A 57,671-nucleotide genomic window follows, 5' to 3' on the forward strand; every position below is an offset into this window, starting at 1 on the left:
TGTCCGGCGCCCGCATCGCCCTGCACCTCGCCCTCGAACTGCAACGCCGCGGCGGCGGCATCGGCGCAGCCGCACTCTGCGGCGGCGGCGGACAAGGCGACGCACTCATCGTCCGCGTCCCCAAGGCCTGAGTGTCTAAATACACCTGAACGAGCGCTCTCGCTCTGCGACGCCCCGTGGTTTTCCTCACACAACTACGGGGCGTCGTAGTTGTTCGGGCACAATGGCCTCATGGCGAACATCTTTGACGTATCCACTCCCGCGAAACGCTTCCGTCTGGTGGCGTGGTGGGAAGCTGTGACCTGGGCGGCCTTGCTGGTTGCCATGTTCTTCAAGTGGGTCCTCGGACACGAAGAAGCGATTCGCATCCCCGGAATGGTCCACGGAACCGCCGGCTTCCTGGTGTTCATCGTTGTTGCACTCCTGACCGCGTGGTCGCTCAAGTGGGACGTCAAGACCACGATCCTTGCGCTGATCTCGAGCGTTCCGCCCTTCGGCACCGTCATCTTCGAACGCTGGGCAGTGCGAAACGGCAAGCTCGGTGAGCTGTCCACGGAGTTCGAGGCGTCCAAGGGCAACGCGGCGCTCGTCTGAGTGCTGCATCCCTCTACGTAGCTTCTCGCAACTCGTGACAAACTGGGAGCCGTGACTCGACCAGGTTCCAGGCCCCCCGCGCGTTCGTCCGCAGTTGCTGCCGCCATGAGCGGCGCAGTCGACTTGTCCGCCTTCAAAGAGCGGGCCACGGCCCCACCACCGCCGCGTGACACCAGCGGCGACGGGGCCGTTTCTGCTGTCTCCGGGGCAGTGATCGAGGTGACCGAGGAGAACTTCGAAAGCGAAGTCCTGCTGAAGTCGAGCCAGGTGCCGGTGATCGTCAACATCGGTGGCCGCGCATACGAGCCCTCGGTCGTATTCACCGAAGTTCTCGAATCATTTGCAGCGCGAGCCGGCGGCAAGTGGATTCTTGCCAACGTCGACGTCGACGTGAGCCCTCGTATCGCGCAGGCATTCGGTGTCCAGTCGGTTCCGACGGTTGTTGCTGTCGCGGCTGGTCAGCCGTTGGCCGATTTTCAGGGCGCTCAGCCAGAGGCGCAGCTCAGCCAGTGGTTCGACGCAGTCCTCCAAGCTGTCGAGGGCAAGTTGAGTGGGCCGGTCTCCGACGCGGACGAACCGGCGGAGGAGGTCGAGGATCCTCGCTTCGTGGCCGCTGAAACCGCGCTGGACGAGGGCGATCTCGACGCCGCCATCGCTGCGTACCAGGAAATTCTCGACGCCGAACCCAACAATGCGGAGGCCAAGAGCGCTGTCCGCCAGGTGAAGTTCATGGCTCGGGTTCAGGGTGTCGATCCCGAGTCGATTGCGGCCGCGGATGCTGATCCGTCCGATCTCGAACTGCAGTTCGCTGCGGCCGACCTGGAAATGTTCGCCCAGCAACCCGAGGCGTCGTTCGCCCGCTTGATCTCGGTGGTCTCGCGAACTGCCGGCGACGACAAGGCTGCCGCTCGGACGCGCTTGCTCGAACTGTTCGAACTGTTCGACCCGGCAGAACCGATCGTCATCGCGGCCCGTCGTAAGTTGGCTTCTGCTCTCTACTGACGTGTGGACCGGCAGTCGCTACTCCGTGTAGCGGCTGTCGCACACTTCCCGACCACCGAGAACGCCGGTCCGGAACGCGTCGACACGTGCGAACCCGCTCGGAACCGTCTCACCGTTGACGTCACTGGCAGCCAGGCCGTCGGTCAGCAGCCCCGATACGGCTTCGTCGAGGTCGCCGGGGGAGAGTGTGACCTGTGCTCCGGACGCCGCGGCGTTGGTGGGACTGAGTGCTGCGGTGATGACGCCGGACAAGCAGGCCGCGCGCAGGGCAGTCTGCGGAGTGTCGAGCGATTGGCCGTTCTCCTTCTGCATCGCGAGGGTGTACCTCGACGCGAGCAGGACATAGGCGTTGTAGTCACCGGTGATGTTGGTCTGGATCAACTCGCGTCGCCCGACGCGACCCGGCGTGCCGCGCTCGGCAAGGTCGTCGACGCTGATTCCGATGGTGTTCGTCGACGGGCAGTACGAGACGGGTTCGGTCGCAACGGCATCGCTGCACCCGGTGTCTGCGCCGGTGAACACGACCTTCGGCGGCTCGGGTAGATCGAAGATCGCTTGGAAGGTCTTCACGAACTCGTCGAGAGTTGCCTCGGTGACGGGCAGTTCTCCGGAATCGTTGCCTTCGGCGAACTGCTGCGGGAGGTCTGCACGTCGTGACTCGATTTCGTCGGCGTCCATCTTCGCGCACGCACCGGCGCCGTCGGTGAAGCCGATCTGAGTGGCGGTGACGCGCTCGAACGCCGAACCATGGTGGCTCTCAGGATCATTAGGGTCTTCGTCGCGGATGGCGACCGCCGACGCCAACACCTTGTTGAGTCCGTCGGAGGTGTTCATCGTGAAGTGCGCGGCCTTGTCCTCGGCGACGTGCCGCAAGAAGGCCCCACCGAAACAGTCGGCTTGCTGTTCGCGCACCAGGGCTGCGTCTCGTTTACCGCCGACGATCCCGGCCTTGCGTTGAACGGCATGGCCGTACTCGTGCGCAAAGATGAACGCGACGGCCACTTCACCGAACTTCTCCCGCACCTCGGGCAGCAGCAATTCACGATCCCAACCGATGGTGTGATCGATGCTGCAGTACCCGGCGTTGATGAGTTCTTCGGTGGTCTCCTCACAGAAGTCCGGGCCGTTCGATTCGGTGGGGTCCCACGAGATCAGCTCGTCGACCGGTTCGAAGGGCTTGTCGAACAGAGCCGGGTACTCGGCGGCCCAGTAGGTTTCGATGTCTGTGATGGCGTTGGCTGCCAGCGCGTCGATGTCCCCGCCGTCGGTGCCGGTGATTGCTCGGTCGGCGTTGGGGGCTCCCGGACGCAACCCACTTGGTCCTGCCGTTGCGTCGAGTCCGGCGACGCGGAAGGGATCGTGATAAATCGAGACGGCGTGGCCACTCGTTCCCTGGGCACAACCGGCGAGCAGTGCTGCCACTGCCAACAGTGACGACGTGACAATGACTACTCGCCGGCCGACCATCAACGCTCCAGACTTATCCAAATCGCTCCAGCAGCTGGCAGCGCCACCTGTGCGGAGGCTGGCCGACCGTGCCACGAATGCGACGTTGCTGTGACCGCTCCGAGGTTCCCGACTCCGGAGCCGCCGTACACCTCGGCATCGGTGTTGAGAATTTCCACCCATCGGCCGGGCTCTGGTAGCCCGACGCGGTAGCTCGAGTGCTCACTGCCCGAGAAGTTGAACAGGCAGGCGACAATCGAACCGTCAGTACCGTAACGCAGAAAACTGAGGACGTTGTTCTCGGTGTCGTTGGCGTCGATCCAGGAGTATCCACCGGGCGAGGTGTCGAGGGTCCACATGGCCGGATGACGTCGGTACGCGGAGTTGAGATCGCCGACCAGTCGCTGGACGCCGCGATGGAGAGTGCCGGTGTACTGATCGTCGAGCTGCCACCAGTCGAGGCCGCGTTCTTCCGACCATTCCGCACTCTGACCGAATTCCTGTCCCATGAACAGCAGTTGCTTGCCTGGATGCGCCCACATGTATGCAAGCAGTGAGCGCAGGCCGGACGCCTTGGCGAAGTCGTTCCCGGGCATCCGGGTCCACAGAGTTCCTTTGCCGTGCACCACTTCGTCATGGCTGATCGGTAGCAGGTAGTTCTCACTCCACGCGTACATCAGTGAGAACGTGATCTCGTGATGGTGGTAGGTCCGGTGTACCGGGTCGTGACCGAGGAACCCGAGGGTGTCGTGCATCCACCCCATGTTCCACTTCATGTTGAATCCGAGGCCGCCGACATTGGTCGCCCGAGTGACTCCGGGCCACGCCGTCGACTCCTCGGCGACGGTGACGACTCCTCGATGGTTCTTGTGGACGGTGGCGTTCATCTCCTGCAGGAACGCAACGGCTTCGAGATTCTCGCGGCCGCCGTGAATGTTGGGAGTCCATCCACCTTCCGGGCGTGAGTAATCCAGGTACAGCATCGATGCGACGGCGTCGACGCGCAGTCCGTCGATGTGGAACTCCTCGAGCCAGAAGAGCGCGTTGGCGACGAGGAAGTTTCGGACCTCGCGGCGACCGAAGTCGAATACGTATGTGCCCCAGTCCAACTGCTCGCCGCGACGCGGATCGGCGTGCTCGTACAGGGGAGTTCCGTCGAAACGAGCCAGGGCCCACTCGTCTTTGGGGAAGTGTGCAGGCACCCAGTCGACGATGACACCTATCCCTGCGGCGTGCAGGTGGTCGACGAACCAGCGGAAGTCGTCCGGGGTGCCGAAGCGGGAGGTCGGTGCGTAGTACGAGGTGACCTGGTATCCCCACGATCCACCGAACGGATGCTCGGAGACGGGCAGCAGTTCGACGTGGGTGAATCCGGTTTCGGTGACGTAGACGGCGAGTTGCTCGGCCATCTGCCGGTAGTCGAGCCCGGGACGCCACGATCCGAGGTGCACCTCGTACACGCTCATCGGGGACTGCGAAGGATCGACACCGGCGCGGGTTTCGAGCCAGGCCGCGTCGTTCCACTCATGCGAACTGGTGGTCACTCGCGATGCAGTCGCCGGCGGGACCTCGGTACCGAATGCCATGGGATCGGCCTTGTCGCGAACGGAGCCGTCGTGGCCGTGGACCCGGAACTTGTACAGCGAACCGACTGCGATGTCGGGCAGGAAGAGTTCCCAGACCCCAGTGGATCCGAGGACTCGCATGGGGGCGAATTGCCCACTCCACCCGTCGAAGTCGCCGACGACGGTCACGCCGCGGGCGGCCGGAGCCCAGACGGCGAACGAGGTGCCGTCGACGGGGCCGTCCGGTGTCTCGTAAGAACGCGGATGTGCACCGAGGATGTCCCACAGTCGTTCGTGCCGACCTTCGCCGAACAGGTGTAGGTCGAGTTCACCGAGAGTAGGCAGGAACCGGTAAGGGTCGGCTGCGAGAACCGTGTGTCCACCCGGGTACGTCACGGAATAGCGATAGTCGATCAGGTCGGGGTAGGGGACCAGAGCCGCGAAGATTCCGTTCGAAACATGTTCGAGAGGAAAGTTTTTGCCGCCGATGACGGCGCTGACGGACTCGGCGTTGGGACGCAACGCTCGCAGAACGGTGCCGTCGGCGTGGGGATGGGCGCCGAGGACACTGTGCGGATCGTGATGTTCACCGCGCGCCAACAGCTCCAGATCGTGATTGTCCGGTGCGATACCCGAAGGGAACTTCTCGGTTGACATCACTTGCCTCCACCTGCGCGGTGCGCATTGCGTGCTTGGTAGGCCAGAGAGATCCGGGCCGGATACGGAACGGGTGGGAGCGCGAGGATGTGCGCCACCGAACGCCAGGGCTCGAGGCGGACGAAATTGGCTTGGCCCCAATTGAACTGCTCACCGGTTACCTCGTCGAGCACGGTCATGTGGTCGTGCCATTCGCGTCCGAGCGCCGGCATGTCCAACCAGACGGTGCCCTCTTCTGCAGCGAACGGGTTGAGGTTGATCACCGTCAGGACGGCGTCACCGGTCGAGGCGTCGAACTTCGAGTAGGCGATCAACGCGTCGTTGTCGATGTGGTGAAAGTGCAGGTTCCGCAACTGTTGCAGGGCCGGATGTGCACGCCGGATGCGGTTGAGCGCGGTGATCCACGGCTCGAGAGACTCGCCTCGCGCTGCTGCTTCGGCGAAACGGCGCGGCCGAAGTTCGTATTTCTCGGAGTCGAGGTATTCCTCGCTGCCGGGGCGAACGGCTTGGTGTTCGTAGAGTTCGTAACCGGAGTAGACGCCCCACGTCGGCGCCAGGGTGGCGGCGAGAGCTGCTCGCAGTGCAAACATTCCGGGCCCACCGTGCTGGAGGGACTCGTGCAGGATGTCCGGCGTGTTCACGAAGAGGTTCGGTCGGGCTTCGTCGGCCTTCGCCGCCAGCTCGTTACCGAATTCGGTGAGCTCCCACTTCGCAACTCGCCAGGTGAAGTACGTGTACGACTGCGTGAACCCGCGCCGGGCAAGGCCGTACATGCGCGCCGGACGAGTGAAAGCCTCGGCGAGGAACAAGACGTCGGGGTCAGTTTTCTTGACCTCCGAGATGAGTGTCTCCCAGAAGTTCGGCGGCTTGGTGTGCGGGTTGTCTACCCGGAAGATCTTGACGCCGGCACTGATCCAGTGTCGGACGACTCGCAGGATTTCCTTGTCCAGACCGCGAGGATCGGTGTCGAAGTTGATCGGGTAGATGTCCTGATACTTCTTGGGCGGGTTCTCGGCGTAGGCGATGGTGCCGTCGGGAAGGACGTTGAACCACTCCGGATGCTTCTTGGCCCATGGATGATCCGGGGCGCACTGCAGCGCGAGATCCAGTGCCACTTCGAGATCGAGCTTGCGGGCCGCCGCGACGAACGCCTTGAAGTCCTTGAGCGTGCCGAGCTGCGGGTGAACAGCGTCGTGCCCGCCGTCGACCGAGCCGATGGCCCACGGCGAGCCGACGTCACCGGGTTCGGGAGTGAGAGTGTTGTTGCGTCCCTTGCGGTTGATCTCGCCGATGGGATGGATCGGCGGAAGGTAGACGACGTCGAAACCCATTGCGGCGATGCGGGGTAGGTCTTCGGCCGAGGTTCGGAAAGTACCGTGTTGCGGCACCCCGTTCTCGTCCCAACCGCCCGTCGAGCGGGGGAAGAACTCGTACCACGATCCGAACAGTGCACGGTTGCGATCGACGACGACGGGGTGGGACTCGCCCTTGGTGACCAGTTCACGGAGCGGAGTGGCGCGGAGCAGTTCGGCGACGTCGGAGGCGAAGGCCGGCGCGACGCGAGCAGTCAGCGCCTGATCGCTGCGCAGCGACGCCGTGACGGCCTCGAGCCTGGATCTGTTGCCCCGCGGTACCTCGTGCGCGGCCTGTTCGAACAGGCGCGCACCGATTTCCAGGTCGTTGGCCAACTCGGCCGCCCCTTGCCCGACGGCGAGCTTCGCTTCCACGGCGTGCTTCCAGGTGGCGATGGGATCGCTCCACGCCTCGATCCGGAACGACCACATACCTTCGGCGGACGGTGTGAACACCGCGTCGACGGTGTCCGGTTCGGTGCCGGGGTCCATCGGAATGCGCAGCGGCTTGGTACCGCGCGGACCACGCACGACCAAAGTGGCGGAAATGGCGTCGTGGCCTTCTCTCCACACGGTTGCGTGTACTGGGAAGACTTCACCGACCACGGCCTTTGCCGGATAGTTACCCGAGATCTCGGGTACCACGTCGTCGATACCGAGGCGTCCTGACACGGGAAGCTCCATTTCTGATGATGGATCGCGGTAAAACTTTCTTTCGCCGGGTTCAACCGTAGTGGGTGCGGCGCCGGAGTGCTGATAACGACGAATTCGGGTCTGTCGGTGGTCAGGTCGGCTCGGGCGTTCGGTTCTACCGGACAGAGTGCAAGGAACTCGACTAGGGTTCGCGGGGTGAAAGCCTTGCGTCGGTTCACTGTCCGAGCCCACCTTCCGGAGCGCCTCGCCGCGCTCGGCCCCCTGTCCACCAACCTTCGGTGGTCGTGGCATCCCGAGACACAGGATCTGTTCTCGCGACTCGACCCCGAACTCTGGCAAGCAGTCCAGTTCGATCCGGTCCGCATGCTCGGGGAAGTCAACCCCACCCGTCTCGACGAACTCAGCAGTGACGAGGCATTTCTCGGTGACCTCGACACTGCAGCAGCCGATCTCGATGCCTATCTGAGCACGCCGCGCTGGTATCAGTCCCAGCAGGCCAAGGGCACATCGCTGGCCGGCGGAATTGCGTACTTCTCCATGGAGTTCGGAGTCAGCGAAGTTCTGCCCAACTACTCCGGCGGATTGGGCATCCTCGCGGGCGATCACCTCAAGGCCGCGTCCGACCTCGGGCTGCCGCTCATCGGCGTCGGACTGCTCTACCGATCCGGCTACTTCCGCCAGTCACTGACTGCCGACGGTTGGCAGGCCGAGCACTACCCGCCGCACGACCCTCAAGGGTTGCCTCTTCGTTTGCTGACGGACGCAGGCCCGGCTTCCGAAGACGGATCGCCGGTCGTCATTCACGTCGCCATGCCCGGTGGCCGGGTGCTGCGTGCGCGAGTGTGGATCGCTCAGGTCGGACGAGTGCCGTTGCTGCTGCTCGATTCCGACATCGCCGAGAACGACGCGGATCTGCGCGGCGTCACGGACCGTCTCTACGGCGGGGACCAGGATCACCGCATCAAGCAGGAGATCCTCGCGGGTATCGGCGGCGTCCGCGCGGTGCGCGCCTACACCGCGGCGTACGGATTGCCCGATCCCGAGGTGTTCCACATGAACGAGGGGCATGCCGGATTCCTCGGCATCGAACGGATTCGGGAACTTGTCACCACCAGCGGTCTGGACTTCGATTCGGCTCTGGCCGCGGTCCGTGCCGGAACGGTCTTCACGACGCACACTCCGGTTCCCGCCGGAATCGACCGCTTCCCGGCGGATCTGGTCCGTCACTACTTCGGCGGAGCGAACGGCGAGAACGAATCGAGTTTGCTTCCCGGCCTGACTGTCGACCGCATCGTCGGGATGGGGCGTGAAGCCGATCCGTCGATCTTCAACATGGCGCACATGGGTCTTCGCCTGGGCCAGCGAGCCAACGGCGTCTCGAAGTTGCACGGCATCGTCAGCCGCGACATGTTCAACGGTCTCTGGCCGGGCTTCGACGCCGACGAGGTGCCGATCGGTTCGGTCACCAACGGTGTTCACGCGCCGACGTGGGCGGCGCCGGAGTGGATGGACGTGGCCAGGCGGATCGTCGGTCAGGAGCAACTCGAAGAAGCACGCGGGTGGGAGCGCCTGCACGAGTTGTCGGCAACCGAACTGTGGGAAACACGTAATGCGTTGCGCGGCAAGTTGGTCGACGAAGTCCGTCGTCGCGTCCGAGCGTCCTGGCTCGAACGCGGCGCGACCGAGGCCGAACTCGGCTGGACCACTGGAGTTTTCGATCCCAACGTCTTGACAGTCGGATTCGCGAGGCGCGTTCCGACGTACAAGCGGTTGACGCTGATGCTGCGTGATCCCGAGCGTCTGCGTGCGATGTTGCTCGACGAGAAACGTCCGGTGCAGTTGGTGGTGGCCGGCAAGTCGCACCCCGCCGACGACGGCGGTAAGGCACTCATCCAGCAGGTCGTGCGGTTCGCCGACGAAGCGGATGTGCGTCACCGCATCGTCTTCCTGCCTGATTACGACATGTCGATGGCCCGCTACTTGTACTGGGGCTGCGACGTGTGGCTCAACAACCCGCTTCGCCCCCTCGAGGCGTGCGGTACTTCCGGCATGAAATCCGCGCTCAACGGCGGCCTCAACCTCTCCATTCGCGACGGATGGTGGGACGAGATGTACGACGGCGAGAACGGGTGGGCCATTCCGACGGCCGACGGTGTTCTCGACGACGTGCGGCGTGACGATCTGGAAGCCAGCGCCCTCTACGAACTTCTCGAGCACGCGGTACTGCCGACGTTCTACGACCGTGATGCAGCCGATCTGCCGACGCGCTGGGTCGAGAGGGTTCGCCACACCCTCGAGAATCTGGGCCCGAAGGTGTTGGCATCACGCATGGTTCGTGACTACGCCGTCGACTACTACGCCCCTTCGGCGGAATCAGCTCGAGCGGTAGTGGCGGACGATTTTGCCGGCGCGCGTGAGGTGGCCGAGTTCCGTCGCCGTATCGAGTCGCAGTGGCCGTCGGTCGCCGTCGAGCAGGTTGACGGTTCCGGCCTGCCGGACACCCCGGAGATCGGTGCGACCATCTCTTTGAAAGCCAAGGTCCGCCTCGGCGGCTTGTCGGTCTCGGATGTGGAGGTTCAGGCAGTCCTGGGACGCGTCAGCCCAGGCGAGGAACTCACCGACGTGGTGACGTTCCCGATGACACATTTCGGAACCGAGGACGGAGCCGAGATCTTCGAAGCCGAGGTTGCGCTTCCGGTCTCCGGCTCCGTGGGTTACACCGTGCGGGTGTTGCCGCATCACCGGTTGTTGGTCGATGCGTCCGAACTCGGGTTGGTGACCACTCCGAGCGTCTGACGTATTGCATTCTGCCCCGGTCCGTTCGGTCGGCACCGGGGCAGAATTGTGCCCGCGTGAGAACTGGGTCAGGGACGTGAGTCGCGGATGCGGGTGAGCGCCTTGCGGACGACTTCGGGGTTGGTCGTCTCCCAGAACGGAGGCAGCGATGCGCGAAGGTAACCCGCGTATCTCGCTGTGGCCAGACGCGGATCGAGCACGGCCACCACGCCCTTGTCGTCGGTGCTACGAAGCAGACGGCCGACGCCCTGTGCCAGGAGCAGCGCCGCGTGATTGGCCGAGACGCTGAGAAAGCCGTTACCGCCATGGGATTCGATAGCCTGCTGGCGAGCCATCAACAGTGGGTCGTCCGGGCGCGGGAACGGAATCCGGTCCAAGATGACGAGGCTCAGTGACGGACCCGGAACATCGACGCCCTGCCACAGGGACAACGTGCCGAACAGTGACGTGGGTTCGTCCTTGGCGAAGGCCTTGACGAGGGTGCCGGTGGCGTCGTCGCCCTGGCACAGGATGGGGGTGTCGAGGCGTTCACGCATCGCCTCCGAGGCGGCTTTGGCGGCGCGCATCGAGGAGAACAAGCCGAGGGTGCGTCCGCCCGCAGCCTCGACGAGTTCGGCGATCTCGTCGAGATAGACCGGGGAGAGGCCGTCGCGGCCGGGCGTGGGCAGGTGGCGGGCAATGTAGATGATGCCGGCCTTGGCATGGTCGAAGGGCGACCCGACGTCGAGTGAGTTCCAGCGGAAAGCCGAAGCGTCAGAAGGTGCTTCGGTGCCGATGGCGGTACCCGAGTCGGGGCGCGCGGACGATTCCGCAGGAAGACCCCAGTTGACGGCGAGACCGTCGAACGATCCGCCGACGGTCAGTGTCGCGGAAGTGAGAACGACGGTGGATTCGGCGAACAGTCGCGAGCGCAGCAATCCGCCGACCGAGAGCGGAGCCATCCGGACGGAGCGCCGCACCGATCCGCGGAACTCGTCCGAGGACAGCCAGACGACGTCCTTGCGCTTGGCCGGGTCGGGTTCGTCGAAAGCGGTGAGAATACGCACGGCACTGTCGTGGACGTCGTCGACGGACGAGAGTGCGGCGTTGCGGGCCGCAGCGGCTTCGGGATCTGCAGCAGCCATACCCGGTTTGGCCGGACCGATAGCGGTGCGCAGCGACCAGGCCGCGTCGCGGATCGCAGCCAGTGCGGGTGCCGCCCCGTCCGGGAGGCCTTCCCAGCGACCTGGGCGCAATTCCTCGAGGAGTCCAGCCCACCCCTCGCCGGCAGCTTCGAGGCGATCGGCATCCTGCTCTTCGGCGATCTTGCCGCAACGCCGGGCCGCGGCACTGATCGAGGCGGCAGTGAGATCGGCCGTGGCGACGCCGGTGACGCGGTCGACCAACTCGTGGGCCTCGTCGATCACCACGACGTCGTGGTCAGGCAGGATCTGGATGCCGGTGATGGCGTCGATCGCGAGCAGTGCGTGGTTGGTGACCACTACGTCGGCCTTCGACGCCTCGACTCGGGCGCGCTCGGCGAAGCAGTCCTCACCGACCGGGCACTGGTTCTTACCGATGCATTCGCGGGAGGTGACACTGACCTGCCGCCACGCCTGATCGGATACGCCCGGCACCAATTCGTCCCGATCACCGGTTTCGGTGTCGGAGGACCATTCGGTGAGGCGGACGACCTCCCGGCCGAGACGCGAGACCGTGAACGGATCGAACAACTCGTCCTCGGGTGGCTGCTCGGACGCGCCGGTATGGATCTTGTTCATGCACAGGTAGTTGTTGCGGCCCTTGAGGATTGCGAACTCTGCGCGTCGGCCGAGTGGCTTCTTCAGGGCATCGGCGAGTCGAGGCAGATCTCGGTCGACGAGCTGACGCTGCAGCGCGATGGTGGCGGTGGACACGACCACGGTGCGTCCCGATTCGACCGCGTGGCGCAGGCTCGGAACGAGGTAGGCGAGCGACTTACCGGTACCGGTGCCGGCCTGGACGGCCAGATGCTCGCCGGTGTCGATCGAGTGCGCCACGGCGGACGCCATCGTCAGCTGACTGGTTCGTTCGGCACCGCCGAGCGACCGCACCGCTGTCTGGAGCAGTTCGGGAACGTTCGGGAGTTGATCGGCCACCCACGAAGGTTAATGGATCCCTACGTCAGAAACGTCCACGGATGATTCCCGGGGTAGTTCACCGGCATTCGAGTCTTCTTCCGGCGACGCCTCGTCTCGCCCGATCAGCTGCACTCCCGCCTCCCGCATCTGCACCAATGCCGACTCGATCGTGGCGGTCGACACACCAGCGGTGAAGGGGAGAAGGACAGTCGTGGCGAACCCCGCGCGCGCGGCATCGACGGCCGTGGCCTTGACACAGTGATCCGTGGCAATTCCGATCACGTCGACGTCGGTGATCTCGTGGGCGCGGAGCCAGTCCTCGAGCGTCGTTCCGTCCTCGGCTGCTCCTTCGAAACCGGAGTAGGCCGCGCTGTAGGCGCCCTTGGAGAAGATCGCCGACCCGGCGACGGAAGCGTCGAACGCCGGATGGAACTCGGCGCCGGCTGTCCCGACGACGCAGTGAACCGGCCAGCTGTCGATGAAGTCGGGATTCTCGGAGAAGTGCGCCCCAGGGTCGATGTGGAAATCGCGAGTCGCGACTACGGCGTCGTACTCGTGGGAGTTGACGAAATCGTTGACGGCTCCCGCAACCGCAGCACCGCCGTCGACTGCAAGAGCGCCACCTTCACAGAAATCGTTCTGAACGTCGACAATTATCAGTGCTTTTGCGCTCACTGGTGCTCACCTCCGGTGAATCGAACGGGCACAGCCGAGTCTCCGCGCGAGAGCTTGAGGCCTTCCCACGGCAGGCTCACGAGCCCTGCCTTCAGAACCGCTCTGCTCTCTTCGAGCGTCGGCGCGCTGTCGACGACCTTGCCTTCGCGAACCAGCGGGATCAGCAGTTCGGTCGCTCCGTCCGCCTCGGAGACAGGTGACGGTGATCCGGCGGGGTAGATGACTTCTTCGACGATCGTGCCGGTCGGACGCACTACGCGCAGTGCCTTCTTTGCGCCGCCGCGAGATGCCTTGTTGGTGCTTCTCTTCTCGACCGCGATTCCGTCGACCTCGACAAGTTTGTAGACCATGCCGGCGGTGGGGGCGCCTGATCCGGTGACCAGGGAAGTGCCGACGCCGTACGAGTCGACGGGTTCGGCGCGCAGAGCCGCGATCGCGTACTCGTCCAGGTCGCCTGAGACGACGATGCGTGTCTTGGTAGCACCGAGATCGTCGAGTTGTTGGCGTACCTGACGAGCAAGAACGCCGAGATCACCGGAGTCGATGCGAACTCCACCCAGTTCGGGACCGGCAACGGCGACAGCCGTTTTCACGCCCTCGGTGATGTCATAGGTGTCGACCAACAAGGTGGTGGATACGCCCAGAGCGGCGACCTGACCGCGGAATGCCGCTGCCTCGTCCGGACCGTCCTCGGTGGTGTGCAGGAGCGTGAAGGCGTGCGCGCTGGTACCTGCACTGGGTACGTCGTGACGCCGCGCGGCTTCGAGGTTGGAGGTGGCGTCGAAGCCGGCGAGATACGCGGCACGTGAAGCGGCGACGGCGGCCTGTTCGTGTGTACGACGCGAGCCCATCTCGATCATCCGTCGACCGCCCGCTGCGCTCACCATGCGGGCTGCGGCCGAAGCGATCGCGCTGTCGTGGTTGAGGATCGAGAGAATCAAGGTTTCGAGGATGACGCACTCGGCGAAAGTTCCGCGGACCGAAAGGATCGGTGATCCGGGGAAGTAGAAATCGCCCTCGCGGTAGCCGTCGATGTCACCGGAGAATCGATAGTTGCGCAGCCACTCGACGGTCGTGTCGTCGAGAAATTTTGCAACGATCGCCAGTTCCGGTTCACCGAACCGGAACTGCTCGAGTGCGTCGAGAAGGCGCTCGGTACCGGCGACGACGCCGTAGCGACGACCGTCTGGCAGCCGCCGTGCAAATACCTCGAAACTGCAGTTGCGGAAGGCAGATCCGTCGGCGAGAGCCGCCGAGAGCATGGTCAGTTCGTACTGATCGGTGAGCAGTGCGGTGCTGGCACCGGCGTCGCGGATGTCGGAAATTTGCGTAGGCACGCACACAACTCTATGCGCGAGACGACGTGGGTGGGTGTTGTCGCCTCTCGTCGCGCCGTACCCTGGATACATGGTTTTCGGCGGCGCGACCGTGTCCGGCACTTACTCGGCGAATGTAACGATGAGAGGCGCTACGGCTTCCTCTCCTCAAGCCACGCCCGAGCAGACGGAGGCTGTTTCGACCATCGAAGCCGCAGATCGGCCCTGGGTGACCATCGTCTGGGACGACCCGGTCAATCTCATGCATTACGTGACTTACGTGTTCCAGAAGTTGTTCGGCTACAGCAAAGCCAAGGCCACCGACCTGATGATGCAGGTCCATTCGGAGGGCAAGGCCGTGGTCTCGAGCGGTTCGCGCGACAAGATGGAGGCCGATGTTCGTCGCCTCCACGCTGCCGGTCTCTGGGCCACGATGCAACGCGACGACACCTGAGAAAAGCACTTTTTCGACCGATTTGTTCGCCTAACTCGTAGACGGGAGTCCGACGCGTGCGGACGTGGAGTAGGAAGAGTTCACTCGGCGGAGTGAAGTTCAAGTCCGAGATGGACGGCCACGAGGCGGCGGTTCTGCGCTCGCTCGTGGAGTCGGTGACCGGGCTTCTCGACGAGCGCGCGTCTTCGGCGCCGCAAGACGAGCTCGCCGCGCTGACGGGTCTTCGTACCGGAAATTCGGAGACGCCCGACAATCCGGTGTTGGCGCGATTGCTTCCCGACTTCCAGCGCACCGATCCGGACAAGGTCGCTCCGGACAGTGACGATCTCGACGACGCCGGCGCCAATGTCAACGGCGCGCTGCGCAGTTTGCACGAACCCGAGATCATCGACGCCAAGCGTGAGTCCGCTCGCATGTTGTTGGCTTCGCTTCCGGAGGCCGGCGGCAAGGTCGTTCTCACGCAGGAACAGGCCGACGCCTGGCTGTCCTCGCTCAACGACGTCCGTCTCGCGCTCGGAACCAATCTCGGCATCGACGCCGACACACCGGAAAGCCTCGAACCCGACGACCCGCGAGCCCCGCATCTCGACGTCTATCACTGGTTGACGTGGATGCAGGACTCCCTCGTCCAGGCGCTCATGCCATGACCACAACGCGGACCGGGCCCACTGATTCACTGACAGATGTCGCCGGCCTCGCCGTCGGTCATCACCACAAGCTCGACGAGGGAGCCACTCTCGGAAGCGGCGCAGCCACCGGCTGCACGGTCGTGCTCGCGTCGGCCGGTGTGGTCGCCGGAGTCGACGTCCGGGGCGGCGGTCCGGGTACCCGCGAGACCGATCTGCTCGACCCGAGCCATTCGGTCCAGCAGGTCAATGCCGTGCTGTTGACCGGCGGTAGTGCCTACGGACTTGCCGCGGCCGACGGAGTGATGCGCTGGCTCGAGGAACACGATCACGGGATCGCGATGGGCGCTCCCGGCCAGGTGGTACCGATCGTGCCCGGTGCCGTGATCTTCGATCTGCCGGTGGGGGACTGGACCGTTCGTCCGACCGGCGATTTCGGATTCCTCGCTGCCGACACTGCTTCGCGCGAATTCGCCACGGGCACGGTCGGCGCGGGGGTAGGTGCCAGAGCCGGAGCGCTCAAGGGTGGGGTGGGAACGGCCAGCGTCGTGATCGCCGACGGCCCCGCCGAGGGGACGACGGTCTCCGCCTTGATCGTGGCGAATCCGGTGGGTTCGGTCTTCGACCCCAGAACAGGCCTGCCGTGGGGCGTCGGCTCGGACGGCGCGGAGTCGTTCGGCCTCAGGCTCCCCGACGCGTCCGAACTCGCGTCGGCCAACGCCGTTGCAGCCAAGGGAACCGTCCTCAACACCACGATCGGTGTGGTCGCCACTGACGCCGCCTTGACGAAAGCCGGGTGCCGACGCGTCGCCGTCGCAGGTCATGACGGCCTGGCCCGAGCAATTCGGCCCGCACATTCGCCGCTCGACGGCGACACGATCTTTGCGCTCGCCACCGGTGATCACACTCCGAATTCGGAGATCACGGTTCCGGACGCTTTCCCGAACGATCTGCCGATACTCGACGCGGTGTGCGCGGCTTCGGCCCAGGTGGTCGAACGTGCGATCGTCACAGCGATTCTCGACGCCACGTCGGTAGCCGGAATCCCGAGTTACCGCGAACTCTTCCCGTCCGCATTTCTCTAGGCAGCACTCCTGGAATCGGCGGTAATCTCGAATTGAGCCTGGTCGCGAGTGACCGGATCAGAAAACCGGATCGACGGTGGAGGACGCACACGATGACGATGGATTTCAACAATCCGGACTTCGGCACCCGGACGCCGGCACCGAAATCCGGTCCGCCCTCGGTGTGGAAGCAGTCGGCCGTGTTGGTGGGCGGCTTCGCGATCCTGCTCTACGTGATCGAGATCGTGGATGTCATTTCTGGTCAGAACGTCCAGAACGCCGGCGTCACCCCGCGCACGCTCGACGGCCTGTGGGGAATCCTGTTCGCCCCGGTGCTGCACGACGACTGGGGTCATCTGATCGCCAACACCATTCCGGTGCTGATCCTCGGATACCTCGTGCTGGTGTCGGGAATTGCGCGGGGACTCGCGGCGACCGGCATCATCTGGGTGATCGGCGGCGTCGGGACCTGGTTGTTCGCCGGCTCGAACTCGAATCACGTCGGTGCGTCCGTGCTGATCTTCGGCTGGGTCACCTACCTGCTGGTGCGCGGGTTCTTCACGCGGAGCTTCACACAGATCCTGATCGGCGTTGCCGTCTTCGTCGTGTACGGCGGAGTGCTGTGGGGCGTTCTGCCGAGCGATCCACGGGTTTCCTGGCAAGGGCATCTGTTCGGAGCGATCGGCGGCGTGGTTGCCGCCTGGGCGTTGACGTCGGGGGAGAGGGCCAAGCGCGCCGGGTCGGCGCCGGCCGTTCGACCACCGAGTTTCTGAACGGACGTGGGTCACACCCTCACTGCGGTGTGACTTCGACGCGCCAAAACCACCAAGAGCTTTTTCCCAGACGGGTAGACGTGGCAGCATGACCGGTATGCGCATGACCGTCCTGGGGTGTTCCGGCAGCGTCACGGGTCCGGATTCACCGGCTTCGGGATACCTGCTCACGGCACCGGGAACTCCGCCGCTCGTGATCGACTTCGGCCCGGGAGTTCTTGGGGCGTTGCAGCGATACGCCGATCCGGGCGAGGTGACGATCCTGCTTTCGCACCTTCATGCGGACCACTGTCTCGACATGCCCGGCCTGCTCGTCTGGCGTCGCTATCACCCCAACCCGCCGGTCGGCCGTGCTCTGGTTTACGGCCCCACCGACACCGCGTGCCGCATCGGAGTGTCCTCCGCCGAGTGCGCCGGCGAGATGGACGACATCTCCGACACCATCGACGTCCGGCTCTGGGCCGAGAACGAGCCGGTGACGTTCGGTGAACTGAGCGTCGTCGCCCGCCGGATGAATCATCCACCCGAGGCTTACGGTTTCCGGATCACCGGCGCCGACGGCCGCGTCCTCGTCTATACAGGCGACACCGGAATGTGCGACAACGTCGTCGAACTCGCGCGTGGTGCAGACGTGTTGCTCTCCGAAGCGTCGTGGACCGACAGCCCCGATCGACCTGAGGGAGTCCATCTCTCCGGCAAGGAAGCCGGCCGTGTGGCTGCGCTCGCCGGCGTCAAGGAACTTCTCCTCACCCACATTCCGCCGTGGACATCGCGTGAAGACGTGATCGCCGAAGCGAAATCCGAATTCTCCGGACCAGTGCATGCCGTCTCCGCCGGAAGTGTCTACGACATCTGATTCCCCTCACATTCGGTGCAGCGCTCACCGGGCGACCGCTAGGCTCACGAAGGTGACTACACGAGAAGACGGTAGGGCGGACGACGAGCTCCGCACGGTCAAGATCACCCGCGGGTTCACCAGTCACCCGGCCGGATCCGTTCTGGTCGAGTTCGGGAACACTCGCGTCATGTGCACCGCCAGCGTCGAAGAGGGTGTACCCCGCTGGCGCAAGGGCTCCGGCTTGGGTTGGCTGACAGCCGAATACGCGATGCTTCCCGCCGCCACGCACACACGCAGTGGCCGCGAATCGGTCAAGGGCAAGGTCGGCGGCCGCACGCAGGAGATCAGTCGACTCATCGGCCGATCACTTCGGGCCTGCATCGATCTCGCTGCGATCGGCGAGAACACCATCGCCCTCGACTGTGATGTCCTCCAGGCCGACGGCGGTACCCGCACTGCGGCTGTGACGGGGGCATACGTGGCCCTGGTCGACGCCGTGACGTACCTGCGCGCCGCCGACCTGCTCTCCGACCCGCAGCCCATCTCGTGTGGCATAGCGGCCGTCAGCGTCGGCGTCGTGGACGGACGAGTGCGTCTCGACCTTCCGTACGAAGAGGATTCGCGTGCCGAGGTAGACATGAATGTCGTGGCCACCGATACCGGCACGCTGGTGGAAATTCAGGGAACCGGTGAGGGCGCCACCTTCCCACGCTCGACGCTGGACAAGCTGCTCGACTCCGCTCTGGCTGGTTGTGAGCAACTTTTCGAGATCCAGCGTCAAGCGTTGGCCGAGCCGTATCCCGGGGTGCTACCCGAACCGAAGAATCCGGAACCCAAGAAGAAATTCGGTGCCTGAGCTGTGAGCGTACGAGTATTGGTTGCCAGCCGAAATGCCAAGAAACTGAAGGAACTTCACCGGGTGCTCGACGCCGCCGGAGTGAGCGGAATCGAACTGGTCGGGCTCGACGAGGTCCCGCCGTTCCCCGAAGCCCCCGAGACCGGAGCGACGTTCGAGGAGAATGCGCTCGCCAAAGCGCGTGACGGAGCAGCTGCAACCGGAATGCCCTGCATCGCAGACGATTCCGGTGTCGAGATCGACGCACTCAACGGTATGCCGGGTGTGCTGTCCGCGCGGTGGTCGGGTACTCACGGAAACGACGGCGCCAACACGGCTCTGGTCCTGGCTCAGCTGGGAGACGTCCCGGACGAGCGTCGAGGCGCGGCGTTCGTCTCCGCCTGTGCACTGGTGATCCCTGGCGGCGACGAGACCGTCGTGCGCGGCGAATGGCGCGGGGTGATCGCCCGCGAACCAGCCGGCGACGGCGGCTTCGGATACGATCCCATCTTCCGTCCGGACGGCGACACCCGCTCGGCCGCAGAACTCACCCCGGCCGAGAAGGATGCGGCGTCACATCGAGGGCGCGCGCTCGTACAGCTCGTTCCCGCGCTGGCGGCACTGGCCGGCTGAACCGAATCCGAAAAGTAGAGCCCTGAACGCGTCTGCGTTCAGGGCTCTACTTTTTGAAACTCTCAGAGCTGATAAGCCTGCTTCACCTGGGCGGTTCGCTTGTGCTCGAACACGAACGACAGGAACGGGATCGTGCCGGCGAGCGCGGTGGCAACCGTCGTACCGGGCTTCCACCGGGCCTTGATCGCCAAGTCGATCGTGAATACGAGATAGAGCATGTAGAACAGGCCGTGGATCTGGCCGATGTAGAACAACCACGACGGTGCGTCCGCCGAATTGTCGAGAATCAGGTACTTGTAGACCATCTCACCGGTCAGGAACAGCAGCCAGAGGCCGGTGATCCAGGCGAGAACGCGGTATCGGACCAGCGCCGACGCAACCTTCTTCTGCTTTTCTGCGTTGACTGCGGGGGTAGCGATGCTCGCTTCCGAACCGGTACTCACGTCGTGCTCCTATCGGACTCGCGAGCGGCGAGCTGCGCAAGGTAGTCGTTGTATTCCAGCATTTGGCGGGCTTCAGGGTCGTCGACGTCGAGGTTCACATCGTCGAACTCGGCCTGCGGGCGTTGCGGCAAGAGGTCGGCGGGAATCTCACGCGGCTCCGCGGCGGCTTCCTCGGCTTCGGCCTCTTCGGGGTCCACGTCTTCGAGCTGAACGAACTTGCGGTACGCGTACACGACAAACGCCGCGAACAGCGGCCACTGGAACGCGTACCCGAGATTCTGTCCCGAGCCTCCGACGGCTTCGAAGCGCTCCCACTGCCACCAGCCGAGCGCGAGGCAGCCGGCAGCTGACACGATGACCAGCAGAATCAGCGCAGGTCGGCGTTTAGTAGCGTTCTTGGACACACTAAGACGGTACCTGAGAGCTATAGTGCCTCGCCCTGCGATCTCCGACACGGTGTCGTAGAAGCCGTGCCACGGCGTGTCGTAGAAGCCGTGCCACGGCGTGTCGTAGAGGCCGTCCCGCAGCACCTGTGCGCTATGCCCATCCTCACCCGCAACGCCAGGGCACTGAACACATTCTCCCGGCTGTGCTGCATCGATAACCTCGGCGCGTATCCGAAAGCAGGGGAGTGTTTCATGCACATCAGAGTGATTCGCCCGGTCATCGACACCACACTGACTCCGGCGGTGACAGCCGAGGTGGAGCACTGGGCGGCGCCCGGCACGACGGTCGACGTCGTTTCGCTGCCTACCGGTACGGCGAGCATCGAGTCCGAGTACGACGAGGCACTTGCCGGCCCCGGGATAGTGCAGAGGGTCGAGGAAGCGGCAGCCGACGGCGTGGACGGTGTGTTCATCACATGCTTCGCCGATCCCGGAGTGCATGCCGCCCGAGAGGTCATCGACGCTCCGGTGGTCGGCGGCTTCGAGCCGTCATTTCTGACAGCGATGAGTCTGGGCGATCGCGTCGGTGTCGTGACCATCCTGCCGAATGTCGTGCCGATGCTCCGATCGCTCACTCGGCGGTATGGACTCGATAGTCGGCTGGGCAGTATTCGAGTCGTGGACATGCCGGTGCTGGGCCTCACCGATCGGGAGGAACTGATCGATCGACTGGCCGCTCAGGCGTCTGCGGCAGTGGAGAACGGCGAGGCCGACACCGTCGTTCTCGGTTGCACCGGGATGCTCGGTGTGACCAGTGCGGTCCGAGACAGGCTGCATGGCAAAGGGATTCACGTTCCGGTTGTGGATCCGACGGCCTCGGCGATCACCTGGTTGGAGAGCTCGGTCCGTCTGGGGCTGACACCGAGTCGGACGACGTACATGACTCCACCGGTCAAGGATCGAAAGCGCTGACCTTGCTCACGAGAACCGAAAAAGCCCCGCCGGATCAGATCCGGCGGGGCTCTTCGTTGTGCGCGAGGGGGGACTTGAACCCCCACGTCCTGAGACACTGGAACCTAAATCCAGCGCGTCTGCCAATTCCGCCACTCGCGCGCGGAATTCAAAGGATACGCGAGTGGAATCGCTCGCGGGCACACCACCCTGGTCGGGATGCGCCCGCCCGCTCTCAGGCCGTTTCGGCGAGTGGATCCGCTGCGGGCGGCATGGTGGATTTCTTCGACCGGCGAGGTTGCTCGGCCGTGCGTTGATACCGCCACGCAGCGTGGGTGAGCGTTTGAACATCGACATCGAGATGTTCGGCAACCGCAACGAGCAACTCGGCTGCGTCGGTGCTCGACAACAATTCCTCACCACTGCTTGCTTCGGTGGCGAACCGTGCAAGTAGATCTATCGAAGTTACCGTCAACTTCCCGGACAGGAACACCAGCGTCTCGAAGGTCCTGGGGCCGAGCCCCGGAACGGAGACAACTGCCGAACGGAGGCTTTCGGTGTCCTCGACGTCGGCACTGGACCTGCAACCGGATTCGACGAGCGCCTTGGCCGCGCGAGCCGCACCCTCGGCTTTGGTGAAGTAGTTGCCCGGCACGCGCTGGCGATTGCCGAGAATCGTTGCGAGCTCGTCGCCACGGTCGGTGAAGGCGGCGAGAGCGGGCAAGCTGTCGAGGCGATCGTCGGCGGCTACCGAGCGGTGTGTGCGCCAACGGTCGACGACGGCGCGGACTCCGGTCTTCGGTGTTCCATAGGCGGCGCGCGACGAGAAGATCGCATCGAGAAGGGCGGCTTCGGACTCGCGCGGCCATCCCTGATTCCAATGCGGCCACGCCTCGCGCGGAAGCTCGGCGCCGATGAATTCGGCCGCTCTGACTACGTCTGTGTCTTTCATGATTTCTCCCCCCGAGAAGTTGTCCGGTGTGGACGCGCTGAACGTAGCGAGGGAGTCCGACAGATTGTGGCCCGGAACGCACGGGATCGACCGTCCGTCAAGGAGGTCACGAATTGGTAACAATAAATATGAGGGGTTCCTCAGGTTTCTGAAAATCCCGGTAACAGTCCCAGGCAGGGCGTTCGCGACCTACTCGCGAGTCACTTTCTCGAAGTCTCGTGAGGAAGATCACGGCCCCGAAAGTCCAGATTTCCAGAGTGCCGACAAACGTGAGGAAATCCTCATGATTCTGTGTAAACCTTGTCTTGCACGAACGCCCTGACTCCGTCGATTCTCTCGACGAATTCGCGAGCACTTCAGCCGGGCAGCACACCGCAAATCCCACCTCGCCGCAGAGGTGACCAGGAGAGGACGTACGCGTGACGATCGATGACACGACACCTACAGGAAACGGACGCGACTCGAAGGGTGGACGCCGTTTCGGCGTCGATGGGGGACAGTCCCGCACGACCAGCAAAGGTGCCCTCGTCGATTCGCTGAACAACGGCGTTTCCTACGCAATCGCTTTCGGTGGACAGGGCGCTCCCTGGCTCACCTCGCTCGAGGAGCTCAGCCGTGACAACGGCCTGGAGCCCGTTCTGACCGATCTGGTCAATGACGCAGCCGCACGCCTCGCGCCCGTCGCACAGGATCTCCTCGTGGTTCGCCCGGTCGGATTCGATCCGATCGCGTGGATGCTCGAAGCCGAGATCGTCGACGAAGAAGAAGGTGAGAAGTCGGCCGGGCCTTCCGCTGCCGCGCTCACCGCAGCTCCGGTGTCACTCCCCGGCGTCTTCCTCACGCAGCTTGCGGCGTTGCGTGCACTCTCCGCTCAGGGTCTGGATGTAGCCGGTAACCCGCCGGCTGCCGTCATCGGCCACTCGCAGGGCCTTCTGGCCACGGCTGCCGTAGCCGCGCAGGGCAATGACGACGGTGAACTCCTCGCCGTCGCACAGCTCGTCGGTGCTGCTGCCAGCTTGGTCGGCCGTCGCCGCGGCGTCATCGCCGGCGCCTCCGCGAAGCCGATGGTTGCGGTCTCGGGCGTCGATCCCGAGCGTCTCGCCGCCATCGTCGCCGAGCTTGCCGAGGGTGTGGCGCCTGAGCGCGCGGCTGTCCTCGCCATCCGCAACGGCCGTCGCCGCGTCGTTCTCGCCGGGCCGCCCGCTCAGCTGGCACGCGTGCAAGAGCGTTGTGAACAGATCGAAGCCGAGGAAGCCCGCGAGCGTGAGGGTAAGAAGCGTGGCGGTTCCGTCTTCGCGCCGTCCTTCGATCCGCTCGACACCGAAATCGGCTTCCATCACCCCGCATTGACCGAGGCCGTCGAACTCGTCGGCAGCTGGGCGACCCGTTGCGGTCTCGACGCGGACCGTGCGCGCGAACTTGCGCAGGGTGTCCTCGTCGATCCGGTCGACTGGGTCGAGGCTGTCGACGGCGCAATCTCCGCCGGCGCCAAGTGGATTCTCGATCTCGGACCCAGCGATCAGCTGACCCGTATGACGTCCTCTTCGCTGCGTGGACAGGGCATCGGCATCATTGCCGCAGCCACCCGCGGCGGACACCGCAATCTGCTCACCCCCGGTGCAGCACCTGAGGTCTCACGTTCGTGGTCCGAGTTCGCGCCGAAGCCCGTTGCGCTTCCCGGCGGCCGTATCGGCGTCGAGACCGCGTTCACGAAGCTGACCGGTCGTTCACCCATCCTGCTAGCAGGTATGACGCCGACGACGGTCGACGCCAAGATCGTTGCCGCGGCAGCCAATGCCGGTCACTGGGCCGAGCTTGCCGGTGGCGGGCAGGTCACCGAAGAAATCTTCGAAGACCGTGTCGCAGAGCTGAAGATGCTGCTCGAGCCGGGCCGCGCGGTCCAGTTCAACTCCCTGTTCCTCGACCCGTACCTGTGGAAGCTGCAACTCGGTGGCAAGCGCCTCGTGCAGCGTGCCCGTACCGCCGGTGCTCCCATCGACGGCGTCATCGTCACCGCCGGTATCCCGGAACTCGAAGAGGCTGTTGCTCTCATCGACGAGTTGTCCGAGATCGGCATCACCAACATTGCATTCAAGCCCGGCACCGTGGCGCAGATCCGCTCCGTGATCCGCATCGCCAACGAGGTTCCGAACTTCCCGGTCATCGTCCACATCGAAGGCGGCCGCGCCGGCGGACACCACTCGTGGGAAGACCTCGACGACCTGCTCCTCGACACGTACGCCGAGCTGCGTACACGCCCGAACCTGGTCATCTGCGTCGGTGGCGGCATCGGAACACCCGAGCGCGCAGCCGATTACCTGACCGGTCGCTGGTCCGCCGCAGCCGGTTTCCCGGCCATGCCCGTCGACGGCATCCTGGTCGGCACCGCAGCCATGGCGACTCTCGAGGCCACCACCTCTCCCGAGGTCAAGCAGCTCCTCGTCGACACACCCGGTACGCCGGACTGGGTCGGTGCAGGTACCGCTGAAGGCGGAATGGCCTCCGGCCGTAGCCAGCTCGGTGCCGACATCCACGAGATCGACAACGCGGCTTCGCGTACCGGGCGCCTCCTCGACGAGGTTGCCGGCGATTCCGAGGCAGTGGCCGAGCGCCGCGACGAGATCATCGCCGCCCTCGACGTCACCGCCAAGCCGTACTTCGGCGACGTCGAGACCATGACGTACGCACAGTGGCTGCGCCGCTACCTCGAGCTGACCGTCGGCATCGACGCGGCGAAGGAATTCGACTGCGGCGCCGATCTTCAGGACGCCATCGTCGAGGCGACGTCGAGCCCGTGGCTCGACATCACCTGGCGTGCTCGCTTCGGCGAGATGCTCCAGCGCACCGAGGCGCGTCTGCACCCGGTCGACCGCGGCCCGATCCCCACGCTGTTCGCTGACGCCGAGACCCTCGAGCGCCCCGAGGCTGCAATCTGCGCACTGCAGGCGTCGTACCCGGACTACTCGACCACCGTTCTGCATCCCGCAGACGTCTCGTTCTTCATCTCGTTGTGCAAGACGCCGGGCAAGCCGGTCAACTTCGTTCCCGTCGTCGACGGTGACGTGCGTCGTTGGTGGCGCAGCGACTCCCTGTGGCAGGCACACGACCCCCGCTACACCGCCGATCAGGTTTGCGTCATCCCCGGCACCGTTGCCGTCGCCGGCATCACCCGTGTCGACGAGCCGGTCGGTGACCTGCTCGATCGCTTCGAGAAGGCGACCTACGACGAATTGGTTGCTGCCGGAACCACTCCGGTTGCACTCGCGAGCCGTCGCCACCAGGATTCCGCACCCGGACTTCTCGACGCCGTTCTCTCGGCTCCTGACCTCCAGTGGGCCGGCCGCCTGACCCAGAACCCCGTCCGTCGTCTCGGCGACCTCGACGAGTGGAGTGCAGAGTCTGCCGACAAGGCAGTTCACGGCACCACCGGTTCCAGTCTGACCGTCGTCGATTCCTCGCACGTGCTGCTTTCGGTTCCGTTGGTGGCAGGCAAGTCGGTCGACATCACGATCACGATCCCCGAGTCCGTCGTCGACGGCGGCGCTCCGGTTGTCACCGAAGCCGATGCCGAAGGTGCGATGTCCGCGCTCCTGGCAGTTGCTGCCGGACAGGAACTTCCGACAGTCAAGAACGGCAAGGCTCGCCTCAACGTCGCGTGGGTTCCCGATCGCATCGCCGATCACGCCGGTGTCACCGGTTCGGGTCTGCCCGCCACGCTCAGTGTCAGCGGCAAGGCTGTTCCGGACGTCGTCGTCGGAGCATGCTGGCCTGCAGTGTTCGCAGTCCTCGGCGCAGCCAAGCTCGACAGTCTTTCCGTTATCGAAGGCATGCTCGACCTGGTCCACCTCGACCACACCGTCGACTTCGTCGGTGAACTTCCCTCCGAGACAAGCATTCTCGTGGTCAATGCCGAGGTCGCCTCGGTTCTCGACACCGACCTCGGTCGTGTCGTCGAGGTCAAGGTCGAGGTCGGTGCCATGCTCGGCGAGGGCCTCGACGCCCCCGCAGTCGTCACCATGACCGAGCGTTTCGCGATCCGCGGACGCACCGGTGCAGGCGAACTCGCCGACCCGGCTCGCGCCGGTGGATCGATCAGCGATGCGGCTGTCGACACCTCGCGTCGTCGTCGCCGTGACGCGAAGATCCTCGCTCCGGTCAGCATGGGCGCGTTCGCTCAGGTTTCCGGTGACCACAACCCGATTCACACCTCCGACAACGCCGCTCTGCTGGCCGGCCTCGGAACGCCGATCGTGCACGGCATGTGGCTCTCCGCCGCAGCGCAGCAGGTAGTCACCGCAGTCGACCCGGCCGAGACCCGCGTCCCGCCGCGCCGCCTGACCGCCTGGACAGCTCGCTTCCTCGGGATGGTTCGACCCGGCGCCGAGATCGACGTCCGTGTCGATCGTGTCGGTATCGACCAGGGCGCGGAAATCGTCGAGGTCGGCTGCCGCATCGACGGTGAACTGGTCATGGTCGCCACCGGCCGCACCGCCGCGCCGAAGACCGTCTACGCCTTCCCCGGCCAGGGCATTCAGCGCCCGGGCATGGGCCTCGACGCTCGCGCACGCTCCAAGGCCGCCCGCGACGTCTGGGAGCGCGCGGACAAGCACACTCGTAAGGCACTCGGATTCTCGATTCTCGCTGTCGTGCGCGACAACCCGGTGACCGTCAAGGCCCGTGGTGTCGAGCACAGGCATCCCGACGGTGTCTTGCACCTGACTCAGTTCACCCAGGTGGCCATGGCCGTTCTCGGTGTTGCCCAGGTTGCCGAGCTGCGCGAATCCGGAACCTTCATCGAGGATTCCCTTCTGGCCGGTCACTCGGTCGGTGAGTACAACGCACTCGCCGCTGTCGCCGAGGTTTTCCCGCTCGAAGCACTTCTCGAGGTCGTCTTCCAGCGTGGCTCCGCCATGCACCAGCTCGTTCCCCGTGACGAAGCCGGACGCTCCGACTACCGCATGGCCGCTATTCGCCCGTCGCAGATCGGTGTTTCCGACGACGACGTGCAGGGCTTCGTCGCCGGTGTCGCCGAGACCTCCGGTGAGTTCCTCGAAATCGTCAACCTGAACCTGCGCGGCAGCCAGTACGCCATTGCCGGTTCGGTAGCCGGTCTCGACGCACTCGAGGTCGAAATCGATCGTCGCCGAGCAGAATTCGGTGGCAAGCGGGCATACATCCAGGTTCCCGGCATCGACGTGCCGTTCCACTCCACCGTCCTTCGCGGTGGCGTGGCGGACTTCCGCGTGTGCCTGCAGGACTTGCTCCCGCACGACATCGATCCGGACATCCTGATCGGCCGCTACATCCCGAACCTGGTTCCGAAGCCGTTCTCGCTGCGTCGTGACTTCGTTCAGGAAATCGCCGACCTGGTGCCGTCCGAGCCGCTGCAGGAAGTCCTCGCAGACTTCGACAGCTACGCAACGCGCACTCACGAGTTGTCCCGCATCATCCTGATCGAGCTGCTGGCTTGGCAGTTCGCCAGCCCGGTCCGTTGGATCGAGACGCAGGACCTGCTCTTCGGTGACGAGTCCGAAGGTGGACTCGGGGTCGAACGCTTCGTCGAGATCGGTCTCGGCGCTGCCCCGACCGTTGCAAACCTCGCGTCGCAGACCCTCAAGCTGCCGGGCCGCTTCGGCTACCCGGTCGAGGTTCTCAACGTCGAGCGCGAAGCCGCGATCGTCTACGGCACCGACGTCGACCCCGCTGTCGATGACGACGACGAGATCGAAGCGCCTGCCGCGCAGGCTGCTCCGGCCGCCGCGGCCGCTGCTCCGGTTGCCGCTGCCGCGCCGGCTGCACCTTCGGGTGGACCGCGTCCGGACGACCTCACCTTCAAGGCGCCCGACGCCACGAAGGTCCTGATCAGCCTGTGGACCAAGCTCCGTCCCGATCAGGTCGGCCCCGCGGACACGATCGAGGCACTGTGCGACGGCGTTTCCTCGCGTCGCAACCAGCTTCTGGTCGACCTCGGCTCCGAGCTCTCCCTCGGTGCCATCGACGGGGCCGCAGACGCCGACATGGGCTCCCTGGGGGCAACCGTCGACAAGCTCGCCCGTACGTACAAGCCGTTCGGACCGGTGCTCTCCGATTCGATCAACGATCACCTGCGTAAGGTCTTCGGCCCCTCGGGCAAGCGTCCCGGCTACATCGCCGACCGCGTCAAGAAGGTCTGGGAACTGGGCGACGGCTGGGCACACCACGTCACCGCAGCAGTGGCTCTCGGTACCCGTGACGGCGCCAGCATCCGCGGCGGCGACCTCGGTGGCCTGAGCTCCGGCGCACTGGCCGACGCGGCAGCAGTGGACGCAGTCATCGACAGCGCAGTTGCCTCGGTCGGGTCTGCTCGTGGAGTCAGCGTCTCGTTGCCCGCTACCGGCGGCGGAAGCGGCGGAACTGTCGACGCAGCTGCTCTGGGTGAGTTCACCGAGAACATCACCGGTCGCAACGGCGTTCTGGCCTCGGCCGCACGCCTGGTACTCGAGCAGCTCGGACTGAACGAAGAAACGGCAGTCGCGACGGTCGAGGACACCGAACTGGTCGACCTGGTCTCGGCTGAACTCGGCTCCGACTGGCCGCGTCTGGTTGCTCCGGCATTCGACGCGCAGAAGGCCGTTCTGCTCGACGACCGCTGGGCAAGTGCGCGTGAGGATCTCGCTCGCATTTGGCTCGGTGACACCGCGTTGTCGGTCGAGAACTTCATCGGTGCCGGCTACACCGTCGCCGCACAGGCGAAGTGGTGGGCCACCCGTGCAACCGACGAAGGCCGCACCGCACTCGCCGAGGTCTACACCCGCATCGCTGATGCGGCTGCTGCGGCAGAATCCGACGCACCCGAGTGGGCAGGCGAGGTCGCAGTAGTGACGGGCGCCAGCAAGGGTTCCATCGCGGCAGCGGTCACGGGCAAGCTCCTTGCCGGTGGCGCAACGGTATTCGTGACCACCTCGCGACTCGACGGTCAGCGTCTCGGCTTCTACCGCGACCTGTACCGCGAGAATGCTCGCGCCGGTGCCGCCCTCTGGGTGGTTCCCGCGAACATGGCGTCGTACACCGACGTCGACGCACTGATCGACTGGATCGGCAACGAGGCCACCGAGAACGCAGGCGGCGCAAAGAAGCTCATCAAGCCGGCCATGACGCCGACGATGCTCTTCCCCTTCGCAGCTCCCCGTGTCGGCGGCGAACTCTCCGACGCCGGCGCTCGCGCCGAAATGGAAATGCGCGTGCTGCTCTGGTCGGTGGAGCGCCTCATCGGCGGTCTGTCGAAGATCGGTTACGACAGCGATGTCGACACGCACCTGCACGTAGTGCTGCCCGGTTCGCCGAACCGCGGAACGTTCGGCGGCGACGGTGCATACGGTGAGGCCAAGGCTTCGCTGATCGCCGTGGTCAATCGCTGGAAGGCCGAGCGCAACTGGGCCGAGCGGGTCACGTTGGCACATGCGGTCATCGGTTGGGTTCGCGGAACCGGACTCATGGGTCACAACGATCCCATCGTCGACGCAGTCGAAGCTGCGGGCGTCCGCACCTGGTCCACCCAGGAGATGGCGACCGAACTGCTGAAGACGGCAACCCGCGAGTCGCGGCGCGCTGCTGCCGAGGCTCCGCTCGAGGTCGACCTGACCGGTGGGCTCGCCGAGGCGAACCTCGACCTCGCCGCACTGGCCAAGGAAGCTGCCGAGGTGGCCGAGATCGCCGAGGCTGTCGACGAAGCAGTGGACGAGTCCAGCATCCTGGCGCTGCCCGCGCCGGCTCGCATCGACGACTCGGTCAAGGCTCCGAGCTGGCCCGAACTGGACGTCACCCCCGCGGACCTCGTGGTCATCGTGGGTGCCGGAGAGCTCGGACCCTACGGTTCCTCGCGTACCCGCTTCGAGATGGAGGTCGACGAGCAGCTCTCTGCCGCAGGCGTTCTCGAATTGGCGTGGAACACCGGACTCATCGTCTGGGAGAACGACCCCAGGCCGGGCTGGTACGACGTCGAATCCGGTGACCTGGTACCCGAGGCGGAAATCGCCGACAAGTACCACGACGCAGTCGTCGAGCGTTGCGGCATCCGTCGTTACGTCGACGAGGGCGCGATGATCGACAACACCGCTCCGCTGCTCACCTCCGTGTTCCTGGACAAGGATCTGAGCTTCGTGGTCGGCAGTGAGGCAGAGGCTCAGGCCTTCGTCGAATCCGATCCGGAGAACACGACGGCGACGGTTTCCGCCGAGTCCGGCGACTGGACGGTCACCCGCCGCGCAGGCACCGAGATCCGCGTCCCGCGCAAGATGAAGCTGACTCGTAGTGTGGGCGGTCAGATTCCGACCAACTTCGACGTCACCAAGTGGGGCATCCCCGCCGACATGGCAGATTCGGTCGACCGCGTCGGCCTCTGGAACATCGTCGCAACGGTGGACGCCTTCCTCACCGGCGGCTTCACTCCGAGCGAACTGCTCCGCTGGGTACACCCGAGCCTGGTCGCCAACACGCAGGGCACCGGCATGGGCGGCATGACCTCCATGAGGAGCCTGTACATCGACACGCTGCTCGGCGAGAACCGTCCGAACGACATCCTGCAGGAAGCGCTGCCGAACGTCATTGCGGCGCACGTCGTTCAGTCGTACGTCGGCGGTTACGGCGCGATGGTTCACCCCGTCGCCGCCTGCGCCACGGCAGCGGTATCCGTCGAAGAAGGCGTCGACAAGATCCGACTCGGCAAGGCGCAGTTGGTTGTTGCCGGCGGGTTCGACGATCTGAGCACGGAAGGCATCATCGGCTTCGGCGACATGTCGGCCACTGCCAAGACCGAGGACATGCATGCCAAGGGCATCGAGGATCGCCGCTTCTCGCGGGCCAACGATCGTCGCCGCGGCGGATTCGTCGAGTCGGCCGGTGGCGGAACGATTCTCCTCGCTCGCGGTGACCTGGCACTCGAGATGGGCCTTCCCGTCCTCGGTGTGGTCGCCTGGGCCGGATCGTTCGCCGACGGTGTCCACACCTCGATCCCGGCACCGGGACTCGGAGCACTGGGCGCCGGACGTGGGGGAGCGGATTCGCAGCTCGCACTCTCGCTCAACGCACTCGGCGTGAGCGCCGACGACATCGCCGTGATCTCCAAGCACGACACCTCCACTGCCGCCAACGATCCCAACGAGGCAGAGCTGCACGAGCGCCTCGCCGGGGCATTGGGACGCAGTGAAGGTGCGCCCATGTTCGTGGTCTCGCAGAAGAGCCTGACCGGTCACGCCAAGGGTGGTGCCGCAGCCTTCCAGCTGATCGGGCTCTGCCAGGTACTGAGCCAGGGCATCGTCCCGCCGAACCGCAGCCTCGACTGCGTCGACGACAAGATGGCCGAGTTCGAGCACCTCGTGTGGGCACGTCAGCCGCTCAAGTTCGGTGATCAGCTTCCGCTGCGTGCCGGCCTGCTGACCAGCCTCGGCTTCGGTCACGTCTCCGGCCTGATCGCAGTCGTGCACCCGCAGGCATTCGTCGAGTCGGTTCCGGCCGACAAGCGTGACGCCTATGTTGCTGCGGCCCAGCAGCGGACGATCGACGGTCAGCGTCGCCTCGGGAAGGCGATGTGCGGTGGCGACAGCCTCTACGAGCGCCCGGCGGATCGTCGCCTCGGTGCCGACGGAACGCCGGCCAAGGCGTCGCGTCAGCTCGAAGCGGACATGCTGCTGAGCGAGGACGCACGACTCGGCGCAGACCAGGTGTACCGCTCGAATCTGCCCGGCTGCAAGTAGTAGTCACGGTATGGGAGTTCTGGGTATCGGTTTCGACCTCGTGACGGTGTCGGAGTTCGCCGAGCAATTGAACAGGCCGGGAACGGCAATGCTCGACAACTTCACACCGGGCGAGCGTCGAGACGCCGCTACCCGGAGCTCCGAACCGGCACGACATTTCGCCGCCCGGTGGGCTGCGAAGGAAGCAGTGATCAAGGCATGGTCCACTGCTCTCTTCGCCGGCCCACCGGTGCTGGGGGAAATGATCCACAATCAGATCGAGGTCGTCTCGGACGCCTGGGGGCGCCCCGGCATCCGGCTTCGCGGTGACGTGGCCAAACACCTGACCGGAGTGAAGATTCATATTTCGCTCACGCACGACGGGGACATGGCGGGCGCTTTCGCGGTCATCGAATCCGACCCGGAGTAGCACTGCCGGACACGAAAGAGCCGGTCTCCCAAGGGGAGACCGGCTCTTTGTCGTTCGACTAGTCCTTCGTGCGGGATTCCTTCTCGGCGACGAGGAGATACGCGATCATCAACCTTTTCAGTTCGGCGACGGCGTCGGCATGCGACTGACCGTCCTGAACCGAGAAATTGAGCATCGAATACACCACGTGGACAAGAACTTCCGCCATCATCAGGCGACGATCTCGCCGCGTACGAGGCGTCAACGGGCCGAGCATTTTCGCTACGGTCTCGGCGAACTGCTTTTCGTGAATGACTCCGGTTGCCCGCGTGGACGGCGTCGACTGCATCGCCAGCCAGACCTCGCGGCGCGACGGATCAGACGTCCACAGCCCGGCCATGTGATCGACGAAACTGTTCAGGAACCGCAACCAGTCGAGCGAGGGTACTTCGCCGCCGAACTGAGCAAGCTCGTGCTGGACCCCGACGAGGTCCTGGCGGTTCAATTCGCACACGATGACGTACTTGTTCGCGAAGAACTGGTAAAGCGTCCCAATCGGGACGTCAGCACGTGCCGCGACTTCTTCACAGGTGAACGATTCGAAACCGACATCGGTGAGGAGTTCCCGTGACGCAGCCAGGAGTGCGTCGAATTTACGCTGGCTGCGCTCTTGCGTCGGACGCTTGCGCGGCAGCAGTTCCTGCGGTTCTTCGAGGCTCTGGGGATTCTCCAGTGCTGGGTCGACTCGTCGCCGCGCGCGGTGACGAGTCGTGGGCTGCACGTCTTCCAGGCTATCGGTGTTTTCTGTCGAATTTGGGACTTGTGCATTATCCGGTGTCATCGGCCACCTACTTCGGCGGTCGTGATCGGTCGAAACGCACCGCGCAGGTGCGCGCACACGAGTCCCGATGCTGTTGCCACACCTCGATACTAGGTGACCAACTGTCCAGTAGCCGAAGAGGTTGCTGCGCGGTGTGGCGCAACGGCGATCCTGGCGCCTGCCTACGTCCGATTCGGGCAGACTGAGATTCTTCGGGCACACCGAGATTCGATGCCGAGGAGAGGGAGACGATGACGGAAGAACTGCGAACCGCGGTAGGTGAACTCATGCCGCGTGCCCGTGAGGATCTGAGTGCACTTGTGGCGATGAAGTCCGTTGCCGATGCACGGCAGTACCCGCCGGAAGAATGCGCGGCCGCTGCGCATTGGGTCCTGGAGGCATTCCGGGCTCAGGGTTTCGCCGATATCGAGGCGATCGAGACCTCCGACGGTTCGGCCGCGGTTGTCGGGCGTCGACCAGGCCCGGGCGGTGCTCCGACCGTTCTGCTGTACTGCCACTACGACGTTCAGCCGCCCGGAAACGAAGAGCTCTGGGGCTCCCCGCCTTTCACGCTCACCGAGCGCGACGGACGGTGGTACGGACGGGGCGCTTCCGACTGCAAGGGCAACGTCGTCATGCATCTGACAGCTCTGCGAGCGCTCGCCGCAGCCGGTGTGGACCCGAGCGTCCACCTGACGCTCGTCGCCGAAGGATCCGAGGAGATGGGCACTGGCGGTCTCGAGGATCTGGTGCGAGAGCGGCCCGAACTTTTTGCAGCCGACATGATCCTGATCGCCGATACCGGCAACACCGAAGTCGGGGAGCCGACGATCACGACGTCATTGCGCGGGATCGCGAACGTTGTGGTCCACGTGTCGACGCTCGAGGGTGAGATTCACTCCGGTGTCTTCGGTGGACCGGCGCCCGATGCGATCACCGCGCTGGTGCACATACTCTCGACGCTGCACGACAGCGCCGGAAACACCACTGTCGAAGGCTTGACCAACGACCAGGAATGGGCGGGTGTCAGTTATGACGGCGATCAGTTCCGCTCCGACGCCGGGGTGCTCGAAGGGGTGCAGCTGACTGGTTCCGGTTCGGTCGCCGAGCAGGTGTGGGCTCGTCCGGCGCTGACCATCCTGGGTATCGACTGCCCGCCGGTCGTGGGTTCGGCGGCGGCGATCACGCCCCGCGCGTCGGCGCGCCTGAATCTTCGTGTCCCGCCTGGCACGGATCCGGCGCAGGCACAGAAGTTGTTGACGGACCACCTCCGCGCGGCGGCGCCGTGGGGCGACCACATCGAGGTCGTTCCGGAATCGACGGGATCGCCGTTCTCGTCCTCGACGGAGGGTGCAGGTTTCGCGCAGCTGAAGTCCGCGCTCACCGATGCCTACGGCCGCGAAGTCGGATTTGCCGGCCAAGGGGGATCGATACCGCTGTGCAGTGCACTGGCCGAGCAGTTCCCCGACGCGGAGATCGCGTTGATCGGCGTCGAGGAACCGCAATGCCGCATTCATGCGCCCGACGAAAGCGTCGACCCGTCGGAGATCGAGAATCTCGCTTTCGCGGAGGCTCTGTTCTTGAGCCGGTACGGGAGTTAGACCGACAGATCGCGTCGTAGCTTGGCGACGTGACCGGTGGCCCGGACGTTGTACTGGGCCACCTCGATCTTGCCTTCCTCGTCGACGAGGAACGTCGAGCGGATGACGCCCTGGACGGTCTTGCCGTACATCTTCTTCTCACCGAACGCGCCCCAGGCTTCGAGCGTCGCCTTCTCGGGATCGGAGAGCAGCGGGAAGGTCAACTCTTCGGTATCGCGGAACTTCGCGAGTTTTGCGGGCTTGTCCGGCGAGATTCCGATGACTTCGAGGCCGGCGCCGTTCAGCTCGGCGAGGCTGTCACGGAAGTCGCAGGCCTGCTTGGTGCACCCCGGGGTGCTGGCCGCCGGGTAGAAGTACACGATGACCTTGCGGCCGCGGTAATCGTGAAGGGAAACCTCGTTGCCATCGGCGTCTGGGAGCGTGAAATCCGGCGCGACGTCGCCGGCGGACAATCTACTGTTCTCGGTCACGGGAATCGAGGTTAGTCGAGAAATTGCGCGGCAGGTGGGCGCGAGGGCATTCTGCTCCTCTACGGTAGAGCGAAGTGTCGGCGCGCTGCGTCCGCACAGCAGACCCGCACACAGAGCAGCAGAACACAGACAAGTTGGAGGACACGTGCCCAGGGACACCGAGAGCATCGAACGCGAGATCGAGAAGGCGCGTAACCAGCTCGCGAGCACACTCGACGAACTGACGGTCCGCACCAACCCGAAGCGGCTGGTCGAGAACACCAAGAAGACGGTGCTCGCCAAGCTCAACGAGCCGACAGTGAAGTACGCGCTGATCGCAGTCGGTTCAGTGGTGGGACTACTCGTGGTCCGGAAGATCATTCGCTGACCCGAGTTGTCGAAGACAGAACATGAAGAAGGCCCCCACCTGGTGAGGTGGGGGCCTTCTTGCAAGTGCGCCCACAGGGACTCGAACCCCGGACCCAGTGATTAAGAGTCACTTGCTCTACCAACTGAGCTATAGGCGCTCGCTCTTGCGAGACAGAACATTAGCCGACAGGCTCAGGAGTTTGCAAAACGCGTGTTCATCGTGGTGACGATGGTTACATCGCTTCCGGAATTCACGAGTGTGGAGGGTGCGAATCCGGCCAGCGGACGGTGCTTTCCAACTGCTGTGCGACGGCGAGAATCGTCGGTTCACCACCGCTGCGCCCGACCAGTTGGACGCTCAGGGGGAGTCCGCGTTCGGAGAACCCGGCGGGCACAGCGGCCGCCGGGTTGCCGCAGACATTCCAGATCGAACAGTAGGCGGCGATCGGCAACGCCTTGCGGACTGCTGACAGAAGGCCGGTTCCTTCGAGTTGTCCGACCGGGCGTGGCAGCGCGGGCGTGGTCGGCATCAGGACCAGGTCGAAGGTGTCGAAGACCTGGTTGACCGTCGCTGCGATTCGCTCACCTTTGCGGTAAGCGAATTTCCCGACGCGCGCGGGAGCGGCTATCCGGCCGATGGACGCGAGTGCGCGCGTGCGCTTTTCGAGGAGCGCCGGATGATCGACGCGCAGTGCTTCGTCGCGGACGCCGCCGAGCACCTGGGGGAGAAATGCTGCAGTTGCGTCCGGGTACTCGGGATCGTGCTCTTCGACGTGATGTCCCAACGCGCTCAACATCTCTGCGATCGAATGCACCGCGGCAACGACCTCCGGGGACGGGCGGACGCCCCGGACCGGACTCCGGGTGGACACTGCAATGCGAAGCGGCCCGGGCGCCGACGCGGCTGACTCGGCAAAGCTGGTGCGGAGCGTTTCGGCTGTGTAGTCGTCGATCCCGGTGGTACCGGTTATCACGTCGTACACGAGCGCGCTGTCCTCGACGGAACGAGTGAGAGGCCCTAGTGTGCCGAGTCCGCGCCAGAGGTTTCGGTTCGGCGCGGTGCTCACCCGACCGCGCTGCGGTTTGAGTCCGAACAACCCGCAGAACGCCGAAGGCAGTCGGATGGAACCGCCGCCGTCGCCGCCGATTGCCGCTGCGACCATGCCTGACGCGACGGCCGACGCAGATCCTCCGCTCGATCCGCCCGTGGATACGCCGGTGTCCCAAGGGTTTCTGGTGTAGCCGTTTGCAGCAGTCTCCGTGAAGGGCCAGATGCCGAACTCGGGCATCGTCGTCTTGCCGACGATCACCGCGCCGGCGTCGCGCAACCGCCGGACGACCTCCGAGTCAGCGGAGGCGATGCGGGTTGCCGCCGCACCGCCGTACGTCGTCGGCGTTCCGGCGACGTCGTTCTCGTCTTTGATCGCGATCGGAACTCCGTGCAGTGGGCCCAGGCTGTGGCCGTCGGCCTGGCGCTGATCGAGACGTGTCGCTTCGTCGAGCGCTTCGTCTGCGAGAACTCGCACAAAAGCATTGAGCGTCGAATCGAGGCGTTCGATACGGCGAAGTGTGTTCTCGGTGAGCTCGCGGGCCGATATTTCTCCGGACCGGATCAGAGCGGCCTGACCCGCAACCCCGGCAAATGCCAGCTCACTGCCCGGTGTGGTTTCGCGCTCGGTCATCAATCCTCCAGGCCGTGGTTCCGATAACTGTGAAGTCTATTCACCACAACCTGTTCACCACGACACAAAGAAAAATCCCCACCTTCCGAAGAAGGTGGGGACCTTTGCAAGTGCGCCCACAGGGACTCGAACCCCGGACCCAGTGATTAAGAGTCACTTGCTCTACCAACTGAGCTATAGGCGCTCGCTCTTGCGAGACAGAACATTAGCCGAATCGCCGGTTCGGGAGCAAATCGCCAGGTGGAGGCGTCACCGCTGTAGTCCGATCGGAGGAAATCCGCTGAAAGCGGTAACAAAACGGACGGTTCGGAGCGATTGATACTTGAACGTTACTGACGGCGTGGCCTTTCATGACCGTTGGTAACGAGCGCGCCTGGCATCATTGGGGCAGCGCAGTCATACCGCAAGTCCCACTTGCCTTCCGGTAAGTGGGATTCGCATGTGACGCGGAAGTTAGTCGGAGAAATTGTGAAGCGGAGTCGAACGATGAGTCGTCAAAGGTGGGGTCTGTCCGTGCGCGGGGGGAACGGTCGAGCGTCGAAGGGCGCGGCGATGATCGCGGCGTCTCTCGGTGCTCTCGTTCTGATGACCGCGTGCACGTCGGGCGGCAAGGACGTCAGTACCGAAGGGTCGGCGCCGATCGATTCCAATCCGCTCACCGAACTCATCAAGCCGAAACTCACCTCGACCGCTGCCGACGGCGCTGTCGGCTTCTCGCCGGGCGACCCGGTCAAGATCAACGTCGCTGACGGCGCTCTGTCCGACGTGACGATGGTCAATCAGGACGGCAAGGCAGTTGCCGGCGCGATTGCTGCCGACGGTGCGTCGTGGACCACCACCGAGCCACTCGGCTACAACCGCAAGTACAAAATCGAGGCCCGCGCATTCGGATTGGGTGGCGCCAGTACGACGGTCACGTCCTTCACCACGAGCGCACCCGGCAACGTCACCAAGCCGTACGTCTTGCCCAACGAGGGTGACGTGGTCGGCATCGGTCAGCCCATCGCGGTGCAGTTCGACGAGAACATCCCAGATCGCAAGGCTGCCGAAGCCGCGATCACCGTCACCACGACTCCGGCCGTCGAAGGTGCGTTCTACTGGGTCAACAATCGTGAGGTCCGTTGGCGTCCGGAGAACTACTGGGCACCGGGCACCAAGGTCGACGTGAGCGTCGACGTGTACGGGCGCAATCTCGGCAAGGGAGTCTTCGGGCAGGAAGACGCGAAGAGTTCCTTCACCATCGGTGATGCCGTCATCGCCACGGCGGACGACAACACCAAGCAGGTCACTTTCCAGGTCAACGGTGAGACCGTCATGACCATGCCCACCTCCATGGGCAAGGACAGCACTCCCACCGACAACGGCGTCTACATCATCGGTGACCGCTTCGCGAACATGATCATGGACTCGTCCACGTACGGCGTCCCGGTCACCTCGGCGCAGGGTTACAAGACCCCCGTCGACTGGGCGACCCGAATGTCCTACAGCGGTATCTTCTTCCACTCGGCGCCGTGGTCGGTCGGGCAGCAGGGCTACTCCAACACCAGTCACGGCTGCCTCAACCTGAGCCCGTCCAACGCCAAGTGGGTCTACGACAACACCAAGCGTGGGGACATCGTCGTCGTCAAGAACACCGTCGGCGGCACTCTCTCCGGCACCGACGGCCTCGGTGACTGGAACATTCCCTGGAGCGTCTGGAAGACCGGCAACGCGGACGTCTGAGTGCGTCCCTGAAGCCTTGAACGGCAGAATGCCCCCGACCGTCCGGTTGGGGGCATTTCTGCATCTGCACACCTTTTGTGAGCGAAAGTGCCTCTCGGTCTATCTGAGGCGACGGGAGGTACGTTCGCTCGGTGTCAGCGTCGACCGAACGCGTCCACTCCGGTCATCTCAGCGGACAGTGCCCACAATCTGCGTGCGTCGGCGGGATCGGTAGCCCAAGGTTTCACTCCGCCGACGCTCATGTCATCGGTCTGCGCGACGTCCGCGATGTTGCAGTCCTGGAGGTACGCGCCGGAGTGATCGGCGAGTATCGGTGCCGTCGCTGCCCACACCGTTGTAGCGGCGCCCTGGGAGGGAGTCTTGAACCCCGGCACGGCGTCGCCATTCGACGTCGTCCATCCGAGATCGTGTTTCTCCGATGCAGAGAAGTGACGTTGAAGGGGAGTGAGGATGCTCCCGGGATGGACGGAGAACGCACTGACACCGCGTGAAGCACCGGAGCTCGCCAGCTGTACAGCGAATAGAGCATTGGCAGTCTTGGCTTGACCGTACGCAAGCCAGCGGTCGTAACCGTTGCGGAAATGTATGTCATTCCAACGCACTCCCGACAGAAAATGTCCCGCCGACGAGACCGCTACGACGCGAGAGCCGTTTGCGGGCATGGCTGGCACAAGCAGGTTCACCAGTACAAAGTGCCCGAGGTGATTGATCGCGAATTGTGATTCCCAGCCGGAGCCGACACGGAGTTCCGGGCAGGCCATGACCCCCGCATTGCAGATGATGATGTCCGGAGTGATCCGGGATTCGAGAATTTCTCGCGCACACGATCTGACACTGCTCGGGTCCGACAGGTCGCACGCTCGCACTTCGATACCCGGAAGGTCGGCCACCGCGGTCCGTGCCTGTTCTGGTCGGCGGGCAAGAACTACAACTCGCGCGCCGACCGAAGAAAGTGACTGCGAAACCTCATATCCGAGTCCGGAGTACCCGCCGGTGACCAAAACCGTAGTGCCTGTTAAATCTTGTCCGGCAAGTACGTCGTCGGCAGTGGAGACTCGGGAGTATCCGGTGTTGATTTTGCGCTGGATGGAATTCATGACTGCGACCGTAAAATCTGGAGTGCACTCCAGGTCAAGGAAAGGTCGCCAGGCAATGCGCGAACTGTCAATCGGTGACGTCGCTGTCCAGACCGGAATCAGTATCGATTCCCTTCGATACTTCGAACGTGAGGAATTGCTCGTTCACGAGGTGGCGCGCTCGGCAGGTGGGCGTCGGGTGTACTCCGAAAGCGATGTCGCTTGGTTGAAGCTGTGTAATCGCTTCCGAGACTCGGGTATGCCGATCGCCACGATCCGCGAATTCGCCGCTCTCGTCAGGTCAGGTCCAGGAAACGAGAAGGAGCGGCTTTCACTTTTGCAGTCGCATGAGGAGTTGATTCGATCCAGGATCTCTGCGCTGCAGGACAACCTGACCGTCATCCACGACAAGGTTTCGGCATACGAGCGACACGTTCGCGAGGGGACCGTCGCAGGTGTCTGGGAGCCGCAACCGTCGCCCGAGTGATTTCGGGTGGGTGATTTGCGGCGTTCCGGCCACCCCGATGTGAGCGAAAGTGGCTTTCGGTCTATCTGAAGCGACCAGAGGTACGTTCGCTCGGCCCGGGCACGGGTTGCTCGGGAGCGCGCGATTCGTCGCGGTCGCCACCCCACCCGGCGGTGGAAGGGGAGATTGGGGCTGGCGCACAAACCAAAAGAACCCCCGAAAATGTCTTTCGACATCTTCGGGGGTTCCGCTTGGGTGAGCGACGGGACTCGAACCCGCGACAGCCAGGATCACAACCTGGTGCTCTACCAACTGAACTACGCCCACCATTGCCTCGGCCACCGGTTTGACCCGGCTGCTTTGACGAAAGAGATACTAGCGCGAAAGTCGGTCAGGAAGCCAATCGGCAGGTCAGGCGGGACCCAAGCCCTCTACGACGGCTGCAATCTCCGCGCTCGACGGTCCGGGCGCCGCGACGAATGCAGTGCCGCGGTAGTACTTGAGTTCGCGGATGGATTCCTTGATGTCGGCGAGTGCCCGGTGGGCGAGACCTTTTTCGGGCTGGCCGAAGTAGATTCGCGGGTACCAGCGGCGGGAGAGTTCTTTGATGGAGCTGACGTCGATCATCCGGTAGTGCAGGTATGTGTCCAGCGCCGTCATGTCCCGCGAGATGAATCCGCGGTCGGTGGCGATTGAATTACCCGCCAAGGGAGCCGTACCGGCGACGGGAACGTGCTTGCGGATGTACGCGAGCACCTCTTTCTCCGCCTCGGCGAGGGTGACCGTCGACTTACGAACCTCTTCGGTCAGTCCCGACTTTGCGTGCATCTTCTTCACGACGTCGGGCATTGCAGCCAACGCGTCGTCGTCGGCGTGGATGACGATGTCCACACCTTCGCCCAAGATGTTCAAGTCGCTGTCGGTCACCAGAGCCGCAATCTCGATGAGTTTGTCCGACTCGAGTCGCAGCCCGGTCATTTCACAATCGATCCATACCAATTTGTCCTGCACCAGGAACACAGTAGTGCGCGCGGGCGCGGGATAAGGTCTGCGGTGGAAACTCGACGTGTGTAAGACGGCGTTCGAGTGATGACAAGAACTTCGCCGCATTGCAACGAGGAGGGCTTTTCGATGACCGTGGATCCGAAGGACGGAGCAGCGCCGCTGACGCCGGCGGAGAAGGCGAAAGCTGCCAAGGCTGCCGCTGCCGAAGCCGCTCGGATTGCAGCTGAAGCCGCTGCAGCAGCTGAGGAAGCCGAGAAGGAAGCGGCTGCCGCTGAGGCCGAAGCATCGGCCGGAGCCACCCCCGCTGCTCAGGCGCCCTCGGGTGCTGCCGCTGAAATCGCGGCGGGCTATTCATCCGAGGGGCGGGCACTCGAGCTCGGCTCGGTGGTGATCGACGGTGTGGCAGATCCCACCGCGCGGGTGCGGATTCCGTTGGCGACGATCAACCGTCACGGTCTGATCGCCGGTGCGACGGGTACCGGCAAGACCAAGACGTTGCAGGGTATCGCCGAGCAGCTGTCCGCCGCGGGTGTGCCGGTTGTGATGGCCGACGTCAAGGGCGATCTCTCGGGTCTGTCGAAGGCGGGGGATCCGAGCGAGAAGATGAAGTCTCGCGCAGTCGAGACGGGCGACGATTCGTGGACTCCCGCTGGGATGCCGGTCGAGTTCTTGTCGTTGGGTACCGACGGAATCGGTATCCCGGTGCGCGCGACCATCACCAGTTTCGGGCCGATCCTGCTCAGTAAAGTGTTGGGCCTCAACGAGACCCAGGAGTCGACTCTAGGGCTGATCTTCCACTGGGCCGACACTCAGGGCCTCGCCCTGCTGGACCTCAAGGATCTGCGTTCGGTCATCGCGCACCTGACGAGCGCTGAGGGCAAGGCCGATCTGAAGGGTATCGGCGGAGTTTCCTCCGCGACGGCGGGAGTGATTCTGCGCGCGTTGGTCAACCTCGAAGCCGACGGCGGTGACACCTTCTTCGGTGAACCGGAACTCGAAACCGAGGATCTGCTGCGTGTCGTCGGCGGTGCCGGTGTGATCACGCTGTTCGAACTCGGTGCCCAGGCGGCGCGCCCGGCAATGTTCTCCACCTTCCTGATGTGGGTGCTCGCGGACCTGTTCCAGACGCTGCCCGAAGAGGGAGATCTGGACAAGCCGAAGCTCGTGTTCATCTTCGACGAGGCGCACCTTCTGTTCGCGGACGCGTCGAAGGCCTTCCTGCAGCAGGTGGAACAGACGGTCAAGCTCATTCGTTCCAAGGGCGTCGGCGTGTTCTTCTGCACACAACTTCCGACCGACATTCCGAATTCGGTGCTGTCACAGTTGGGTGCGCGGGTTCAGCACGCCCTGCGTGCCTTCACGCCCGACGATCAGAAAGCCCTCAACAAGACCGTCCGCACGTACCCGAAAACCGAGCACTACGACCTGGAAAAGGCACTGACTTCACTCGGCATCGGTGAAGCCATCGTGACCGTACTCTCGGAAAAGGGTGCGCCGACGCCGGTGGCCTGGACCAAGATTCGTCCTCCGAGATCGCTGATGGACACCATCGGCAACGACGCGATCAAGGCGGCCGCGTCGTCGAGTCCGCTGAATCAGAAGTACGGCCAGACCATCGACCGCGAGTCGGCGTACGAGAAGCTGACGGCCAAGGTGGCCGGTGCTCCGACGGCGGATCAGTCCCTGGATCTTCCGTCGCTGCCCGATCTGCCGCCACCGCCGCCGGCCGAGCCGGAGGGCCCCAACATCGCCGAGCAGATCTTGGGCAACTCGGCTGTCAAGAGTTTCCTGCGCTCGGCGGCTTCGGCTGCGGGACGCGAGATTTCGCGAAACATCTTCGGCACCGGTAGTCGCCGCAGGCGCTGAGGCTCAGGCGCCCGCGAGGTCAGATGCCGACCTCGCGGGCCAGCAGGTCGTTGATCGATTCGCGCCTGATCAACGGCCGCGCAATCCCGCCCAGCACGGCGACGACCGGCGGCCGGCCGACGCTGTTGTAGGTGGAGGCCATGCTGTGGTGGTATGCGCCCGTACACGGCACTGCCAACAGGTCACCTTCATGTAGGTCGGCGGGAAGCCTTGCTCCGACGGCAATTTCGTCGCCCGATTCGCAGTGTCGCCCGGCGACGGTTACTTCCTGGAGCGGTGCGCGCGAATGCCGGTTCACCAGTTCCGCGTCGTAGTGGCTGTCGTACAACGACACCCGAGGGTTGTCGCTCATCCCGCCGTCGACGGAGACGAAGGTTCGTCCCCCGCTGATCGACTTGATGTTCTGTACGCGATAGAGCGTGACTCCGGCCCGCGCAGCGATCGCTCGGCCAGGCTCGAGCACGATTTCGGGGCGAGGGAAGCGGTTTCGGGTGCACGCGTCGTCGAGAGTTTCGTCGATGACGTGAGCGAGGCGGGTCAGATCCAATTGGGCATCTCCCGGCACGTAGGCGATCCCATGGCCACCGCCGAGATCGAGTTCGGTGAGGATGATTCGATGCGTGCGTCGTATGTCGTCCATCTGTGCGATCATCGTCTCGATCGCGGGGCGGAAGAGTTCGGGATCGGTGATCTGGGAGCCGAGATGGCAATGCAGGCCGATGAGCTGCAGGTGCGTCGCGTTGGCGACGACGGATACCGTATGTTCCAGTTCTTCGGAAAACGCTGGTAGGCCGAACTTTTGGTCCACGATGCCCGTGGACACTGCCTTGTGTCCGTGTATGTCGATGCCGGGTGTGACTCTGACCAACACCTTCTGTCGGTGGGTGCACACCGACGCGAGCCGTACCGCTTCGCTGGGGGAGTCGAGGACGATCCGGCCGACACCCGCGTTGACCGCCGCCCTCAGTTCGGAAACCGATTTGGCATTGCCGTGCAGGATGATTCGATGGGGGTCCACGCCCGCGGCAAGCGCGACGGCGAGTTCACCGGCGGAACAGACATCCACCCCGAGTCCCTCGTCGGAGACCCAGGTAGCCATCGCTCGAATCATCAGTGCCTTGCCGGCGTACACGATCTCCGAGTCAGGGAAGATCTCTCGATACGTGCGGCAGCGGTGCCGCACGTCCGCCTCGTCGACGACGTACGTCGGTGTGCCGTACTGGTCCGCGATCTCTTCGAGGGAGACGTCGCCGATGCAGACACGCCCGCTGTGGTCGTGGCGAGTACTGATGGGCCACAACGCAGGATCCATACGCGGTGTCATTGCGCCGCGTAGGGAGGGGAAGATTTCGAGTAGCGTCACGTCGATCTCCTGAAGGTGACCCGCCGTGTTGCGGGCTACTTTCAGATCTACTCCCGAAGATCACCGGTGGGGCGGATCTTGACGCTTACTTGACGCGCCGCCGAACGAGGTTGACGCGGCTCTGACGGCCTCGGCACTGTGCCCGTGGACTCACTGTGCCCGTCGCCGCCTCCATCCGAACCAACCGAGCACCGCGAGCAATGCCACCGCGGCGCCTCCGCCGATGACCGTCGATCGGTCGGCGGACACACCAACGGACGGAGTTCCGCCGGCACTCGGGGCGTAACCGGCGCCGTACACGGACTCGACCGCCGCTTGGATGTCGAACCCGGTTTCGGTAGCCGGCCCGCAGCTGTGCCCCTCGTGCTCGGCGTCGACGTCGTACGGCGCAGAAACGAACATCAGCTGCTCGGTGCCGAGCACGTAGCTTGTGCCACAACCGTTCCCGTTCGCGAGTGTCCCCACCGACGTCACCGATGCCAGATCGCCTTTGTAGACCCGGCTGACGTCGAACAAGTAGGTGTCCTCGAACCCGTCCGAAGTTTTCTCCGTCGGAGTCCCGAGGAAAACGGTGCTGGAGACGCTCACGGCTTCTTCCGGGGTAGCCGATGATGCGCACGAACATGCATTCGCTGCCGTGGGCAGCAGTAAGGGCAACCCTCCGGTCAAAAGAAGGATTGCCCCGACTGTCAGTGTTCTTCGCATCGCCATTAACCGACTATACGGTCTGCTATGGCCTGCTCTGAGAAGTTTGAGTGAATCAGCCGCCGAGCTTCTTGTAGAACGTGCCCACGATCGGCGCAACGACGGCACGCGGGCTGTAACCGCCCGCGACGGACATCGCCTTGCTCAAGATGCCCGGTACGACGCGCATCTTGTTCTCGGCCAGGCCGTCGAGCGAGACCTTGGCGGTGTACTCGCTCGAGATCCAGAAGAAGTCCGGGACGAGCTTGTCGACGATCGATGCTTCGGCCGGGTCCGGGGTTTCGGTGCGTACGGGGCCTGGCGCGAGCAGGGTGACGTTCACTCCGGTGCCCTTGAGTTCACCTCGCAACGATTCCGCGAAGGTGTTCACGAACGCCTTGGTGGCTGCGTACGTCGCGTTGTTGGGGATCGGCATGTTGCCGGCCGCGGACCCGACCATCAGGATGGCTCCGGACTTGCGCGCGAGCATGCCGGGCAGCACGGCCAGCGTGAGATCGTGCACTGCAACGGCGTTGAGCTCGACCTGGTCGCGCTCGTAGGCCGGGTCCAGCTCGGCGATCGGCCCGAAGGTGGCGATACCGGCGTTGTTGCACAGGATGCTGATGTCGCGGCCACCGAGTTCCTCGACCAGAACGGCACGCGCCGCGCTGTCGGAGAGGTCCGATGCACGGACCTCCACCTCGACGCCGTGCGCGGCGCGAAGCTTCTCGGCGAGGGCCTCCATGACCTCGCCACGACGGGCAACGAGGATCAGGGAGTGTCCGCGTGATGCCAGATCAGCGGCCAGTGCCTCTCCGATGCCGGAGGAGGCGCCGGTCACTACGGCGCGGGCTGTGGTTGTGGGTGTCGGCAGGCTCACGATCAGTCAGCGTAGCCGGTCAGATCTTCGCGGCCAGTCGTGTGCCCTGTTCGATGGCACGCTTGGCGTCGAGTTCGCCAGCGACATCCGCGCCGCCGATGATGTGGGTCACCACACCCGCGACGGTCAGTTCGTCCACGAGATCGCGAACCGACTCCTGCCCGGCGCAGATGACGATGGTGTCGACCTCGAGAAGTCGGGGCTTCTCGTGCTTCTCACCGAAGGTGATATGCAGGCCGGCGTCGTCGATGCGCTCGTAGTTGACGCCCGAGAGCTCGTGGACGCCCTTGTTCTTGAGGGCCGCCCGGTGGACCCAGCCGGTGGTCTTCGCGAGGCCGGCGCCGATGCGTCCTGGCTTGCGTTGGAGGAGATAGACCTCCCGCTCGGAGAGCTCTGGTACCGGAGTGGTGAGAGCGCCCGGGGCCATTTCGGGCTCGGTGACGCCCCATTCCTGCTTCCACTCCTTGAGATGAAGAGTGGGGGAAGTGGGGTGCGTGAGGAATTCGCTCACGTCGACGCCGATGCCGCCGGCACCGATGACGGCGACGGACTTGCCGACGGGCTTGCCCTCTCGGACGACCTCGGCGTAGGTCAGCACCTTCGGGTTCTCGATGCCGGGGATCTTGGGAACCCGCGGCGTCACGCCGGTGGCAACCACGACTTCGTCGAAGGAGCCGATGAGATCTGCCGGTGCGACGCGGGTTTCGAGCTTGACCGTCACTCCGGCCACGTCCAGCATGCGGGTGTAGTAGCGAATGGTCTCGGCGAACTCTTCCTTACCCGGAATGAGCTGTGCGATCCCGAATTGCCCGCCGATCTTGTCCGAGGCCTCGAACAACGTGACCGAATGACCACGCTGAGCAAGATTGAGTGCTGCGGAAAGTCCGGCAGGACCGGCGCCGACGACGGCGAGATTCTTGGTCCGCCGAGTGGGGGAGAGGATCAGCGTGGTCTCACGGCCCGCGCGCGGATTGAGCAGGCAGGAGACCTGCTTGTGAACGAAGGCGTGGTCGAGGCAGGCTTGGTTGCAGGCAATGCACGTGTTGATCTCGTCGGACGCTCCGCGTTCTGCCTTGTTCACCCAGTCGGGATCGGCGAGCATCGGCCTGGCCATCGAAATCAACTGCGCGTCACCGCGGTTGAGGATCTCTTCGGCAGTCTCGGGCATGTTGATCCGATTCGAGGCGGCTACCGGAATGCCGACGTGCTTCTCGAGCTTGCTCGTGATGTCCACGAAGGCTGCTCGGGGAACCGAGGTGACGATGGTGGGCACCCGTGACTCGTGCCATCCGATGTCGGTGTTGATGATCGTGGCGCCGGCAGCTTCGACTTCCTTTGCCAACGAGACGATTTCATCCCAGGTCTGACCGCCCTCGACCAGGTCTGCCATCGACAACCGGAACACGATGATGAAGTTCGGGCCGACGGCCTTGCGTGTGCGTCGCACGATTTCGACTGCCATGCGTCGACGGTTCTCGGAACTGCCGCCCCACTGGTCGGTGCGCTTGTTCGTGCGCTCGCAGAGGAACTGGTTGATGAAGTAGCCCTCACCGCCCATGATTTCGACGCCGTCGTAACCCGCGGACTTGGCCAGACGCGCGCAGCGAACGTAGTTGCGGATCTGCCAACGCACCCCACGGCCGGTCAGCTTGCGCGGACGGAACGGATTGATGGGCGCCTTGATCGACGACGCGGAGACACTGAACGGCTGGTAGCTGTAGCGGCCGGCGTGCAGGATCTGCATGGCGATCTTTCCACCCGCTTCGTGAACCGCCTTGGTGATCCGGCGGTGACGGCGCGCTTCGATGCGGTTGGTCAGCTTGGCACCGAAGGGTAAGAGCCAACCGGTGCGGTTGGGCGCGTAGCCGCCGGTGATGATCAAGCCGACTCCGCCACGGGCACGTTCGGCGAAGTACTCGGCCAAGCGGTCGGTGTCCTTCGCGCGATCTTCGAGGCCGGTGTGGATCGATCCCATGACGACGCGGTTCTTCAGCGTCGTGAATCCGAGGTCGAGCGGTTCGAGCAGGCGGGGGAACTGTGTATCCGTCATGACTGAAGATGTCCTTCCGTGGCGTACTCGCCAGTGTCTTCGGTGGCGGGCTCGCCAGTGTCTTCGGTGGCGTACTCGCCGGTGTCTTCGGTGGCGTACTCGCCAGTGGGCAGTGCGTCCAGAACTTCCTGGCACCAGTCGGTGAATCCTTCTTCGACGCGGATGCCGCCGCGAAGTACGAGGTACTGGTGCAGTGAAGAGCCGGAAAGCGCTGCTGGATTGGGGAAGTCACGCTTTTCGATGAGTCGGTAGACGTCGAGGCGGGCGGCGTGGCCGTCGCGGTGGCGAGCGACTTCGCGTCGTAGAGCGGGGAGATCGGCGTGCGCAGCGGCCCTGATCTTGATGGCCAACTCGTTGCGCAGGTGGTTCGGTTCGGACGGCTCTGCGATCCATCGGGTCAGTTCGGCGCGGCCGGCATCGCTGACGCGGTACATTTTCTTGTCCGGTCGGCCGTCCTGCGCGATGGCCTCCACCTCCACCCAGCCTGCCTCGTCCATTCGCTTGAGGACTCGGTAGATCTGCTGGTGCGTCGCGCTGTGGAAGAAGCCGATCGACTTGTCGAACCGGCGTGTGAGGTCGTATCCCGACGCATCCTGTTCGGAAAGGGAGACGAGCAACGCATGTTCGAGTGCCATGGAAAAAGTATCTATGCACTCAGGTGCGTATGCAACTAAGTGCGTACTAACTCGGGTGCATAGAACGTCTTGTATGTCGACTTCGGAGAGAGGCGCCGAGTCGCCCGCGCGCAGTTAGGCTTCGCCGTATGAGCGCCGAGTCCACGAGCACGCAGGCCGAGCCACCCGCAGGCATCGGCGGTGCGGCCACGAAGAGTCAAGTGTTCGCATGGGGGCTGTGGGATTGGGGATCGGCCGCATTCAACGCAGTGATCCTCACGTTCGTCTTCTCGGTCTATCTCACCGACGCGGTCGGTGACGACCTTCCCGGCACGATTTCGGCAACTACGTGGCTCAGCTGGGCACTCGGAATCGCCGGCTTCTTCATTGCGATTCTCGCTCCGATCACCGGACAACGTTTCGATGCGTCGGGTAAACGTAAACTCTCGCTCGCGATACTGACCGGCATCACCGTGCTCTCGATGGCGGGCCTCTACTTCGTCGAGGACAACTACCGCTATCTGTGGCTCGGATTGGTTCTGCTCGCAATCGGTTCGGTGATCTTCGAGCTTGCCGGCGTTCCCTACAACGCCATGATGCGGCAGGTGTCGACACCGGAGAATCTGGGTAGAGTCTCCGGCTTCGGCTGGGCCATGGGATATTTCGGCGGAATCGTGCTGCTGTTGCTGTGCTACTTCGGGTTCATCGTCGGCGACGGCGACACTCGGGGATTCCTCGGATTGACCACCGACGGCGGCATGAACATCCGGATGGTGGCACTGCTGGCTGCAGTGTGGTTCGCGGTCTTCGCGATTCCGGTGTTCTTCAAGGTTCCCGAGTTGCCCAGCCCCGCGGTCGATCCGGGAGCGTCCAAGGCCGGGTTCCTCGACTCCTATCGGGTGTTGTGGCGCGATCTGCGCGAACTCTGGAACGTCGACAGGCGCACGATCTGGTACCTGATCGCGAGCGCACTCTTTCGTGACGGTCTGGCGGGCGTGTTCACCTTCGGGGCCGTGCTGGCTGTCAACGTCTACGGAATCAGCGCTGCCGACGTCCTACTGTTCGGTGTCGCGGCCAACGTGATTTCCGCAATCGGTGCATTGGTGGCCGGACGCTTCGACGATCGGATCGGACCGAAACAGGTCATCACCGTCTCGCTGGCGTCGATGATCGTGGTCGGCGCGATCCTGATCGCGGTGTCAGGGCCGGTGATGTTCTGGATCTTCGGTCTCGCGCTCTGCCTCTTCGTCGGGCCCGCTCAGTCTTCGGCACGAACCTTCCTGGCGCGCATCACCCCGCCTGGTCGTGAAGGTCAGATGTTCGGCCTGTATGCGACCACAGGCCGAGCAGTGTCGTTTTTGGCACCGACACTGTTCGGCCTGTTCGCATGGCTCTTCGGTGCAGACCGTGCCGGCATCATCGGACTGCTGGTGGTTCTCGGCGTCGGCCTTGCCGCATTGTCGATGGTGAAGGCGCCGGAAGGGGACAGTGCGCTTCCCGTCAATCCTTGAAGTAGACCAACTGGTGTGTCGTAGCGAGCAATGCGCCGTCACTGCCCCAAATTTCGGCCGACTGATCGAAGTACCCGTTGCCGAACCGTTGGGTCCGCGCGGTTCCCAGCACGGAATTGTCTGCCTGTTCGGTCAGCGTCTGAGCGTCGGCGTGGAAGTAGATGGTCATCGAGACCGTCCCAGCCGGAGCCATCTTGCCTCGGCGCAAGAAAACTCGTGGGAAGAAGACATCGCACAGTGCGGTCAGCGACGTGAAGTCGAGAGCGCGTGCCGGTTGATCGCGCACCCAGAGCGTCGTTGTCGAGTCGGGATGCTCGCCCGACTCCAGGTCGGGGATCGCACCCTCGACAAAGCGCATCTCGTAGTTCTGTGCCCAGGCGATGAACTCGGGGAACGGCAGCAGCGTAACGTCTTCGGCCGACGGAACTTCCGGCATCGTGATCTCGGTAGACGACCAGGTTTCACGCCTGGTACCGAACACTGCCGTCGCGGTAGTGGCGACGGTTCCGTCCTGAGAAAGTTCGATGGACCAGTGTTGCGTCGAGCGGTTGGTGCGCACCGGCCGGGCGGAGATCTCGAAGGCGCCCTCGGTGATCGGACCGGCAAAGTTGACGGTCAACGACAGCGGATCGCCGAGGCGTTCGGGGTGCTTCAGTACAGATTCGAGCAACGTGGCAGCGGTGACGCCGCCGAACGGCCCGACCATGTTGTTGTACGCCGGATTGGTCTCGCCGGTCGACAAGCCGGCGGTGAGTGGCGTCAATCCGACAGCAGCGTCGAAAGGATGGGGTGGTGCAACGGTCTCGGTCATCGCAGAACTCCTGGTGATGGAATCAATTCGGCTCTATGTATGACAACATACATAGAGCCGAATTCGTCGCGGCGATCAGGATCCTGCACGTGCGAGGATCGCCTCGGCCAACTCTTCGGCTCGCTCTTCCGGAATCCAGTGACTTCCGCCGTCGAGCACGACGAACTCGTAGGGAGCGTCCACGAATTCACCACAGCGTTCTGCGCCTGCGCGGCCGAGCGCTGTGTCGCCGGTGCTCCAGACATACGTGGTCGGCACGGTGGTGCGATCGATGTCGCCGAAGTCGCGGGTCATCGCGCGGTACCAGTTCAAGGCGCCGGTCAGCGCGCCCTCCCCGCTCAGGACACGAATGTGCTCGTCGGCGAATTCAGGATCGATCTGGCCGTCGAACATGGCGCGCAGCCGGCGAAAGTTGTCCTCCGACAACACTTCCTCGGCTTTGCCCTCCTGTCGGAGAAGTCCGATGTACGACGAGCGTTGTTTTTGGTCCTCGTCCTCGCGGAGTGCCCAGCCGAAGGCGGTGGGGTGGGGGACCGAGATCGCGGTCAGACTGCGGATCCGGTTCGGATGGCGACCGGCGACCTGCCAGGCGACCGCCGAACCCCAGTCGTGGCCGACCAGATGCGCGTCGGACAGGCCGAGTGCGTCGAGCAATCCGACGACGTCGGCTACCAGGTGCTCGATCTTGTAGGCATCCACCCCTTCGGGGCGTGCGCCGGCGGAGTAACCGCGCTGATTCGGTGCGATAACGCGGTAGCCCGCTGCGGTGAGCAGTGGTGTGACCTTGCCCCAGGATGCGGCGCTCTCCGGGAAGCCGTGCAGCGCTACCAGCGGAATGCCGTCGTCCGGGCCCGAGATCAGTACGTCGAAGGTGAGGTCGCCAACGGGGATTTCGTATGTACTCGTGGAAGACATGACTCTCACCGTACGTCGAAAAGGTGAACCCGAGGTCAGTTTCGAGGTGGATTCCAGGTGGCCATTCCGAGCATGATGACTCGCAGTTGCTTCTCGGCTCGTGTGATGACGGCGGCTTCGTCGCGATACCCGGCCGTCCCGGCGTCCAGCAGTTCGACGACAGCGCTGAACATCGTCGAGACGATCAGGTCGGCAGCCATTTCCAGATCGTCCGTCGACCAGCTTTCCAGTCCGGCAATTCTGGAGAGGTCGATGGTCAGTTCGCTGACGAACAACCGCATTTCGGTGGCTATCGCACGTCGTACCTCACTGACGCCGCTGTAGCGTTCGCGGCAGAGGAAGCGAAACTGTCGCTCGTGTGTATGCACTTGTCGCACAAGGATGCCCAGTGACGTAGCGGCGTCCTTGGTGCTGGGATTACGCCTTGCGTCGCGCAGCATCTGGCGCAACATGCGCATGCTCTCTTCGACGAGGGCGACACCGACGTCCTCCAGTGAAGCGAAGTGGCGGTAGAACGCCGTCGGAACGATCCCGGCTTCCCTGGCTACCTCTCGCAGGCTGATTCCGGCGAAGCCGCGATCGGCCGAGAGGTCCATGGCAGTGTCCAGGAGTGCTTGGCGTGTGCGTTCCTTCTTTGCGGCACGACTTTCCGGCTCCCTGTTGTCGGGTTCCCTGCGCTCTGGGTTCACCGGTCCGGCCTTCGTCACGACGTCGAGTGTAGGTACAGGCATTCCGGCTCCTTTCGGCAACTCGTGTAACTCGGATCACATTCTTGTTGACATGTACTTGTGTGCACCTGTCACACTATCTTCGGTGAACATTTGTACACTGAATTCACGCAGTCGGGGGAAGCTAGCCCAGCAATCGATACACCCGGCAATCGAAGTACGAGGAGGGTCATGACAATCGCATCTGCTCCTGAGAACACGACACCGAAGTCCACACCTCGGCGCGGGCTGTCCTTGGTGGGACTGATCGAAGCCATGGCCGCTCCACATCAGATCGATCGGTACCTCGAGTTGGTCAACCCGATGGCGACCGTTCGTGACATCCGCGCGCAGGTTGTCGCCGTCGACCATCCGACGGCTGACTCCGTCACTCTCACGCTGCGCCCGACTCGCCAGTGGCGCGGTTTTCAGGCGGGCCAGTTCGTGCAGTTGGGCGTGGTGATCGACGGTGTTCGTCACACTCGCTGCTACTCGCCGGCCGGGGGCGCGTCTACGCGCAGCGGGCTGATCGAGCTCACCGTCAAAGCGCATCCGGGTGGCTTGGTGTCGCAGTATCTGTACGCCAACGCAGCGCCCGGGCTCGTTGTCAGCCTCTCGCAGGCAGACGGGGTGTTCTCCCTTCCCGTCGACCGCCCGCGTCGGGTGTTGTTGATCAGTGGCGGCAGTGGAATCACCCCGGTCATGTCGATGCTTCGGACGCTGGTGGAGGAGCAGCACTCGGGCGAGATCGTGTTCGTGCATTACGCGAACACCGATGCCGACGTGGCGTACACGCGCGCGCTGAAGACCATCGCCGAGCAGAACCCGAACGTGAAACTGGTACTCGTGTACACCGAAAGCGGTGGAGGTGACCTCGAAGGTTTCTTCGATCGCGGGCACCTCGACGCGGTGGCTCCTTGGATCGCCGATCCGGACACGATCGACGCTCAGGCTTATCTCTGCGGACCTCCCGGACTGATGCGGGGAGTGCGTGAGGTGTTCCGTGAGGTCGACGTCGAGCACTTGCTCAACACCGAGGAGTTCGCGCCGGCGGTGGCCGAGCCGGGGGAGGCCGGCGGCGAGGTGTCATTCACCAAAAGTGGGGTGGCGGCCGAGAACTCCGGCGAAACACTTCTCGAACAAGCAGAAGCTGCGGGCCTCAATCCCGAGTACGGATGCCGGATGGGAATCTGCTTCTCCTGCACCTCCGTCAAGAAGGCGGGCCGTACCCGAAACGTGCGCACCGGTGAGACAGACGACGAGCCGGACAAGAAGATCCAGCTGTGCGTCAGTGCTCCCGTCGGCGACGTCACCGTCGACATCTGAAGTCCCATTTTCCACACGACTGTCTGGAGACCGACATGTTTGGACTTTCACTTCCCACCCTCCCGTTCCTCGGCAACGGTTCCGATGCGAAGGACGACGCTCCCGTCGTCCTGACGTACGAGCAGGTCGAGGAGATCGGCCGCGAGTTGGACGCATTGCGCGATCGCACCGTCGCCTCGCTCGGGGCGGAGGATCGGGAGTACATCTACAAGATCATCAAGGCTCAGCGCGGGTTCGAGGTCGCAGGTCGCGGCTTGATGTACCTCGGCTTCCTGCCTCCGGTGTGGCTCGCGGCAGTCGGTGCATTGAGCGTGTCCAAGATCCTCGACAACATGGAGATCGGCCACAACGTCATGCACGGTCAGTACGACTGGATGCGTGAACCAGGGCTCAATTCCGAAGTCTTCGAATGGGATACGGTGTGCCCGGCCGACCAGTGGCGTCACTCGCACAACTACATGCATCACACGTACACCAATATTCTCGGCAAAGACCGTGACATCGGATACGGCATCCTGCGTATCGACGACGCGCAGAAGTGGAACCCCTATTACCTCGGTAATCCGGTCTGGGCCTTCGCCTTGATGGTGCTCTTCGAGTGGGGCGTGATGATGCACGATCTCGAGATCGAGAACGTCATCCAGGGCAAACGCAAGTGGCACGACGTCAAGCCGCTCCTGAAGGGCTGGTGGAACAAGGCGGGCAAGCAAGTCCTCAAGGACTACGTCATCTTCCCGGTTCTCACGGGGCCGCTGTTCGTGACCACTCTCGCGGGGAATGTCACCGCCAACCTGGTCCGGAACGTGTGGACGTACTCGATCATCTTCTGTGGCCATTTCCCCACCGGTGTCCAGAGTTTCACCGAGGACGAGACGGCCGACGAGACTCGCGGGCAGTGGTACGTGCGTCAGATGCTCGGCAGCGCCAACATCGAGGGAAGCCCGCTCTTCCACATCATGTCCGGCAACCTCTCGCACCAGATCGAGCACCACCTGTTCCCGGACCTGCCTGCGCATCGTTATCCGGAACTCGCTCCCCAGGTGAAAGAATTGTGCGGGAAGTACGGTTTGCCGTACAACACCGGTGGGTTCTTCAAGCAGATCGGTTCGGTATGGGGCAAGATCTTCAAGCTCGCACTTCCGCCCGGTTTGGTCAAGTCGACGACCCCTCCCGGTGTTATCGTCGAGCGCCAGCGAACTGCAGCCTGAGAGGCACACACTGATGGTCGGGAAATTCGAACGCCGCAAGGACACGGTCCAGGAACTGACCGAAAGTGCAGCCAACCACGTGGGCTCGATCGCGATGATCATCGCCGGGGCCGTTCGAGACGTGACGCGCGAGATCGGCGACTGGGTGTCCGACGGAATCGAGATGCGTGAAGCAGCGAAAAAGGCTGCAGCTGACGATCGTTCGGAGTCCGTGACCATCGAGCACGACGACAGCGATCCACCTGAAGACTGGCGTTGATTCACCGCGGCGGACGGCCTGATCGCGTAACCGCGAGCCGTCTCGCCTGAACGACCGCGTTGCCCTCCGTCACAGATGACGGAGGGCAACGCGGGTTTCGTGGACTGCCTCGGCGGCCGAAGACGCGGATCGAACGCCGATCACAAGTGAGGTCCTAAGCAGCGCTGCCGAGGCTCGCCGAGTCGAAGCTGCCGAGCCCGGTGCTACCGAGACCGCTGCTACCGACTCCGCCCAGTGCGAGTGCATTGCTGCTGCCCGCGCTCAGTAGCTGGACGATGATGTTGATGACGATGGGGTCGCCGGTGAGCGGAATTGTAGGCACAGGGGGACCTGCTTTCTGTTTCGAGATGTGGTGAGAAGGTGAGCGGCGACGGGATCGTCGACGTGGTCAGGCGGGCTGTTTCAGCCACTTCCGGTGCTGCCGAGCGACACGATGGAGCCGTTGCCGAAGCCGAGTGCTCGGGAGAGTGAGCCGAAGTCGATGACCAGGCTGCCCAGGGTGTGCTGGTTTATCACGGTGGTTCCTGTCTGTGCCGCGACTGTGTGATGCGAGCGGGTAAGTCGATCAGGGAGCAGGCGTCGTGGGAGTTTCGCCGCCGCCGCCAATCGGAGAGTTGTCGGTGTAGAGGAAACTGCTGCCGGCGTTGAACATCTGTAGGACGGTGTTCAAAACGACGGCCAAAGCGCCTGTGGTTGGTGCGGCGATCATGTGCTTGCTCCTGGTTTCAGCGGTGGCGACGTGGTGGTCACCGTGGTCACCGCCATCACAGTGTCAGGCGGCTTGGAGCGGGCCCTGTGCGAGAGATTCTCTCGCACAGGGCCCGAGATTCGTCCTAGGAGACGCCGCCGCCATCCGTCGAGCCCGTGCCGGTGCTGCCCGCGTTGAAGAGCTGCAGGATGGTGTCGAAGAAGGCACCGAGGAGAGCGTTATCCTGGCCGTTGATCATGTGTTTCCCCTTAATTGTTACTGGTTTGCGCGGTGATTCGCACCACACTTTTATAGCCCGGTTCGGAGCGGAAAAGTGGGGTCCAGGCGCCACACGTGGACAGCTAATAGCGAGGATGTGAGTGTTCACATTTTCGCTGGACGATTGTCCACATCAGTGCTTGCGAAAGTCAGCGAGATCATGGCAGCGCGCAGTTTGAGCAGTTCAGAGGGCAGGGCCGGATCCAATCCGGTCAGGGTTGCGATGCGCTTGATTCGATTGTCGACGGTGTTGGTGTGCAGGCCGAGCGCCGACGCGGTGCGCTGACGATGCTGGCCGTTGGCGAGATGTATGGACAATGTCTGCAGCAGTTCCGGATTGCCGTCGAGTGGCTTGAGAAGATTGATCAAGCTGTCGCGGCCTGCGCCACCCCGAGTGAGTTGATACTCGAGCGCGAGGTCTTCCATTCGGTAGGACCGCGCCGGCAGTCTCAGGCGCCGCACGAGTTGCGCCAATTCGTGAGTGGTTGCTTGGGCGGCGGCGATATCTCGTACCGCGGCGTTCTCGGCGATTGCTGTGATCTCCACCCCGACCGTCGCGCGTGCACGTTGGATGACCTCGCACACTGTTCCCCAGTCGGGCGTGCCCTCGATCAGCACCAGACCACGTTGCGGTGCAGGAGCTTCGAGCAGTGCCGACCCGAAGTGTGCCGCGATTTTCGATTGAGCGACGGAGAGGTCACGGTAGGCCTGTATGCGCTGGTGGTTGCCGTTGCGTGCTCCCGGGCGGATGGGCGGCAGGTTCACCAGGAGCCGCAGGACGAGATAGCGGGGTGCGAGTTCAACGCCCATCTGCAACGCAAGCTGGGTGGGATCGTCGCCGTCCAGCATGGCCTTCACGAGGGCGCCGGCGGAGTATTCCCCGAGTTGGGAACCGGCTGGAAGAGCCGAGAGATAGCTGATCGAGATGAACGAGTGAAGCCGCTGCGCAAGTGCGAACAAGAACTCGTTGAGATCCCCGAGATTGGCGGAGTCCTCGGCGTCGGCCCGGCTGAGGATGAGGGTGCGAAAAGTGCTGATGCCCTCGTTGGTCAAGTTGAGGATCGCGCTGAGTGGCACGCCTTTCAATGCT

General features: G+C 64.0%; 46 protein-coding genes, 4 tRNA genes and 2 pseudogenes (1 of these 52 running past the window's edge). 23 read left to right on the forward strand and 29 right to left on the reverse strand.

The features are described 5' to 3' along the window. From GN300_RS26485 to GN300_RS26495, 3 genes and pseudogenes are all read left to right on the forward strand, one after another. Window positions 1-131, forward strand: a pseudogene (locus GN300_RS26485) (acetyl-CoA C-acyltransferase); the annotation flags it as partial. Between the two features lie 100 nt (window positions 132-231). Then, window positions 232-594 carry a DUF3817 domain-containing protein gene (locus GN300_RS26490; RefSeq protein WP_003945330.1) on the forward strand — a complete coding sequence of 121 codons (363 nt, stop codon included), beginning with the start codon at window positions 232-234 and terminating at the stop codon, window positions 592-594. Window positions 595-699: 105 nt separating this feature from the next. Next, window positions 700-1,596 carry a co-chaperone YbbN gene (locus GN300_RS26495; protein WP_063316263.1) on the forward strand — a complete coding sequence of 299 codons (897 nt, stop codon included), beginning with the start codon at window positions 700-702 and terminating at the stop codon, window positions 1,594-1,596. An 18-nt stretch (window positions 1,597-1,614) separates the two neighbouring features. Here GN300_RS26495 and GN300_RS26500 read toward each other — a convergent pair whose 3' ends face one another. Genes GN300_RS26500 through GN300_RS26510 form a run of 3 tightly spaced genes read right to left on the reverse strand, consistent with a single transcriptional unit; the run spans window position 1,615 to window position 7,288 of the window. Then, the gene (locus tag GN300_RS26500; RefSeq protein ID WP_050656792.1) at window positions 1,615-3,063 is read right to left on the reverse strand and encodes a neutral zinc metallopeptidase; all 1,449 of its coding nucleotides are present in this window, start codon (window positions 3,061-3,063) and stop codon (window positions 1,615-1,617) included. Beyond that, the gene (glgB, locus tag GN300_RS26505) at window positions 3,063-5,264 is read right to left on the reverse strand and encodes a 1,4-alpha-glucan branching protein GlgB (protein WP_003945366.1); all 2,202 of its coding nucleotides are present in this window, start codon (window positions 5,262-5,264) and stop codon (window positions 3,063-3,065) included. The genes GN300_RS26500 and glgB overlap by 1 nt, the downstream gene beginning before the upstream one ends. Next, on the reverse strand, window positions 5,264-7,288 hold the full coding sequence (locus GN300_RS26510) for an alpha-1,4-glucan--maltose-1-phosphate maltosyltransferase (RefSeq protein WP_030537901.1): 2,025 nt from the start codon (window positions 7,286-7,288) through the stop codon (window positions 5,264-5,266). Before GN300_RS26510 ends, glgB begins: the two co-directional genes overlap by 1 nt. Before the next feature lie 177 nt (window positions 7,289-7,465). Here GN300_RS26510 and glgP point away from each other — a divergent pair, with 177 nt between their 5' ends. Then, window positions 7,466-10,066 (forward strand): alpha-glucan family phosphorylase, encoded by a 2,601-nt coding sequence (gene glgP, locus GN300_RS26515; protein WP_063316262.1) that lies wholly within the window; start codon window positions 7,466-7,468, stop codon window positions 10,064-10,066. Window positions 10,067-10,134: 68 nt separating this feature from the next. Here glgP and GN300_RS26520 read toward each other — a convergent pair whose 3' ends face one another. From GN300_RS26520 to GN300_RS26530, 3 genes are read right to left on the reverse strand one after another with little or no spacing between them, the layout of a single operon-like run. Further along, window positions 10,135-12,183 (reverse strand): ATP-dependent DNA helicase, encoded by a 2,049-nt coding sequence (locus GN300_RS26520; RefSeq protein WP_058038870.1) that lies wholly within the window; start codon window positions 12,181-12,183, stop codon window positions 10,135-10,137. A 9-nt stretch (window positions 12,184-12,192) separates the two neighbouring features. Then, window positions 12,193-12,840, reverse strand: a complete 648-nt coding sequence (locus tag GN300_RS26525; protein ID WP_063316261.1) for a nicotinamidase — start codon at window positions 12,838-12,840, stop codon at window positions 12,193-12,195. Next, window positions 12,837-14,177 carry a nicotinate phosphoribosyltransferase gene (locus tag GN300_RS26530; RefSeq protein ID WP_030537905.1) on the reverse strand — a complete coding sequence of 447 codons (1,341 nt, stop codon included), beginning with the start codon at window positions 14,175-14,177 and terminating at the stop codon, window positions 12,837-12,839. The genes GN300_RS26525 and GN300_RS26530 overlap by 4 nt, the downstream gene beginning before the upstream one ends. A 121-nt stretch (window positions 14,178-14,298) precedes the next feature. Between GN300_RS26530 and clpS the strand changes: the two genes are divergently transcribed. From clpS to rdgB, 7 genes are all read left to right on the forward strand, one after another. Next, window positions 14,299-14,610, forward strand: a complete 312-nt coding sequence (gene clpS, locus GN300_RS26535) for an ATP-dependent Clp protease adapter ClpS (RefSeq protein WP_063316297.1) — start codon at window positions 14,299-14,301, stop codon at window positions 14,608-14,610. A gap of 56 nt (window positions 14,611-14,666) precedes the next feature. Then, on the forward strand, window positions 14,667-15,257 hold the full coding sequence (locus GN300_RS26540) for a DUF2017 domain-containing protein (RefSeq protein WP_003945318.1): 591 nt from the start codon (window positions 14,667-14,669) through the stop codon (window positions 15,255-15,257). Continuing rightward, window positions 15,254-16,321, forward strand: coding sequence for a P1 family peptidase (locus tag GN300_RS26545; protein ID WP_007733272.1), 1,068 nt, complete (start codon window positions 15,254-15,256; stop codon window positions 16,319-16,321). The genes GN300_RS26540 and GN300_RS26545 overlap by 4 nt, the downstream gene beginning before the upstream one ends. A 92-nt stretch (window positions 16,322-16,413) precedes the next feature. Next, window positions 16,414-17,073, forward strand: a complete 660-nt coding sequence (locus tag GN300_RS26550) for a rhomboid family intramembrane serine protease (RefSeq protein ID WP_063316260.1) — start codon at window positions 16,414-16,416, stop codon at window positions 17,071-17,073. A gap of 97 nt (window positions 17,074-17,170) precedes the next feature. Continuing rightward, on the forward strand, window positions 17,171-17,929 hold the full coding sequence (locus tag GN300_RS26555; RefSeq protein WP_007733274.1) for a cyclic nucleotide-degrading phosphodiesterase: 759 nt from the start codon (window positions 17,171-17,173) through the stop codon (window positions 17,927-17,929). Between the two features lie 52 nt (window positions 17,930-17,981). After that, entirely contained in the window at window positions 17,982-18,767 is a 786-nt protein-coding gene (gene rph, locus GN300_RS26560) for a ribonuclease PH (protein WP_003945332.1), read from the forward strand. A gap of 3 nt (window positions 18,768-18,770) precedes the next feature. Further along, window positions 18,771-19,379 (forward strand): RdgB/HAM1 family non-canonical purine NTP pyrophosphatase, encoded by a 609-nt coding sequence (gene rdgB, locus GN300_RS26565; protein WP_063316259.1) that lies wholly within the window; start codon window positions 18,771-18,773, stop codon window positions 19,377-19,379. 62 nt (window positions 19,380-19,441) lie between these two features. On the opposite strand, the gene GN300_RS26570 is transcribed toward rdgB, so the two are convergent. Beyond that, window positions 19,442-19,822, reverse strand: a complete 381-nt coding sequence (locus GN300_RS26570; RefSeq protein ID WP_003945334.1) for a DUF3817 domain-containing protein — start codon at window positions 19,820-19,822, stop codon at window positions 19,442-19,444. Further along, complete coding sequence (locus GN300_RS26575; protein ID WP_021333455.1) at window positions 19,819-20,226, reverse strand: hypothetical protein; 408 nt, start codon at window positions 20,224-20,226, stop codon at window positions 19,819-19,821. Before GN300_RS26575 ends, GN300_RS26570 begins: the two co-directional genes overlap by 4 nt. 234 nt (window positions 20,227-20,460) lie before the next feature. Between GN300_RS26575 and GN300_RS26580 the strand changes: the two genes are divergently transcribed. Next, window positions 20,461-21,180 carry an aspartate/glutamate racemase family protein gene (locus GN300_RS26580; protein WP_063316258.1) on the forward strand — a complete coding sequence of 240 codons (720 nt, stop codon included), beginning with the start codon at window positions 20,461-20,463 and terminating at the stop codon, window positions 21,178-21,180. A gap of 59 nt (window positions 21,181-21,239) precedes the next feature. On the opposite strand, the gene GN300_RS26585 is transcribed toward GN300_RS26580, so the two are convergent. Beyond that, window positions 21,240-21,321: transfer RNA gene (locus GN300_RS26585), tRNA-Leu, on the reverse strand. 73 nt (window positions 21,322-21,394) lie between these two features. After that, window positions 21,395-22,111, reverse strand: coding sequence for a hypothetical protein (locus GN300_RS26590; protein ID WP_042925794.1), 717 nt, complete (start codon window positions 22,109-22,111; stop codon window positions 21,395-21,397). A gap of 419 nt (window positions 22,112-22,530) precedes the next feature. Between GN300_RS26590 and GN300_RS26595 the strand changes: the two genes are divergently transcribed. Both GN300_RS26595 and GN300_RS26600 read left to right on the forward strand, forming a co-directional pair. Beyond that, entirely contained in the window at window positions 22,531-31,842 is a 9,312-nt protein-coding gene (locus GN300_RS26595) for a type I polyketide synthase (protein ID WP_063316257.1), read from the forward strand. A gap of 10 nt (window positions 31,843-31,852) precedes the next feature. Next, window positions 31,853-32,251, forward strand: coding sequence for a holo-ACP synthase (locus tag GN300_RS26600; RefSeq protein ID WP_003945362.1), 399 nt, complete (start codon window positions 31,853-31,855; stop codon window positions 32,249-32,251). 58 nt (window positions 32,252-32,309) lie between these two features. Here GN300_RS26600 and GN300_RS26605 read toward each other — a convergent pair whose 3' ends face one another. Then, window positions 32,310-33,011 (reverse strand): TetR family transcriptional regulator, encoded by a 702-nt coding sequence (locus GN300_RS26605; RefSeq protein WP_003945379.1) that lies wholly within the window; start codon window positions 33,009-33,011, stop codon window positions 32,310-32,312. A gap of 290 nt (window positions 33,012-33,301) precedes the next feature. Between GN300_RS26605 and GN300_RS26610 the strand changes: the two genes are divergently transcribed. Then, a complete protein-coding gene (locus tag GN300_RS26610) occupies window positions 33,302-34,651 on the forward strand; it encodes a dipeptidase (protein WP_063316256.1) in 1,350 nt (449 codons plus the stop codon). Here the strand turns inward: GN300_RS26610 and bcp are convergent. Further along, on the reverse strand, window positions 34,648-35,121 hold the full coding sequence (bcp, locus tag GN300_RS26615; protein ID WP_007733290.1) for a thioredoxin-dependent thiol peroxidase: 474 nt from the start codon (window positions 35,119-35,121) through the stop codon (window positions 34,648-34,650). The two genes, GN300_RS26610 and bcp, sit on opposite strands and share 4 nt — an antisense overlap. A 145-nt stretch (window positions 35,122-35,266) precedes the next feature. Here bcp and GN300_RS26620 point away from each other — a divergent pair, with 145 nt between their 5' ends. Beyond that, a complete protein-coding gene (locus GN300_RS26620) occupies window positions 35,267-35,488 on the forward strand; it encodes a DUF3618 domain-containing protein (RefSeq protein WP_063316255.1) in 222 nt (73 codons plus the stop codon). A gap of 66 nt (window positions 35,489-35,554) precedes the next feature. Here GN300_RS26620 and GN300_RS26625 read toward each other — a convergent pair. The 3 genes from GN300_RS26625 to GN300_RS26635 all read right to left on the reverse strand — a co-directional run bounded on the left by GN300_RS26625 (window position 35,555) and on the right by GN300_RS26635 (window position 37,335). Continuing rightward, window positions 35,555-35,627, reverse strand: a tRNA-Lys gene (locus GN300_RS26625). Between the two features lie 93 nt (window positions 35,628-35,720). After that, window positions 35,721-37,151 (reverse strand): amidase, encoded by a 1,431-nt coding sequence (locus tag GN300_RS26630; RefSeq protein WP_063316254.1) that lies wholly within the window; start codon window positions 37,149-37,151, stop codon window positions 35,721-35,723. A gap of 111 nt (window positions 37,152-37,262) precedes the next feature. Then, window positions 37,263-37,335 (reverse strand) — tRNA-Lys (locus GN300_RS26635). A gap of 368 nt (window positions 37,336-37,703) precedes the next feature. On the opposite strand from GN300_RS26635, the gene GN300_RS26640 reads away from it, so the two are divergent. Further along, a complete protein-coding gene (locus tag GN300_RS26640; RefSeq protein ID WP_374229205.1) occupies window positions 37,704-38,873 on the forward strand; it encodes an Ig-like domain-containing protein in 1,170 nt (389 codons plus the stop codon). A 134-nt stretch (window positions 38,874-39,007) separates the two neighbouring features. Here the strand turns inward: GN300_RS26640 and GN300_RS26645 are convergent, their stop codons facing one another. Next, window positions 39,008-39,970 (reverse strand): oxidoreductase, encoded by a 963-nt coding sequence (locus tag GN300_RS26645; RefSeq protein ID WP_063316252.1) that lies wholly within the window; start codon window positions 39,968-39,970, stop codon window positions 39,008-39,010. Window positions 39,971-40,025: 55 nt separating this feature from the next. Here GN300_RS26645 and GN300_RS26650 point away from each other — a divergent pair, with 55 nt between their 5' ends. Next, the gene (locus GN300_RS26650) at window positions 40,026-40,436 is read left to right on the forward strand and encodes a MerR family transcriptional regulator (protein WP_003945340.1); all 411 of its coding nucleotides are present in this window, start codon (window positions 40,026-40,028) and stop codon (window positions 40,434-40,436) included. A 233-nt stretch (window positions 40,437-40,669) separates the two neighbouring features. Here the strand turns inward: GN300_RS26650 and GN300_RS26655 are convergent. Beyond that, window positions 40,670-40,742, reverse strand: a tRNA-His gene (locus GN300_RS26655). An 84-nt stretch (window positions 40,743-40,826) separates the two neighbouring features. Next, entirely contained in the window at window positions 40,827-41,426 is a 600-nt protein-coding gene (gene orn / locus GN300_RS26660) for an oligoribonuclease (RefSeq protein WP_024487359.1), read from the reverse strand. 120 nt (window positions 41,427-41,546) lie between these two features. Between orn and GN300_RS26665 the strand changes: the two genes are divergently transcribed. Further along, the gene (locus GN300_RS26665; RefSeq protein ID WP_050656807.1) at window positions 41,547-43,286 is read left to right on the forward strand and encodes a helicase HerA-like domain-containing protein; all 1,740 of its coding nucleotides are present in this window, start codon (window positions 41,547-41,549) and stop codon (window positions 43,284-43,286) included. 19 nt (window positions 43,287-43,305) lie between these two features. On the opposite strand, the gene lysA is transcribed toward GN300_RS26665, so the two are convergent. The 5 genes and pseudogenes from lysA to GN300_RS26690 all read right to left on the reverse strand — a co-directional run. Next, complete coding sequence (lysA, locus tag GN300_RS26670) at window positions 43,306-44,649, reverse strand: diaminopimelate decarboxylase (RefSeq protein WP_063316251.1); 1,344 nt, start codon at window positions 44,647-44,649, stop codon at window positions 43,306-43,308. A 150-nt stretch (window positions 44,650-44,799) separates the two neighbouring features. Continuing rightward, window positions 44,800-45,237: a hypothetical protein gene (locus GN300_RS26675; RefSeq protein ID WP_063316250.1), complete on the reverse strand. Its 438-nt coding sequence runs from the start codon at window positions 45,235-45,237 to the stop codon at window positions 44,800-44,802. Window positions 45,238-45,409: 172 nt separating this feature from the next. Beyond that, entirely contained in the window at window positions 45,410-46,213 is an 804-nt protein-coding gene (gene cmrA / locus GN300_RS26680; RefSeq protein ID WP_007733327.1) for a mycolate reductase, read from the reverse strand. 19 nt (window positions 46,214-46,232) lie between these two features. Then, complete coding sequence (locus GN300_RS26685; protein WP_063316249.1) at window positions 46,233-48,263, reverse strand: NADPH-dependent 2,4-dienoyl-CoA reductase; 2,031 nt, start codon at window positions 48,261-48,263, stop codon at window positions 46,233-46,235. Window positions 48,264-48,373: 110 nt separating this feature from the next. Next, a pseudogene (locus GN300_RS26690) lies at window positions 48,374-48,898 on the reverse strand (PadR family transcriptional regulator); the annotation flags it as partial. Between the two features lie 128 nt (window positions 48,899-49,026). Between GN300_RS26690 and GN300_RS26695 the strand changes: the two are divergent. Continuing rightward, window positions 49,027-50,388, forward strand: coding sequence for an MFS transporter (locus GN300_RS26695; RefSeq protein ID WP_007733331.1), 1,362 nt, complete (start codon window positions 49,027-49,029; stop codon window positions 50,386-50,388). Here the strand turns inward: GN300_RS26695 and GN300_RS26700 are convergent. From GN300_RS26700 to GN300_RS26710, 3 genes are all read right to left on the reverse strand, one after another. Next, complete coding sequence (locus tag GN300_RS26700; RefSeq protein ID WP_007733332.1) at window positions 50,378-51,199, reverse strand: acyl-CoA thioesterase II; 822 nt, start codon at window positions 51,197-51,199, stop codon at window positions 50,378-50,380. The genes GN300_RS26695 and GN300_RS26700 overlap by 11 nt on opposite strands. A 75-nt stretch (window positions 51,200-51,274) precedes the next feature. Beyond that, a complete protein-coding gene (locus GN300_RS26705; RefSeq protein WP_003945355.1) occupies window positions 51,275-52,114 on the reverse strand; it encodes an alpha/beta fold hydrolase in 840 nt (279 codons plus the stop codon). A gap of 35 nt (window positions 52,115-52,149) precedes the next feature. Beyond that, window positions 52,150-52,845 carry a TetR family transcriptional regulator gene (locus GN300_RS26710; protein ID WP_082845763.1) on the reverse strand — a complete coding sequence of 232 codons (696 nt, stop codon included), beginning with the start codon at window positions 52,843-52,845 and terminating at the stop codon, window positions 52,150-52,152. A gap of 168 nt (window positions 52,846-53,013) precedes the next feature. Here GN300_RS26710 and GN300_RS26715 point away from each other — a divergent pair, with 168 nt between their 5' ends. From GN300_RS26715 to GN300_RS26725, 3 genes are read left to right on the forward strand one after another with little or no spacing between them, the layout of a single operon-like run. Beyond that, window positions 53,014-54,147: a ferredoxin reductase gene (locus GN300_RS26715; protein ID WP_050656813.1), complete on the forward strand. Its 1,134-nt coding sequence runs from the start codon at window positions 53,014-53,016 to the stop codon at window positions 54,145-54,147. Window positions 54,148-54,182: 35 nt separating this feature from the next. Further along, on the forward strand, window positions 54,183-55,355 hold the full coding sequence (locus GN300_RS26720; protein ID WP_003945297.1) for an acyl-CoA desaturase: 1,173 nt from the start codon (window positions 54,183-54,185) through the stop codon (window positions 55,353-55,355). Window positions 55,356-55,368: 13 nt separating this feature from the next. Continuing rightward, a complete protein-coding gene (locus GN300_RS26725) occupies window positions 55,369-55,614 on the forward strand; it encodes a hypothetical protein (RefSeq protein ID WP_003945295.1) in 246 nt (81 codons plus the stop codon). A 154-nt stretch (window positions 55,615-55,768) separates the two neighbouring features. Here the strand turns inward: GN300_RS26725 and GN300_RS26730 are convergent, their stop codons facing one another. The 3 genes from GN300_RS26730 to GN300_RS26740 all read right to left on the reverse strand — a co-directional run. Continuing rightward, entirely contained in the window at window positions 55,769-55,936 is a 168-nt protein-coding gene (locus GN300_RS26730) for a hypothetical protein (protein ID WP_003945367.1), read from the reverse strand. A gap of 243 nt (window positions 55,937-56,179) precedes the next feature. After that, a complete protein-coding gene (locus GN300_RS26735) occupies window positions 56,180-56,323 on the reverse strand; it encodes a hypothetical protein (protein ID WP_003945326.1) in 144 nt (47 codons plus the stop codon). Between the two features lie 363 nt (window positions 56,324-56,686). After that, a protein-coding gene (locus GN300_RS26740) for a CdaR family transcriptional regulator (RefSeq protein ID WP_003945374.1) crosses the window boundary here: on the reverse strand, window positions 56,687-57,671 show its 3' portion. The gene runs 275 nt beyond the window's last position; 985 of the gene's 1,260 nt are visible here — the last part of the coding sequence; the start codon falls outside the window, past its right edge; it ends in the stop codon at window positions 56,687-56,689.

It is taken from the genome of Rhodococcus sp. Ni2, assembly GCF_021352185.1.
Lineage (GTDB): Bacteria > Actinomycetota > Actinomycetes > Mycobacteriales > Mycobacteriaceae > Rhodococcus_F > Rhodococcus_F qingshengii.

Coding starts and splice junctions, on each gene's coding strand:
- GN300_RS26710 (WP_082845763.1), bottom strand. CDS start 52,845: ATGCCTGTACCTACACTCGACGTCGTGACGAAGGCCGGACCGGTGAAC.
- GN300_RS26640 (WP_374229205.1), top strand. CDS start 37,704: ATGATCGCGGCGTCTCTCGGTGCTCTCGTTCTGATGACCGCGTGCACG.
- GN300_RS26685 (WP_063316249.1), bottom strand. CDS start 48,263: ATGACGGATACACAGTTCCCCCGCCTGCTCGAACCGCTCGACCTCGGA.
- GN300_RS26580 (WP_063316258.1), top strand. CDS start 20,461: ATGCACATCAGAGTGATTCGCCCGGTCATCGACACCACACTGACTCCG.
- GN300_RS26705 (WP_003945355.1), bottom strand. CDS start 52,114: ATGTCTTCCACGAGTACATACGAAATCCCCGTTGGCGACCTCACCTTC.
- GN300_RS26735 (WP_003945326.1), bottom strand. CDS start 56,323: ATGATCGCCGCACCAACCACAGGCGCTTTGGCCGTCGTTTTGAACACC.
- GN300_RS26695 (WP_007733331.1), top strand. CDS start 49,027: ATGAGCGCCGAGTCCACGAGCACGCAGGCCGAGCCACCCGCAGGCATC.
- GN300_RS26490 (WP_003945330.1), top strand. CDS start 232: ATGGCGAACATCTTTGACGTATCCACTCCCGCGAAACGCTTCCGTCTG.
- GN300_RS26610 (WP_063316256.1), top strand. CDS start 33,302: ATGACGGAAGAACTGCGAACCGCGGTAGGTGAACTCATGCCGCGTGCC.
- GN300_RS26645 (WP_063316252.1), bottom strand. CDS start 39,970: ATGAATTCCATCCAGCGCAAAATCAACACCGGATACTCCCGAGTCTCC.
- GN300_RS26715 (WP_050656813.1), top strand. CDS start 53,014: ATGACAATCGCATCTGCTCCTGAGAACACGACACCGAAGTCCACACCT.
- GN300_RS26500 (WP_050656792.1), bottom strand. CDS start 3,063: ATGGTCGGCCGGCGAGTAGTCATTGTCACGTCGTCACTGTTGGCAGTG.
- clpS (WP_063316297.1), top strand. CDS start 14,299: ATGAGAGGCGCTACGGCTTCCTCTCCTCAAGCCACGCCCGAGCAGACG.
- glgB (WP_003945366.1), bottom strand. CDS start 5,264: ATGTCAACCGAGAAGTTCCCTTCGGGTATCGCACCGGACAATCACGAT.
- GN300_RS26665 (WP_050656807.1), top strand. CDS start 41,547: ATGACCGTGGATCCGAAGGACGGAGCAGCGCCGCTGACGCCGGCGGAG.
- GN300_RS26720 (WP_003945297.1), top strand. CDS start 54,183: ATGTTTGGACTTTCACTTCCCACCCTCCCGTTCCTCGGCAACGGTTCC.
- GN300_RS26555 (WP_007733274.1), top strand. CDS start 17,171: ATGCGCATGACCGTCCTGGGGTGTTCCGGCAGCGTCACGGGTCCGGAT.
- GN300_RS26550 (WP_063316260.1), top strand. CDS start 16,414: ATGACGATGGATTTCAACAATCCGGACTTCGGCACCCGGACGCCGGCA.
- GN300_RS26545 (WP_007733272.1), top strand. CDS start 15,254: ATGACCACAACGCGGACCGGGCCCACTGATTCACTGACAGATGTCGCC.
- GN300_RS26650 (WP_003945340.1), top strand. CDS start 40,026: ATGCGCGAACTGTCAATCGGTGACGTCGCTGTCCAGACCGGAATCAGT.
- GN300_RS26700 (WP_007733332.1), bottom strand. CDS start 51,199: ATGACCGAGACCGTTGCACCACCCCATCCTTTCGACGCTGCTGTCGGA.
- GN300_RS26630 (WP_063316254.1), bottom strand. CDS start 37,151: ATGACCGAGCGCGAAACCACACCGGGCAGTGAGCTGGCATTTGCCGGG.
- GN300_RS26495 (WP_063316263.1), top strand. CDS start 700: ATGAGCGGCGCAGTCGACTTGTCCGCCTTCAAAGAGCGGGCCACGGCC.
- GN300_RS26590 (WP_042925794.1), bottom strand. CDS start 22,111: ATGAAAGACACAGACGTAGTCAGAGCGGCCGAATTCATCGGCGCCGAG.
- GN300_RS26600 (WP_003945362.1), top strand. CDS start 31,853: ATGGGAGTTCTGGGTATCGGTTTCGACCTCGTGACGGTGTCGGAGTTC.
- GN300_RS26725 (WP_003945295.1), top strand. CDS start 55,369: ATGGTCGGGAAATTCGAACGCCGCAAGGACACGGTCCAGGAACTGACC.